The organism is Ruegeria discodermiae, assembly GCF_030758345.1.
GTDB lineage: Bacteria > Pseudomonadota > Alphaproteobacteria > Rhodobacterales > Rhodobacteraceae > Ruegeria_C.
In genome coordinates this window covers 1-52515 of the sequence record NZ_JAVAMO010000005.1, presented here as the reverse complement: position 1 = coordinate 52515, position 52515 = coordinate 1, and the positions used below count along the sequence as shown (strand labels likewise).

Here is a 52515-nt window from a genome sequence, read left to right as displayed (position 1 = left end):
ACGGCGCGCTTGCCTTGCAACAGGCCAACAGGGCCGTTTTCTGTGTATTTGAACGTCAGGCCGGCGCGCGCGATCAGGTCGAGCCAGGCCTTGAAGGCCGCAGGGACCGAGAAATTGTAGATTGGCAGCCCGATCACGATGGTATCGGCGCGTTGCAGTTCATCGACCAGTGCGTCCGATAGCGACAGCACATCGCGCTGCACGGCATCGCGGTTCTCGGCGGGCGTGAAATTCGCCTCGACCCAGGTTTCGGTGATCAGCGGCAAAGGTGTCGCCAGATCGCGTCGGATGATCCGGTTTGCGCCAAGCGCGCGGACGATCCGGTCTGACAGGTCACGTGTTGTCGAGTTTTGCAGGCGGGCGGAGGCATCGATATGCAGGATGGTCTGGGTCATGTCTGTGGCCTTTGGAAAGGGAACTGGGTGTGGGGACTAGATTGGGCATTGCAAATTCGAACGCAACCGTGGAAAATCAACAGGTATTGTTAGAATTTGCACATGAGCCGGAAGATGGAAAACTGGGATGAGGTCAGGACGGCCTATCAGGTCGCTCGAATGGGAACGGTAAGCGGTGCGGCTGAGGTTCTGGGTGTCCATCACGCGACGGTCATCCGCCATATCGACGCAATCGAGGCGCGGCTGGGCGTCAAGTTGTTTCAACGCCATGCGCGCGGCTACACGCCCACTGAATCCGGTGAGGACCTGCTGCGGGTTGCGCAAGCCACGGACGATCAGTTCAGCCAGTTGGTCGGGCGCTTGAAGGGGCAGGGCGACGATGTCTCGGGCGAGTTGGTGGTGACTTCGCTGTCGTCGCTGGCGCCGATGCTGGTGCCAACGCTGACCCGGTTCCAGCAGATGCATCTGGGCCTGATAGTGCGCTATCTGACCGGGGACCGGTTGTTCCGGCTGGAATATGGCGAGGCGCATGTGGCGATCCGCGCCGGTGCCGCGCCGGATCAGCCGGACAACGTGGTGCAGCCCTTTCTCAGCCAGGATATCGGGCTTTACGCCAGCAAGGAGTATATCTCGCGCCACGGAAAACCCGGCAGCATCGCGGAGTTTTCGGAGCATTTCTTTGTCGCCACCGACGATGAAAACAGCCGCGCGCCGTTTTCGCGCTGGCTGCGCGAACAAATCACCGCGGACCGGATTTCGTTTCGCTGCACCAATGGATTCACCATGCAGGAGGCGGTGATCGCCGGGGCGGGTATCGGCTTCATGGCGCGTTGGGAAGCGGTGCGCCACGCAGAACTGGTCGAGGTGATGGACCCGCTGCCGGACTGGGCGGGCAAGCTGTGGCTGGTCACTCATGTGGATTTGCACCGCACGACCAAGGTTCAGGCCTTTCTGACCTTCCTCAAGTCAGAGGCCGCCGATTGGTGTCCCTGACACAGGCGCAGCGCGGCCATATGGCGATGCTGACATTTTCGGCGCTGGTTGCGGGAAGCTTCTCGCTGGGTGCGCAGATCGCCAATGAGATCGAGCCAGCAGCCCTGAATGCCGTCCGCTTCGCCATTGCAACCGTGCTGATCGGGCTGCTTGTCTGGCGCATGGGTGGGCTGACGCGCGCGGCGGCGCAGGCACCCTGGCGCTATGTGATGCTCGGCGCGTTGATGGCGGTCTATTTCGTGCTGATGTTCGAAGGGCTCAAAACCGCCAGACCGGTGAGCGCGGCGGCGGTCTTTACCCTGACCCCGGTGATCTCCGGCTTTGTCGGGTGGATTTTGCTCCGTCAGGTCGCGACACCAAGGATGGCGCTGGCGCTTGCCATCGGGTGCGCGGGCGCGCTTTGGGTGATCTTCCGCGCGGATCTGCGCGCGATGATGAGCTTCGATATCGGTCGTGGCGAGATGATCTACTTCTGGGGCTGTATCGCCCATGCTATCTACACTCCGATGATCCGGAAACTGAACCGAGGGGAACCGGCCATGGTTTTCACCTTCGGCATGCTGGTGGCCGCGACGATCCTGTTGCTTCTCGTGGCATGGTCGGATTTGCGGGCGATGGACTGGAAGGCCCTGCGCCCCTTCGCGTGGTGGACGATCCTTTATCTGGCAGTGTTTTCGACCGGTACCAGCTTTGTGCTGACCCAATATGCCGCGTTGCGCCTGCCAGCGGCCAAGGTGATGGCTTATACCTATCTGACGCCCAGTTGGGTTCTGCTGTGGGAGCTTGCCCAGGGTCGCGGCGCGCCGCCGCTTCTGGTGCTGGGTGGCGTTGTGCTGACCATTGTCGCGCTGATCCTGCTGCTGAAGGATGAAGAGCCTGTGCAGGTGAGGGCCCAACAATCGCCCGAATAGGGGTTCGCCGCAGGGGCGTGCCGTGCAAATGTGGCCGCAGGCAAACAATGAGGGCAGTGTGATGCGGATTGAGGCAATAGGGCTGATGCTGGGGCTTGCGACGCTGGCGGCCTGTGTCGATGGGGCATCCGGCGGCGATGATCATACGATCCTGCAGGATAGCTGCGAGGCGCTGGTTGCGGCGGAGGCCAATTTGCAGCCGGGCGCGGTCCATGCGATCTCGACCACGGATGTGCCGGGTGGCACGCTGACCACGGTCGAGGTGGCCGGGGCGGTGGCCCCCTGGACCTGCGCCGCTGATCCGACCGGTGTGATCTTGGGTGTTGAGTTCTCGCAGGAAGGTTAGGTGCCAGATGGCCCGTCGCTGTCCGGCTGGGTCAGTTCCCGCTCCAGAAACCGCTCGAACGCGTCCAGATGCACCGGTTCGAACTGGCCGAAGCCCTGCATCCAGACCGACGCTTCGCGCATCGCGTCGGGTTGCAGCTTGCACCATTTGACCCGCCCGCGCTTTTCCTGAGCGACCAGTCCGGCGCGGGTCAGGATGCCCAGATGTTTGGAAATCGCCGCCAGCGACATCTCAAACGGCTCGGCCACGTCCGTCACCGCCATGTCATCCTCAAGCAGCATGGCGAGGATGGCGCGGCGGGTCGGGTCGGCAAGCGCCGAGAAGACGGTGTCGAGCTGGTCTGACATGCGCCCTTCCTAATGTGGCGAAAGCGGTTTGACAAATCGCGCGCACCCTCCAAGGTGAGCGGGTGGAAGAGGGGCGAAGATGGCACTGAAATACTGGATCGTGATCTTCGTCCTGGGCATCGGCTGGGGCATGTCCTTCATGTTCAATGCCATTCTGCTGCGCGAGTTGGGGCCTCTGTCGGTGTCGATGGGCCGCGTCGGGCTGGGTGCGCTGGGGTGTTGGGTCTATGTGCTCGGCGCGCGCAAACCGGTGCGCCTTGGTTGGCGGCGGGCCCTTGCACTGCTGGGCTTTGGCGCGCTCAGCTATGCCGCGCCATTTGCGTTCTACGCGCTGGGCCAGCAGCATATCGCATCAGGCGTGGCGGGGATCGTCAACGCCACGACCCCGGCTTTCACGGTGATCGTGTCGCATTTCTGGCCGGGTAGCGAACGGGCGACGCTGATGAAGACGCTCGGGGTCATCTGCGGGTTTGCGGGCATCGTCGTACTGTCGCTGCCGGTGCTGGGCCGCGGCGCCTCATCCGAGTTCTGGGCGATCCTGCTGACCGCCTGCGCGCCGCTCTGCTATGCCTTCTCGGTCAATATCGCGCGGGCGTTTCGCGACATGCAGCCGGTTGTGCTGACGGCGCTGGCGCTGACCGGGGCGACAATTGCCATCGCGCCCCTCGCGCTGTGGACCGAGGGTATTCCGGTCATCACCAGGGCCGAGACATGGGCCTCGTTGGCCTTTATCGGCATTGTTCTGACGGCTGCCGCCTTCATCGCCTTCTACTGGGTTCTGCCCAAGGTCGGGCCGACCAATATCTCTACGGTTACGTTCATCGCCCCTATCTCGGCACTGATCCTGGGCACTTGGGTATTGGACGAACGGTTGTTGCCGGAGCATCTGCTGGGCATGGTGGCAATTTTCGCGGGTCTCGTGTTGATCGACGGGCGCCTCATCCGATGGCTGATGAAAGCGCCCGGGGAGTAAAATCAACCAAAAGGTTGAATATAGCCAAAGGTGGCAAATCCCCGTTCGCTGGCCGACCCTGCTTGTGGTTTGTAGATTTTCTGACATTCATATGTGTTTTAAAACAGTGGGTTATAGCGCATCTGAGTGCGTCACATCGGTCGTTGACTCTCTGCCCATCCCCCCTTAGCACCATGGCCAAGACGACAAGGGGCAAAACCGTTGACCGAGGACGACCAAAAGCAGCGACTGTCGCAGCTTGAGGCGCGGATATCAGCGGCGAAAAAGGTGCAGGAGCCTGCGCCCCGGTCGGACAAGGACTTTTCCCAGGGCGAGTTGGCCTGGCGGATGGTCATCGAATTGACGGCCGGCATCGTGATCGGCTTTGGCATCGGATACGGGTTGGATTACCTGCTGGGGACGATCCCGATCTTTCTGGTGCTGTTTACATTGTTGGGCCTCGCCGCCGGCATCAGGACGATGATGCGCAGCGCGCATGAGGTTCAGGAGAAGAAGCTGGCTGAACAGGCCGAGAGAGACGAGAGGGACTAGACGTGGCAAGCGACGCACACGGCGCAGACGAGGGTGGCCTGGTTTTCCACCCGATGGATCAGTTCATCGTAAAGCCGCTTTTTGGCGGTGACACGGTTGCCTGGTACACGCCCACCAACATGACGCTGTGGTTGGGTTTCGCCATTCTCGCCGTGATCGCAATTCTGGTGCTGAGCACCTCGAAGCGCGCCATCGTTCCCGGTCGCGGTCAGTCAATCGCCGAGCTTGCTTATGGCTTCATCTATAAGATGGTCGAGGATATCTGCGGCAAGGAGGGGGTCAAGTTCTTCCCCTATATCATGACGCTGTTCATGTTCATCGTCTGCGCCAACTTCCTCGGCATGATCCCGACGGCCTTTACGCCCACCTCGCATTTCGCCGTGACGGCAGTGCTGGCGCTGATGGTTTTCATCACCGTGACCGTGCTGGGCTTCGTCAAGAACGGCACCGCGTTTCTGGGCCTGTTCTGGGTCTCCAGCGCGCCGCTGGCGCTGCGCCCGGTCCTGGCGATCATCGAGCTGATTTCCTACTTTGTCCGCCCGGTCAGCCACTCCATTCGTCTGGCCGGCAACGTGATGGCGGGCCACGCCGTGATCAAGGTGTTTGCGGGCTTTGCCGCAATTGCCGTGATCTCGCCGGTCTCGGTACTGGCGATCACCGCCATGTATGGTCTGGAGGTCCTCGTGTCCTTCATCCAGGCCTATGTCTTTACCATTCTGACCTGCGTGTATCTGAAAGATGCGCTGCATCCGTCGCACTAAGGTCCGATACCTCAAATTCGAAACTTCCAAATCGTAAGGAGAACTCTCATGGAAGGCGAACTCTCGCACATCGGCGCAGGCCTGGCAGCAATCGGTTCCGGCGCAGCCGCTATCGGTGTGGGCAACGTGGCAGGCAGCTTCCTGTCCGGCGCTCTGCGCAACCCTTCGGCAGCCGCCAGCCAGACCGCGACCCTGTTCATCGGTATCGCGTTTGCAGAAGCTCTGGGCATCTTTGCATTCCTGGTCGCCCTGCTGCTGATGTTCGCCGTCTAAGACCCCGCGAAACACATATCCTTACGGCCGGGCAGGGCGCGGATCCCCGCAGCACTGCCCGGTGTAAGTTCACGTTTCCTCGGAGTACGACATGGCAACTCAGACCCAAGACGCAAGCCACGGCGCAGCGGATGCGGCACATGCCGCCGCTGACAGCGCTCCGGGCATGCCGCAGCTGGCATTTGAAACATTTCCCAACCAGATTTTCTGGCTGCTGGTCACGCTTGTCGTGATCTATCTGGTCCTGTCGCGCGTGGCGCTGCCCCGGATCGGGGCAATTCTGGCCGAGCGTCAGGGGACCATCACCAACGATCTGGCCGCCGCCGAAGACCTCAAGGCCAAGGCCGTCGAGGCGGAAGAGGCCTATAACAAGGCGCTGGCTGATGCCCGTGCCGAGGCACAGCGTATCGCCGCTGAAACCCGGGCCGAGATTCAGGTCGGGCTGGATGAGGCCATCGCCAAGGCCGATGCCGAGATCGCAGCCAAAGCCGCCGAGTCGGAAAAGGCAATCGCCGAGATTCGTGCCGGTGCGCTGGAAAGCATTCAGGCCGTCGCCACCGATACGGCGGGCGAGCTGGTCACCGCATTGGGTGGCAAGGCGGATGCCAAGGCTGTCGCCGGTGCCGTTCAGACCCGGATGAAAGGATAAGCGACATGCGTAAACTCATCGCTCTTGTCCTGACCACAGGTTTCGCAAGCCCCGCTTTCGCCGCAAGCGGCCCGTTCTTTTCGCTGAAGAACACCGACTTCGTGGTGCTGCTGGCTTTCCTGGTCTTTCTGGGCATCCTGTTCTATTTCAAGGTGCCATCGATGATCGGGGGTGCGCTGGACAATCGCGCCGAAGGTATCCAGTCAGAACTGGATGAGGCCCGCGCCTTGCGCGAAGAGGCCCAGACGCTGCTGGCATCTTATGAGCGCAAGCAGAAAGAGGTGCAGGGCCAGGCGGATGCCATCGTGGCCGCCGCCAAGGAAGATGCCTCGCTGGCCGCCGAGCAGGCCAAGGCTGATCTGGAGCAATCCATCGCCCGCCGTCTGGCGGCTGCGCAGGACCAGATTGCATCAGCCGAAGCCTCTGCCGTCAAGGAAGTACGGGATCAGGCCATCACTGTTGCGGTTGCGGCTGCAAGCGACGTGATCGCCAAGCAGATGACCGCTGCCGAGGCCAACAAGCTGATCGACAGCGCGATCTCGGATGTGGGCGCAAAGCTGCACTGACGCGGTTTTTGGAATCGCACAGAACATCGCCCGCCCGTAGACATACGGGCGGGCTTTTATGATAAGGGTGGCGACCGACCGCGTGTACACGACCACGCGTTGATCTGAGGATCAACGCAGCAGGTGATATGGAGTGGTTTTTTGGAAAAGAGCATGCCCATATTTGCCGATCCAGCACCTGTTTGTTTGTTTGCATTCAACCGCCCGCAACATACGAAACGCACGCTTGATGCTCTCGCGGCCTCCCCTTTGGCACCGGTCACTGAGCTGATCGCGTATATTGATGGCCCTCGGACACCGGACGAGGCACCTTTGGTCGATGAAGTTGCCGAGATCATCGCAAGGCAAACGGGCTTCGCAGGCGTCACTCTACACAGGCGCGCAGTGAATGCAGGCTTAGCGACCTCGATTCAGGACGGTGTGACCGAGACCATGCGGGCCAGGGGAAAGGCAATCGTTGTCGAAGATGACATCGTGACCTCGCCCGCTTTTCTGACCTACATGAACACGGCGTTGGAGCGCTACAAAAACGATAGAAGGGTATGGCACATCGCGGGCTATAACGAGGAATTACCTGCGCTCCGGGACCGGCCCGGCGCGGTGTTCTGGCGGTTCATGAGCTGCTGGGGCTGGGCAAGCTGGGCGGACAGGTGGCAGCATTTCGAATGCGACCCCGAAAAACTGGTCACCGATTTCTCGTCCAGCGACATTCACCGCTTCAACCTGGACGGTGCCGAGAATTTCTGGAGCCAGGTAGAGGGGAATGTGCGCGGCGAGATTCGAACCTGGGCCGTGTTCTGGTATGCGACGATTTTTCGAAATAACGGCCTATGCCTTTCGCCCTATGCGTCCTACGCCGAAAATATTGGCTTGGATGGCTCGGGTACGCATTGTGGGGTTTCGGAAGGGGCAAAAGCAAGGGTGCTAAACCTGGATTTCCAGACGTGTTTCCCAGACGATGTCCGAGAAGACTACGAAGCGCTTCAGGGATTGCGGGCGCATTACGGCACCAAGCCCGGAAAGCTGCGCGAGCTAAGGCGCAGATTTCGGCAATGGAAAAATAGCGTGTTGAGATGATTGGATTTATTCGTAAGCGTTTGAGAAAACAAAAAGATCGAAAACGACATAGGCTTCAGGACCTAGTGCCAGAGCCGGGTCTGAACCTCGTTTCGCTGGGCACCGCCTATGGCGGCTGGGCGTTCCAGGACGATTCCTCGCTACAAAACTCGGTGGTGATCAGCGCGGGCTTGGGCGAGGATGCATCATTCGATGTAGCGCTTGCCAAGAAATATGGTGCCAGGATTTTGCTTGTGGATCCGACGCCGCGTGCAGTGTCACATTATGAGGCGATGAAATCTCGCTTCGGGCGTTCCGCCGAAATTGAGTTTGTCGAAGGTGGAACGCAACCGGTTGAAGCCTATGATCTGGACGGCATTTCTGCGTCTGATCTGGTGTTGGAGCCAACCGCGCTTTGGACCGAGAATACAACGTTGAAGTTCTTTCAGCCTGAGAATCCGGAGCATGTTTCGCATTCGATTGTGAATTTTCAGAACAACTACCGCAAGGATACCGCTGCAATTGAAGTCGAGGCAATCACGTTGCAGACTTTGCTCCATCGGCACGGGCTGGAGGGGCAGCCCATCGCCTTGTTGAAACTCGACATTGAAGGTGCCGAGGTGGAGGTTTTGGAACAGCTCGCCGAACAAGGCGTTTTCCCCCGCCAGATTTGTGTGGAATTTGATGAATTGAACCGCCCGGGGGACAAGGCGTTCGAGCGGGTTGACCGTGCAGATGCCGCGTTGCGATCCGCCGGGTATCAATGCGTGTATGGAAATGGCGGCACGGATTATCTGTACCTGAAACGATGAACGCGTCTTGGCCTCAGTGGCTTCTCGGTGACGGAAAAACAATATGCCGGACAAGTTTAGGGTGAACCACATCAACTATAGCAGCGATCACGGGGGCGCAGCGATTGCAGCTCACCGATTGCATTCGGCTTTAGTGGATGCAGGTGTAACCTCCACAATGACTGTTGCTGCAGGTCAGACGGATAAGTTGATCAAGGCCGCCTTGGTTCAAAAAACGTGGCGGCGGTTCTTTCAACGAAAACTGTCCAAGCACCTCTATAGGCCATATGCTCAAAGGCAGACCGAGGGCTTCACATCATTGGGTTATGTCTCATCTGGCTTGGGACAGGAGTTGAACCGCCAATCGCGGCAGATCGTTAATCTACACTGGATCAACTTCGACATGATTTCGATTGCCGAGATAGGCGCGTTGAAGCACCCGGTGGTCTGGACGCTGCATGATATGTGGCCGTTCTCGGGTGCAGAACACTACAGCGAAAAGGACGCATGGAGCGATGGTTATGCATCGCATCAGAAACGCGGTTTTGATTTGAATCGTTGGGTGTGGAAGAGAAAAGCAGAGCATTGGCGCAAACCGATGCAGATTGTCTGCCCAAGCCGGTGGTTGGCGGATTGCGCGAGAAGAAGCCAGTTGATGAAAGACTGGCCCATAGAAGTAATTCCGAACGCAATTGATACTGAGATATGGCAACCAGGCGACCAGTTGGCCGCGCGCGCTAGTTTGGGGCTTTCACCTAACGTTCCCGTCGTCTTGTTCGGTGCAGTCAGAGGGCCGGACGACCCGCGCAAGGGGTTTGCACATCTTGTCACAGCGATGCAAAAGGTACACAGCGAAATTCCGGACGTTCAGGCGGTGGTTTTCGGAAGCGTTGCAGGTGACAGTGATTTTCCATTTCCGGTCCATTTCATGGGAGAGGTTACCGATAAGCAGCTTTTGCGTCTTATATATTCTGCCGCGGATGTACTCGCATTGCCATCTCGGCAGGACAATCTGCCAAATACGGGTGTTGAAGCAATGGCATGCGGTGTGCCAATTGCCGGGTTTGATATCGGTGGTCTACCTGATCTGGTGCCGAGTAATTCCATGGGCCATTTGGCGCGTCCCTTCGACGAAGAGGATTTGGCGCAAGGAATAGTTAGAATTCTGCGGAGCCGCGACACGGACGAGGCGCTGGAAAGGGCATCGGCGTTGTATAAGCACGTGCAGGAAACATACGATTCCAAAGTCGTCGCCGCCCAGTATAAACTAGTTTATGAGCGGATCTGGCGTTGCTGATAAGTGTAATTGGGAGTTGGCGGCGCACATTGGCCGCTGCGCAAATGAGCTGCGACGAAATGATTGCTTTTGCCGAAATGGATTGAGCGTGCCAAGCCTGCACCGTGAGATTGGAATGGAAATGACGCTGCCCAAGATAAGCCTGGTCATACCGAACCTGAATTGCGCCGGGTTTATTGAGGACACGATCAAATCAATCCTCGATCAATCTTACCCAAATCTTGAGCTTGTTCTTTCGGATGGTGGAAGTACGGATGGCTCGCTTGATATTGTCGAACGCTATTCCGACGCTTTCGCGCATGTGATTTCCGGCCCCGATACCGGGCAAGCCAACGCGGTGAACAAGGGCTTCGCCCTGTGCACTGGCGACGTGATGGGCTGGATCAATTCCGATGATGTGCTTATGCCCGGTGGGCTTGCGTTGGTTGGATCGCTGTTTGCGGGCAAGCCTGCGCTGGATTGGATAACGGGAAAGCTCAGCACGATAGACGAGCGTGGTCAGCTGTTGCGCAGCTACAACCCACGACCTGTGACGCATGCCCGCTTTCTTGCAGGCGACTATCAGTGGGTTCAGCAGGAATCGACCTATTGGCGGCGCAGCCTGTGGGAGCGTGCCGGTGCGGGATTGGACGAGTCGCTGAAACTGGCCGTGGATGGGGAATTGTGGCTGCGTTTCTCACGCCATGCCGATCTGGTTCCCGTGCATGAGAAGATCGGAGCATTCCGCTTCCGCGAGGGGCAGAGGTCCGAGGCAATGGATGCCTATCATGCCGAGATGCTTGAGGTTATCGCCAAGGAACGGCGGCAAGAGGCGACTTCCGATGCGCTGACCCGGCAGATTCTGGACGCGCCGCTGTTATTGCGCAGCCGCCGTGAGGCTGAAGGGGCCTTTCCCGCCTTGCGGCGTCATGATCCCAAACCGTTAAGGGGGCCTCAGCTATGGGGGCATAGTCTAAGGCGACGTCTGCGCAGCGTCTGACGCAGGACCCGGTTGCTCGTGCCGTGCCTTTCAGCAAGCTCGGTCGCCGAAATCGAGCTTACCCATAGAGATTGGTAGTGTCGCCGCATTTGCTGGAAGCGCAAGGGTGCAGGCCTTGCTTAGGGCCGACCACAGCATCACGGGGCGGAACCAGCAAAAGCAAGGGCACGCCATATTCATGAATCTGCCTGTAAACCCGGCCTACTCAGTCCCGCGCTGCCTCATGTTCCAGCTTTTGGCGGGCAACCGCCTCGTTGCGCTCGGCTTTCTTGTGATCGGTGAGGCATTGTTCGACGTAACTCAGATGTTTTTCGACGGCAGCGTGGGCTGCGTCCGGGTCGCGGGCTTGCAGAGCGGTGTTGATTGCCCGGTGCTGGTCCAGCAACGCGCTGCGGGTGGTGCGTTGGCGGAACATGATCTGGCGGTTATAAAAGACGCCCTGGCTAAGCAGGTCGAACATGGACCGCATCATGTGAAGCATGACAACGTTGTGGCTGGCCTCGATGATCGCCATGTGAAACTGCGCGTCGAGCTTTGCCTCGGCCTCGGCGTCGCGCGCCTCTTGTGCGATTTCCATTTTGTCGAACACGGCCTGGATGACCTTCAGGTCGCTGTCCGATCCCAGCCGGGCGGCGCGTTCGGCAGCCAGCGCCTCCAGATCGCGCCGGAAAGCGAGATAGTCAAAGACTGCCTCGTCATGGGTCGCAAAAAGCTGCGTCAGCGCCGGGGAAAAGGCCGAACCCAGAACCTCGGCCACATAGATACCCGACCCGGCCTTGCTGTTCAGCAGCCCCATCTCTTGCAACTCGGCCACCGCTTCGCGCAGGGACGGGCGCGAGACGCCCAGACGCTCGGATAACTCGCGTTCCGCTGGCAGGCGTTCCCCGGGTCGCAGGATGCCGCGCAAGATCAACAACTCGATCTGCCGCACCACCGAGGTTGAGAGCTTTTCGGATTGGACTTTTTGAAAGGGCATTAAGGCCTCGTGCAGAATTGGTCAATCAATGTGACCACACTCTGCGAACTCACGCAAGCTGGGTGGGGCAGGATTTTCTGTAACAATAGGTCAGCATTATTGACTGTTTTATCTGCTCCCGCCAAGATCCGTTCCAAGCTCAGAAAAGGAGAGGTGAGTTATGGTCGAACATTTGCTGGCCAGTCGCATGTCGCGGATGAAGGCGTCGGAAATCCGGGAGTTACTGAAACTGCTGGATCAGCCCGGCATCATTTCCTTTGCGGGCGGCATCCCCGACCCTGACCTGTTTCCCGCCGATGCGTTTGCCGAGGCCACGGCGCAGGCGCTGAATGCCGAGAACCGCGCCCATGCGCTGCAATATTCGATCAGTGAGGGCCATCCGCCCCTGCGTCGCTGGATCACGCAGCATATGGCAGAGCTTGGCGTGCGCTGTCGTCCTGAACAGGTGCTCATCACGTCGGGCTCGCAGCAGGCGCTAGACTATCTTGGCAAGCTGTTCCTATCACAGAACGATACGGCCTTGGTGGAATGGCCCACCTATATGGGCGCTCTGGCCGCGTTCAACGCCTATGAGCCGAATTTCGAGCAGTTGAACCTGCAGGGCAACCGTGCCGCAGGAGACTACGCAAAGGCCGCCGCAGAGGCGGGCGGGCGGGTGAAATTTGCCTATCTGTCCTCGGATTTCGCCAACCCGACGGGCGAAACGCTGGATCTGGCGGGACGGGAACGCTTGCTGGATCTGGCAGAGGAGTTGGATTGCCCGATCATCGACGATGCCGCCTATCAGGCGTTGCGCTATGATGGCGAACCGGTTCCGCCGCTTCTGGCGTTGGAGCAGGCGCGTAAAGGCGATCTGGATGCTTGCAGGGTGATCCATTGCGGCAGTTTCTCAAAAACCCTGTCCCCGGGGGTGCGCATGGGCTGGGTCGTGGCGGCACAGCCGATCATTTCCAAGATGGTCTTGCTGAAACAGGCCTCGGACCTGCATACGCCGACACTGAACCAGGTGGTGATCTGCGACGTGGCCGAACGGCATTTCGACAGCCATGTGACGATGCTGCGCAAGGTCTATGCCCGTAGACGTGATCGGATGCTGGCGGCGTTGGAGCGGCATATGCCTGCGGGAATCACTTGGACGCGGCCCGAGGGCGGTATGTTCATCTGGGTGACGCTGCCGGTTCATCTGAACGGGGATGCGCTGCTGGCCGAGGCGGTGGACAGCGCCAAGGTGGCCTTTGTGCCCGGTCAGGCCTTTTTTGCCGATGGCAGTGGGGACAACACGATCCGGCTCAGTTTCTCTTGCGCAAAGGAAGACCAGGCCGAGGAAGGGATCAGGCGATTGGGCGAATTGCTGCGTGCTCATGTCTGAGGGGTTTGTTAACGGATTACGGGGCAATCTGCGCGGATGTGGCGGTGTGTTTCGATTTTGCTCGTCGCGGCCTGCAGCGCTGCCAGTCCCGAGTTTCGGGGTGCCCCCGTTACGCGCGTCGCGGTAGACGGCAGTGTCTTTGATGTCCGGGTGCGCGGAGGTCTGGCAGAGGCGGTGCGCGTGAACCCGCAATATGCGCCGCGCCTCGACCCGATCGGGCCACGCGCTGGCGTCGCGATGGAACAGGTCTCGGGCTGTCAGGTTGTCGGCGTTCTGGGTGATCAGGCGGTGATGACTGGGGTTCTGGATTGTGAGAGCAGGCCAAAAGACTGGGCGCTGCCCGGTGCAACGGGACGGGCAGGATAGTCAGCGGGAGAAGGTCGGGTTTGGTCCAGATGTTGTGGATAACTGCACCGATCCGCCCATATAGGGCGTCGGATCCGTTGACTTGCGGTGTTTCCGGGCGCAGTCTCGATTGACACAGGAATCACGAAAGCCCGCCTTTGCGCTTCACCAAACTCAGATTGACTGGCTTCAAGAGCTTTGTGGACCCGACCGATCTGGTGATCGCCGACGGGTTGACCGGCGTTGTTGGTCCCAATGGGTGCGGCAAGTCCAACCTGCTTGAGGCGTTGCGCTGGGTGATGGGCGAAAACCGTCCCAAGGCGATGCGCGGCGGCGGCATGGAGGATGTGATCTTTGCCGGGGCTGCCACACGGCCTGCCCGCAACTTTGCTGAGGTGTCGCTGCTTTTGGACAATGGCGAACGGCTTGCGCCCGCCGGGTTCAATGACAGCGACAATCTGGAAATCGTGCGTCGGATCACCCGTGATGTGGGCAGTGCCTATAAGGCCAACACCAAGGATGTGCGCGCCCGTGATATCCAGATGCTGTTTGCCGATGCCTCGACCGGGGCCCATTCGCCTGCGCTGGTGCGACAGGGTCAGATCTCGGAGCTGATCAACGCCAAACCCAAGGCGCGGCGGCGCATTCTGGAAGAGGCGGCGGGCATTTCGGGCCTCTATCAGCGGCGGCATGAGGCTGAGCTGAAACTCAAGGGGACGGAGACCAACCTTACCCGCGTCGATGACGTGTTAGAGCAACTGGCTGCGCAACTGGCGCAACTGGCCCGGCAGGCCCGGCAGGCGGCGCGCTATCGCGAGATCGGCGAACAGTTGCGCCAGGCCGAGGGCATGCTGCTTTACCGGCGCTGGAAAGAGGCTGATGTTGCCCGCCTGACCGCCGAGGATGTGTTGCGTGATCGGACCACCGATGCCGCCCGCGCCGAGGCAACCGCCCGGCAGGCGGAAAAAACCCGTGCGACTGCCGAGGAAACCCTGCCGCCCCTGCGCGAGGAAGAGGCCATTGCTGCCGCGGTGCTGCAACGGCTGAGCGTAGAACGCGGCACGCTAGACGATCAGGAGGCCCGCGCGCGCCAGACGGTCGAGACCCTGACCGCCCGCGTCACCCAGCTTGGTCACGATATCGAGCGCGAGACCGGGTTGAACAAGGATGCGGGCGAAACCATCGAACGCCTCGAATGGGAGGCGCGCGAACTTGCCAAGGCGGGCGAGGGGCATGATGAACGGCTCGCCGAAGCGGCCGAAGCCGCCAGTGAGGCGGCGCAGGTTCTGCAGCAGCGCGAGGATCATCTCTCGCAAGTGACCGAGGATGTGGCGCGTCTGGCGGCGCGGCACCAGTCGGCCCAGCGGCTGGTCGAGGATGGCCGCAAGACGCTGGCCCGCTCCGAGGGGGAAGAAGCCAAGGCGCGCGCCGCCATGGAAGAGGCTGATCGCGCCGTCGCGCAGGCCGAAGAGGATTTTGAAACGGCTCACGAGGCACAGGAAGAAGCAAGCGAAGCTGCCGAAGCTGCCGAAGAGGCGCTGGCCGCCGCTGACGAGTTACGCAACGAGACGCAATCGCGTGAGGCCGAAGCCCGAGCGCAACGCTCCGAGGCCGAGGGGGAGGCCGGGGCGATCCGGGCGGAAACCGCCGCGCTGGCCAAGCTGGTTGAACGTGACACGGCCGAGGGCGGGCAGGTTCTGGACCTGATGCGGGTGGCGGCGGGCTATGAAAAGGCGCTTGGGGCGGCCTTGGCCGATGACCTGCGCGCGCCGCTGGCCGATGATGATGGCCCCTCGGGCTGGGTTCAGATCGCGGGCTATGACGCGGATCAACCCTTGCCGGATGGGGCAGAGCCACTGGCGCTGCATGTATCAGGGCCCGACCGGCTGACCCGGCGCATCGCGCAGATCGGTTTGGTCGACAGCGAGGATGCCGCGCGCCTGCAGCCCCTGTTGAAACCGGGGCAGCGGCTGGTCAGCCAAGGGGGTGACCTTTGGCGTTGGGACGGGTTCCGCGCCTGGGCTGAGGACGCGCCAAGCGCGGCGGCTCTGCGTCTGGAACAGCTCAACCGTCTTGAGGCGCTGAAACAGGAGCTCACCCGGGTTGAGGCGCAGGCCGATGGCGCGCGCGCCGCGCATGAGGCGCTGTCGCGACAATTGGCTGAGGTGACCGAGGCCGACCGCCGCGCCCGTGATGCCCGCCGGGCCGCCGACCAGCGCGTCGCCGAAGCCGCGCGCGCGCTGAGCCGCGCCGAGGCGGAGCGCAATCTTTCGCAAGGCCGTCTGGAAACGCTGAGCCTGGCGGTGAACCGCCACAAGGAAGACGCCATGGCCGCCCGCGCTAGCCTGAAAGAGGCGGAGGCCGGGCTGACCGATCTGGGTGATCTGGATACTGCGCGCGGCCATGTGGAGGACATCAAGCAAACGGTTGAGGCGGCGCGCATCACCATGCTCACCCATCGCTCAAGCCATGATGAGGCGCGGCGCGAGGGCGAGGCGCGGACCCGGCGCACGCAGGAGGTGACCAAGGATATCAGTGGCTGGCGGCACCGGTTGGCCACCGCTGAAAAGCGGATTGCCGAACTGGCCGAGCGCAAGGCGGGCTCGGAAGAGGAACTGACTGAGGCCATGTCTGTCCCCGCCGAAATCGCCGAGGCACGGGAGGAGTTGAGCGAACAGATCAGCGCCGCCGGAGCGCGTAAATCCGCTGCCGGGGATGCGCTGGCCGCCGCCGAAACCGCGCAGCGCGAGGCGATGATTGCCGAACGTGACGCCGAGCGTCTGGCCTCCGAGGCGCGCGAGGCGCGCGCCGCTGCCGAGGCGCGGACCGAAGCCGCACGCGAAACCGTGAGTGCGGCCGCCGAACGCATCGCCGAGGATCAGCAACTGACCCCGAACCAGTTGCTGAACCAGTTGGCGAGCGATCCGGATGCCATGCCCGATGCCGACACGCTGGAGGCCGAGGTGAACCGGCACAAGCGCCAGCGTGACGCGATGGGCGCAGTCAATCTGCGGGCCGAGGAGGACGCCCGCGACGTGCAGGAAGAGCATGACGCGCTGCAATCGGAAAAGGCGGATCTGGAAGAGGCGGTCAAGACCCTGCGCAGCGGTATCGCCAGCCTCAACCGCGAGGGGCGGGAACGGCTGCTGACCGCGTTCGAGCAGGTCAATTCCAACTTCTCGATGCTGTTCAAGCACCTCTTTGGCGGAGGCGAGGCCAATCTGGTGATGGTCGAAAGCGATGACCCGTTGGATGCCGGGCTTGAGATCATGTGTCAGCCGCCGGGCAAGAAACTCTCGACGCTCAGCCTGCTTTCGGGGGGCGAGCAGACCCTGACCGCGATGGCGCTGATCTTTGCGGTCTTCCTCGCCAACCCGGCCCCGATCTGCGTGCTGGACGAGGTTGACGCGCCGCTTGATGACGCCAACGTGACGCGGTTCTGCGACCTGTTGGATGAGATGTGCCGCCAGACCGAAACCCGCTTCCTGATCATCACCCACCATGCGGTGACAATGGCGCGGATGGACCGGTTGTTTGGAGTCACCATGCAGGAGCAAGGCGTCAGCCAGCTGGTTTCGGTCGACCTCAAGAAGGCCGAGGCGATGGTGGCCTGATCGCCCTGGATTCGCCTTATCGGCGGATTTCTGCTAATATGGCCGCATGTTTCAATTGTGCCTTGTGTTTATTCTTGTGGTTTCCGCCAGCGCGATTCGCGCCGAGGAAGTGAATCTAGGTAAAGTGGGCTGGTCCGGCTATGGCACTCATTTCAGGATGTTTTCCGACCGCAAGCCGAAGCTGCTGCGGCCCGCGACCCGCCGACGCAGCGCGGTCAGGGCGCCGAACTCGCTCTATGACAGGCTAAAAGGGGGTGTCTCGATGGGCGTGCTCAAGCTGCGGCGCGAGGGCGATCTGTGCCTGAGCTTTCGCAGGACCTTCAACCGCTGCGATCTGGCCCTGACCCAAGACCGGCTGATCCTGTTCAACCGGCGCAGCAACGGACGATTGCCGATGCGGATTCACCTAGGGCTCAGCCGATAACGGCTTCACCGCAACGTGACTCCCCTTGGTGCGTGGATCGGGTCATGATGGCGCCATGTTACGCCTTGCGATACCCTTGCTGTTTTTGGGCCTGCCCGTCTGGGCCGCAGACTGGAACCTGAGACCGGGCGAAGAGCCGTTGTCCTTGGCCGAGCTTGACGCGTTTGAGGGGCGCACGCTGACCTTTTATGACGATGGCCAATCCAGATATTCGGCGGATGGGGCCTATTCCTATACTTATGGCAGCGGAGGGACTGCTTTCGGCACCTACCGGATTGCCGAAGATGGCAGCATCTGCACTGCTTTCGACCACGGTTTCAACCGCTGCGACCTGTTCGTGCGCCGGGATGGGCGGTTGATCCTGATCGACGAAAAGGGCCAGCGGTTTCCGGTCCGCCCGGAAGAGGGGTCATAGCTGGCGTAGCAGCTCCGGCGTTGGCCAGGCATCGGCGGGCAGGCCCAGCCGTTGCTGTTCGGTCTGAACCGCCGCGCGCGTGCGCGCGCCCAGAATACCGTCCACGTCGCCCACATCATAGCCGCGCTCCTGCAGCTTGGTCTGTAGCTGCTTCATCTGCGCGCCGTTCAACCCGGTTTCGGGCGTGCCGCGCTGATAGACCGGCGCGCCTTCCAGCTGAGTGGCGAAATAGGCCGCGGTCAGAACGTAGACAAAGCTCTGGTTCCACTCGAAATAGACGTTGAAATTCGGATAGGCGATAAACGCCGGCCCCTTGTGCCCCTGTGGTAGGATGATCGTCGCCTGCATGTCACCTGCGGCCAGATCGCCCTCGCGCGCTGTCACACCCATGGCCTGCCACTCCGCGACGCTGCGCGGTTTCGAGGCGCCGGTCAGCGACCAGTCCAGAGTATCGGGCACGGTGACTTCCTGCAGCCAGGGCTCATTCGCCTGCCAGCCCATATGTTCCAGCATCTTAGCGCCGGACACCAGCGCGTCGGGGGCAGAGGTTGCGAGCTCGACCTTGCCGCTGCCATCGGCGTCCACGCCATTGACCAGAATGTCGCGCGGCAACATCTGTACCATGCCGATCTCGCCTGCCCATGCTCCCTTGGTGCGTTCAGGGTCGAAATCACCGCGCGCATGCAGCTCCAATGCGGCAAAGATCTGCGGGCGGAACAATTCGGGCCGACGGCAGTCATGTGCCAGCGTCACCAGCGCGTTGCGGGTGTTGAAATCACCCTGAAAGCCGCCGTAATCGGTTTCGAACGCCCAGAAGGCCAGCAGAACTCCACGATTCACGCCATACTCCGCCTCAATCCGGTCGAAGACATCGCTATATTGCTCGGCCATGGCCGCGCCCCGATCGATGCGGTTTTGTGAGATCAGGCGGTCGGAGAAACTGATGAAGGGTTTCTGAAACACACCCTGCGCGCGATCGGCGCGTAGAACCTTGGGGTCCTGGCGCACTGTTCTGAAGAACGCATCAACCGTCTCGGGGTCAAGACCGGCACCGGTGGCCTCGCTTTTCAGCGTGTCCACGAAAGAGCCAAAATCACCGCCGCATTGCGCCAGCACCGGAGAGGCCCCCAGCAGGGCAAGGCCCAGGACAGTCGCTTTGATCATTCTTGTCTCCTCTTACCTCAGCAGCGAGATTATGATTCCAAACATGACAAGGCCAAGGGCCAATGCCCAGACCTGCCAGAGAATTTCCACTGCGCGCGCGATCTCTTGCGCGCCGATCTCCTTACGGGCGCTCTCATTCACCCAGGCGAGGTGCCGAATCTGGCCGTGATAGCTGCGCGGACCGGCCAATGCGACACCCAGAGCGCGCGCCATCGCCGCCTCGGGCCAACCCGCATTGGGCGAGACGTGCCGCCGGGCGTCCTGCACGATGTCGCGCCATTGCGATTGCCTGTTGGCCAGCAGGGCGATCATCAGGCCGGTCAGCCGCGCGGGCACCAGGTTGAGCAGATCGTCCAACCGTGCGGCAGCCCAACCAAACTGAGCATATTTTTCGTTGCGATAGCCGATCATACTGTCGGCGGTGTTGATCGCCTTATAGAGCAGCAGGCCGGGCAACCCGCCGAGCAGAAACCAGAAGGCAGGCGCGATCACCCCGTCCGACAGGTTTTCCGAGGCGCTCTCGATCGCTGCGCGTGCAACTTGCGGGCCGTCCATCGCGCTGGTGTCACGCGAGACGATGCGCGCGACTTTGGCGCGGGCATCGGGCAGGGACAGGCGCAGGGCTTCCGCCACGTCACCCACATGTTGCACCAGTGATTTCTGGGCCAGCAGCATTGCACAGCAAAGAACCTCTATGATCGGTCCAAACGCTGCCAGCGCCCAGCCGATCAGCATCGCACCAAGCGCCAGTAGCACGGTCGCGATGACGCCTTTGAGCCGCTTGTGCCCTCCCGTGTTCATGCGCCTGTCCAGAAAGCGCACGGCATCGCCCATCAGCACTGCGGGATGCCGTAGCCGCGACCAGAGCCAATCCGGCTCGCCAAGCGCCGCGTCCAGCAGCATCGCGCAGGCCAGCAGGGTGGCGGTGGTCATAGCGCGGCCTCCAGCCGCTCCCAACCTGACGCGGGAGGCAGGCCAAGGCGCAGATATTGCTGTGAATATGGAAAGATGCGGCTCCAGATATGCGATTTGGCCAAACGGTCCTGCCAAGCGGCGGCATCATCCACGCGGTAGAGGCGAAACAGCGATGTTCCTCCCTCCAGCTCGGCCCCGGCGCGGGTCAATATCCCGTCCAGCCGTGCCGCGTCGCGCTCTAGCCGTGCGCGCGTCTCTACCGCCCAGCCACTGTCGCGCAGGGCCAGAGCGCCGATCCGCAGCGCCGGGCCCGATACGGCCCAGGGTCCGGTCAGATCACCCAGTCGGTCGATAAGGTCTGGCTGCCCGATGGCGAAGCCCAGGCGCAAACCGGCGAGCCCCCAGAATTTGCCGAAGCTCTTCAGGATGAGGGTGCGGGGCCGCGCCGCGAGATGCGCAAGACTGCGCGACGGCATCACGTCGCAGAAGCTTTCGTCGATGATCGTCAGCGGCGCATCGGCATCCTGTTCGCTCCAGAACCGCCCATCGGGGTTGTTGGGATGCACGATCACCCGCGCCTCTGCCGGGCCGGACTCTGCGACCTGCCAGCCCTGCGCGGCGAAGGCTGCGGCATGTTCGTTATATGTGGGTGTCGTGATCTGAACCCGACCCGCCGGGGCCAGCGCGGGCAGGCGCGCGATCGGGGCGGAGGCACCGGGCGCGGGCAGGATACGTGCCCCATCCGGCACCTTCCAGAATTGCCGTGCAGCGGTCTCAAGCTCGACAAAGGCGTTGTTGTCGGGAAGCGCGGCCCAATCCTCTGGCGTAAAGACGGGCAGAGGGTAGGGTTCGGGGTTGATGCCGGTCGACAGATCCAGCCAACCCGCGCGCGCTCCGCCATGGGCAACAATGGCGGAATCGATCCCGCCGCCATGGTCTCGGGGTGCTCTGGAATGGGTTGGTGACATTTGGTCCATTTGTGCAATCAAGTCGGGGATGAGACAGCATTTACCCCGCTTCAAGCGGAAATCCGCCTGTGATACAAGCGTGAACGGCCCTTCAGGCCTCACTCGGAGGCCCGTTAAGAGATTGTTAAGCAATTGACCACAAGACCTAGACAGGGGAGTGGTGCCACATGATCAGCCCAAGCGGCGGCACCCGTAGTCTGTGATGAAGGTACTTATTGTTGAAAGCAACCCTGGATTGGGTTTGCTCTGGAAGCGCCACCTGAAACGACAGGGCGCCGAGGTGACGCTGGTGCCGTCGCAAGAGGCGGCGATCCTGGCGCTCTATCGTGATCCCTATGAGATCATTGTGCTGGACCTCGTGCTAGAAGAGGGCAGCGCGCTGGCAGTGGCCGATTTCGCCAGCTACCGTCGCCCCGAGGCGCGGGTGATCTTTGTAACCAACACGACGTTCTTTTCAGACGGGTCGGTCTTTGCCCATAGTCCCAACGCCTGCGCCTTTCTGCAGAGCGAAATGCCGCCAGAAGATTTGGCGGCGATGGTCGAACACTACGCTGCGGGCCGCTGATCGCGCCCATGCGGCGCGTCATAGTCCAGCACCGGATTGGTCGGGATGATTCGGTGCGGATTGATGCTGTCATGACTGTAGTGATAGTGGCGCACGATGTGATCCATATTCACCGTCTGCGCCACGCCCGGCCATTGGTACAGCTCGCGCGTATAGGCCCAGAGGTTGGGGTAATCCACCAGCCGGGTGCGGTTGCATTTGAAATGTAGGTGATAGACTGGATCGAAGCGGATCAACGTGGTGAACAGCCGCCAGTCGGCCTCGGTCAGCTGCTCGCCCATCAGGTAGCGGTTGCGTGACAGGCGCTCCTCCAGCCAGTCGAGACTGTCAAAGAGCGGGTCGATCGCAGCGTCATAGGCGGCCTGTGTCGTGGCAAATCCGCATTTATAGACGCCATTGTTGACGCTGTCATAGATGCGGGCATTCACGTCTTCGATCGCATCGCGCATGGGTTCCGGCCAGAAATCCAGCGTGTTGCCAGTCAGCCCGTCAAAGGCAGAGTTGAACATGCGGATGATTTCGGCGCTTTCGTTCGAGACGATGGTTTCGCGTTCCTCGTCCCACAGGATCGGCACGGTCACGCGTCCGCTAAAGCCGGGGTCAGCCTTGGTATAGACCTGATGTGCGTGGGTCAGACCATAAAGCGTGTCGCCCGTTGCACCGTAGTCGTCCGTGTCAAAGGTCCAGCCCTGATCCAGCATGTCGGGATGCACCACCGAGACCGAGATGTGATCGGCCAAGCCTTTGAGTTGTCTGAAAATCAGGGTCCGGTGCGCCCAGGGGCAGGCCATGCTGACATAGAGGTGATAGCGACCGGATTGGGCCGCAAAACCGCCCTCGCCCGAGGGGCCGGGGCTACCATCTGCGGTGATCCAGTTGCGGAACTTTGCCTCGCTGCGCTTGAACGCGCCGCCGGTTGTCTTGGTGTCATACCATTGGTCGTGCCACACGCCGTCGATCAAAAGACCCATCTCGCTCTCCATTCTCGTGTTGGCTCAAACCTAGTCCCAAAGGGTAGCCTTGCCCAATGCCATGGGCGCGCAGACCCCCTGCACCCTTGCACAGGTGATGGGGATTTGCCGCAACGTGAGCCCGATTTAACGCGGCCGTCATAAAGACTCAGCTTGATATCTCTATATCGGGCGGCAGGATGAGTCGGGCTGGAGTGAGGGGGGTCACATGAGCACCTATATTTCAAAAGAAATAAGGGCCGGGCTTGAAGCCGCGCGCCTTGAAGGAATCAAGAAGGCCAGTCGCCTGCGGGTCGAGGCCGGTAAGGATTATTTTCCGGTTCTGGGATTGTGGCGGACCGGCTTTTCGGTTGAGGCCGCCACAACGCCCAGGCTGCGCGGGCTGGTCGATCTCTATGACGGGGCCAACCATCTCTATCAATGCCTGATCGTGGCATCGGAAGAAGACGGCGGCGAGATGCACTATGAATTCAAGCGCAGCACGGCGGCCACAGACCGCGCGCCGCTGGATTTCTATCGCGCTCCCGATGCGCCGATTGCGCTGCTTGGCAAAGACTAGGGCGCAGCGACATGAATATGAACGAGATTTAATCGCTAGCTGCGAATCTGAATAGCTTCAGACCCCAGAATTGAATCGATCAGAACAAGGCATGCGCCCCAAGTTGGTTCACCAAAGGCGCATGCAGGGACCGATTTGGGAGAATGCTATGACAACTCGTACCGATTTGCGGTTTAAAACGGACCAATCTCATGCGCCGCACGCTTTCTATGAGCGTGCCTTGAAGGACCCGGTCTATTCCAAGCGCCTTGAGACCGATACGCGTGCCGCGTTGGAGGAAATGGTCGGCCCGCTGCCCGAAGGGGTAGAATTCAGGGTCGTGGCGGATACCGACAAGATCGCGTATCTGCATATTCCTCAGCAACCTTCCGAGCGGGAAGTTAGCGATGCCGATCTTCACGCCGCTCAGGGAGGATCGACGTTATTCTGCCTTAGTGTCGGTGCTACCATTGCCGGTATCACAGGCGCGTTCGACTGACGGCTGTCGCGATACGAACGGTGAATTACTGCGACGCACTCTCGGGTGAAGGCATCTATGGTCTGATTTCGACCGGGGTCCCAATGGGAACCAGCCGCCAGAGCGTCTCCATCTCGGCATTGGAGACCGCGATGCAGCCTGCGGTCCAGTCGCCGGGCAGGGTGAGGATGGATAGACCATTGGGCTGGCCATGGATGAAGATATCGCCACCGGGATCAACGCCTTGCGCCTTGGCGCGGGCGATATCCTCGGGGCGGGGATAATCCAGCCCCAGCGAGAGGTGAAAGGCGCTCTGGGGATTACGGCGATCGATCGTGAAATGGCCTTCGGGCGTCTTGCCGTCACCTTCCATCTGTTTGTCGCCACCCGGTTCGAACCCCAATGCAATCTCGGCTTCAAAGACCACATTGCCATCCGACGTCGCGCTCAGACGGCGGGCTGATTTCTCGATGAGGATATGGTCGACCTGCTCCACCGCAGCGGCCATATCTGGCGCGGGTGCTGGCGGGCCGTAGCGGTCCCAGAGAACAAACAGCGCCCCGATCGCAAGGATCAGGAGCCCGCCGCGCAACAAGGCCCGCCGCAGCATCTATTGCAGGTCGCGGAAAGCGTGTTGCATCCGGCGGCCGGCCTCTTCGACGCGGCCAAGCTGCGTGGCGAGGTTGAACCGTTGGAACGTCTCGCCGCCGGTGCCGAAACCGGGGCCGGGCGAGACGGCGATTTTTGCCTCGTCGCGAATGCGCGCGGCAACGTCCTCGGGCGGCATCCCGGTACCCGAGAAATCGACCCAAGCCAGATAGGTGGATTGCAGTGGTAGCGACTGCACACCGGGGATTGCGTTGATTGCCGCATCAAAAGCGCGGCGGTTTTCGTCCAGATGCGTCACCTGCGCATCGACCCATTCCGCGCCCTCCGGCGAATAGGCCGCCATGATCATCCGGACGCCAAGCGCGCTGGGCGTATAGTCCAGCGTGGCCAGACGGTGTTTCATCGCAGCGCGTAGCTCGGGGTCGGGAATGATCATGTTGCCGGTGCGCTGACCGGCGATGTTGAAGGTTTTCGAGGCGGCGGTCAGATAGACCATCCTGTCCCTGTACTCTGGTGCCGCGATGTCCATCGGCACGAAACTCTGGCCGGGATAAACCAGATCGTGATGAATCTCGTCCGAGACCAGGATCAGATCGTTGCGCTTGGCAAATTCCGCCAGATCGCGCAATTCCTGTGTCGTCCAGACCCGGCCCGACGGGTTCTGCGGCGAGCAGAAGACCAGCATCGATTCATCGCCCGCCAGACGGCTTTGCGCATCGTCGAGGTCCAGATTGTACGTATCCCCGTCGCGCACCAACGGGCATTCCACGACGCGGCGGCCTGCCTTGTTAATCTTGTGCGCGAACTCATGATAGACGGGCGAGAAGATCACCACGCCGTCTCCCGGCTTGGTCCAGACGTCGAGTGCCAGCGCGATGCCGTTGCCCAGACCTTGCGTGGTCAGCACCCAGTCAGTATCGATCTCCCAATTATGGCGGGTCTTCATCCACCATTGCACCGATTGCAGATATTCCGGGTAGATCCAGGAATAGCCGAACACGCCATGGTCTGCCGCCTCGCGCACCACATTGATCACACAAGGTGCGGTCGGGAAATCGGAATCGGCGGTCCACATCGCCAGCCCGTCCTCGGGCGAGACGCCGAAGCCACGCTCCATCTTGTCCCATTTGGTGCTGAACGTGCCACGGCGGTCGTTGAGTGTGTTGAAATCCATGAAGTCGCCCCTTGAGTGTCTCAGGCAAGCTAGCGACAATCGGGCCATGTTCAAGGGGCGTTGCGGCGGCGCGGGCAATCGCCTAAATCAGGCTGATGAAACGCACGATCCTGATCCATCCCGATCCCCGCCTGAAAAAGGTCTGCACGCCGGTCACCGACCTGTCCGACGATCTGCGCCAACTGGCCGATGACATGCTGGAGACGATGTATGACGCGCCGGGCATCGGTCTGGCCGCGCCTCAGATCGGGGTTCTGGAGCGGTTGATCGTGCTGGACTGCATCAAGGAAGAGGGCGAGACGCCGCGCCCTATGGTGATGTTTAATCCGCAGGTGGTGGCCTCTTCCGAGGAAACCAATGTCTACGAGGAAGGCTGCCTGTCGATCCCGGAACAATTCGCCGAGGTGACGCGCCCCAAACTGGTCGATGTGGAATGGATCGACCGCGACGGCAATCCGCAGAGCGAGACGTTCGACGGGCTTTGGGCCACGTGTGTGCAGCATGAAATCGACCATCTGAACGGCAAGCTTTTCATCGACTATCTAAAGCCGCTCAAGCGTCAGATGATCACCCGCAAGATGCAGAAACTAAAACGCGAGCGGGCGCGGGCATGAGCGTTCGCCCCTGTTTGCCCTGGCCCGACAAGCGTCTGCGCAGCCGGGCCGATGAGGTGAGCGAGATCACCGACGACATCCGCGCCATCTGGGACGACATGATCGACACGATGGAGGCGATGCCGGGCGTCGGCCTTGCCGCGCCGCAGATCGGCGTGATGCTGCGGCTGGCGGTGGTTGATGGCTCGACCGAGCGGGGTCGGGCGGTGCGTCTGGCCAACCCAGAGGTTTTGCACAGCTCGATTGAGCTGCGTGAACATGAAGAGGCCAGCCCGAACCTGCCCGGCGTCTCGGCCAAGGTCAAACGCCCGCGCGCAGTGACGGTGCGGTTCCTGAACGATCAGGGCGTGATCGACCGGCGCGATTTTGTCGGGATCGAGGCGACCTCGGTGCAGCACCAGATCGATCATCTGAACGGGCGGATGTATTTCGACAATCTCAGCAAGGTCAAACGCGACATGTTGCTGCGCAAGGCGCGGAAGCTGGGGTAGGGCGGATGCGCATTATCTTCATGGGCACGCCCGATTTCTCGGTCCCGTTGCTGGAGGCGCTGGTTGCCGCAGGACACGAGATCGCCGCCGTCTATTGCCAACCACCCCGGCCCGCGGGCCGGGGCAAGAAGGACCGTCCGACGCCGGTGCATGCCCGTGCCGAAACGCTGAGGCTGGAGGTGCGCCATCCGGTTTCGCTCAAATCAGCCGAGGAACAGGTAGGCTTTGCGGAATTGAACGCGGATGTCGCGGTGGTGGTCGCCTACGGTCTGATCCTGCCGCAAGCTATTCTGGATGCGCCCGCGCGCGGGTGCCTCAACATCCATGCCAGCCTCTTGCCGCGCTGGCGCGGCGCAGCGCCCATTCACCGCGCCATCATGGCAGGTGACGCTCAGACTGGTGTCTGCATCATGCAGATGGAGGCGGGGCTGGATACCGGCCCGGTTCTGTTGCGCCAGACCACCGATATCGGCGCGTCTGAGACCACCGGCGCGCTACATGACCGCCTGTCTGACATGGGGGCCAGGTTGATCGTAGAGGCGCTGAAGCGGCTGGACCAGCTAACACCGGAACCACAGCCCGAGGCGGGCGTCACCTATGCCAGCAAGATCGACAAGGCTGAGGCCAGGGTCGATTGGTCGCGGCCTGCGCGTGAGATTGACCGCCAGATCCGCGGGCTCGCCCCGTTTCCCGGTGCCTGGACCGAGATCGGTGGCGACCGCGTGAAACTGCTTGGATCATGTCTTGCCGAGGGGCAGGGCGCGCCGGGCGAGGTTCTGGACGACGTGTTGAGAGTGGCCTGCGGCACCGGGGCAATTGCGCTCACCCGCTTGCAACGGGCGGGCAAGGGCGCGCAGGATAGCGAAACGTTTCTGCGCGGCTGGCCGGTCGCAAAGGGCACAAGACTCTGAGGAGGGGCGCCCATGTTCATGGTTCTATTCGGAACGGTCGTGATTGCCGGAATCGTCGGGTATCTGGCGGAAAAAACCGGCTTTACCCATAACGGCTATCTGCAATCCATCATCATCTGCGTCGGCGGTGCATTTCTGTTTTACTTCGTGCGGATCATGTTTGGCTTCGGCTTCGGTTCGCCGGGGATGAACGCGATCCTGTCCTCGGTCGGTGCGCTGATCATCGTGCCTACCCATTGGAGGAAGTGAGATGTCGGTGGTGGTGCTGATCGTAGTGGGCGCGGCGGCAGGGTTCCTGGCCACGCGCCTGATGCGGATCGAGGCGGATATCCCCACCACAATGTTCATTGGCATCGTCGGTGCGCTGATCGGCGGGTTTGTCTTGCGCTTTCTGACCTCGGTGATGGGCGCCATGGCCGGGTTCGTCGGGGCGGTGTTGGGCGCGCTGCTGGTGATCTGGCTCTGGCAGGCCTGGCGCAATCGGCGCTAGCGCTACTGGCGCGGCGGGCGCGATTTGTAGACCGGCAATTGCCACCCGAACAGCAGCGATCCAGCCCGCAGGCCCCAGCAAGTGGCGGCGGAGGCGGCCAGGACAACGATTTCTGGCAGGCCCTGCCAATCCGCCAGAACTGCAACACATGCCCCGGCAAAGGCGCAGGAGACGTAAAGCTGCCCCTGTTTCAGCACCAGCGGCAACTCATCATTCACCACGTCCCGCATCAGCCCGCCAAGGCATCCGGTGATCATGCCCATCAGCACGACAATCATCGGCGGCTGACCCAGTGCCAGCGCCACGCCGGACCCTGCGGCCACGGCAATGGACAGCGCGAAACTGTCCAGCCAGACCAGCCAGTTATATCGGCTCTCGACCAGATGCGCGGTGAAGAACACCAGTACCGCCGCGCCCGTGGCGATCAGGATGTAGGTTGGGTTGGCGACCCAGAAGACCGGGTGGCGGTCCAGCAACACGTCGCGCACGGTGCCGCCGCCCACGGCCGTCAGGCTGGCCATGAAGGCAAAGCCCACCAGATCAAGCTGCCCCCGGCTCGCCACCAGCGCGCCTGTCAGCGCAAAGATCAGCACCGAGCCGTAATCCAGCAGCGACAGCAGCGTCATGCGCTGGCTTTTCCGGGCTTGAACGGTTTCATCCCGGCGCGCGCCAATTCGTCCGCCCGTTCGTTCTCGGGGTGTCCGGCATGGCCCTTGACCCATTCCCAGGTCACGTCATGGCGGCGCTGTGCCTCGTCCAGCCGCTGCCAGAGTTCGACATTCTTGACCGGCTTCTTGCTGGCGGTTTTCCAGCCATTTCGCTTCCAACCGTGAATCCAGCCGGTAACGCCGTTTTTCACATAGGCGCTGTCGGTCACCACGGTGATCTTCGAGGCGCGTTCCAGCGTCTCAAGCGCCGAGATGGCGGCCAGCAGCTCCATGCGGTTATTGGTGGTCAAGGCTTCGCCGCCTTTCAACTCGCGCTCCTTGATGACCGTATCACCCTGCATGGCCCGCATCAGGACACCCCAGCCACCGGGGCCGGGATTGCCGGAGCAGGCGCCATCGGTATAGGCAAACAGTTCAGCCATGGGCACGCATCACGATCCAGTCGGCCATCTGCCCGTCCAGTCCTTCGGAGGAACCGAAATGCTGGTCAATCAGGGTGAAACCGGCCTCCATCATGCGGTCCTCCAGCCCTTCCTGCGTGTAATAAGTGTAAAAGCGCCCGATCCTGTCAGGGCCTGCGTCGTTGCCCAGCTTCATCCCGATATGGAACAGCCCGCCGGGTTTCAGCGCCTCCATGATTGCGGCCAGATGGGCGGGGAAAGCGTCTCGGGCCGCGTGCAGCAGGCTGAAATTGGCCCAGACACCGTCATAAAGGTCACTGCCCTGCAATTGCTCGAAGGTGGCGAGTTTTGCAGTGACACCGGGATGGGTGTCGGCCAGCGCTACCATCTCGGCGGAACCATCCAGCGCATCGACCTTGTGGCCTGCTCGGGCCATGGCCGCCGCCGCATTACCGGGACCGCACCCCAGATCGAGGATGGTCGACCCCGGCGGCAGGCGTGCGATGAAATCGTCCAGCAAAGGATCGCTGTAGTCGCTGGTCAGATCAGCATATTCACTGGCTTTTTCATCATAGATTCGCAGCGTCTCGTCACTCACAGGAACACTCCTACGGACAGGCAGGCGATCACGATCACCGTCAACAGAATGCGCAGCCGCATCCACCATCGCGGTGTCAGACCCCAAAAGGAAAAGGCGGCATCAAGGATCAGCAGTCCGGCAAAGCCGAAGATCAGGTTCATTCCGGCGCTGACCGGCCCGCCGCCGGTCATGAAAAACGCCCAGAGCGCGGGCAGGACCGACAGCGCATAGCCGGTTGCGGCGCGGTTACCGGATGTCTTGGTGGCAAACCCCCAGAGCACGCCGGACATAAAGCTTAGGATCACAGAGCCGTAAAAAAGCTGCACATATGGTCCTACGAAGCGCGGCCCCAGATGCGCTGCGCCCCAGGCCTGCAACCCGCCGCTCAGATAGGTGGCGGCACCCCAGACAAAGGGGATCAGACCGGAAAGGCCCAACAGCAGAGGCGCGGTGGGAATGCGGCTCATGCCGGGACGCGCAGCACGCGGGGCACTTTGAACTCCACGTTCTCGACAGCGGTTTCGACCATTTCGACCGTGACCTCATAGCGGGCGCGGAAGGCGTCGATGACCTCGTTGACCAGCAGTTCGGGCGCCGAGGCCCCTGCGGTAACTCCGACGGAACGGATGCCCTCCAGCGCGCGCCAGTCGATCTGATCGGCGCGTTGCACTAGCTGGGCATAGGCGCAGCCGGCCTTGGCGCCGACTTCGACCAGACGCCGCGAATTGGACGAGTTCGGCGCGCCCACCACCAACAGCGCGTCTACTTTTGGGGCCACCTCTTTAACGGCCTCCTGACGGTTGGTCGTGGCGTAGCAGATATCTTCTTTGTGGGGTCCCACAATCAGCGGAAAGCGGGCCTGCAGGGCGGCCACGATATCGCGTGTATCATCCACGGACAGCGTCGTCTGGGTTACATAGGCCAGCTTGTCGGGGTCGCGCACGGCGATCTGCGCCACGTCTTCCACCGTTTCGACCAGCAGCACCTCGCCTTCGGGCAATTGCCCCATCGTGCCGATGGTCTCGGGGTGGCCCTTGTGGCCGATCATGATCATCTGCAAGCCGCTCTCGGCGTGGCGCTGCGCCTCGATATGCACTTTCGAGACCAGCGGGCAGGTGGCATCCACATAGACCATCTGGCGCTGTTCCGCCTCGGCGGGCACCGCCTTGGGCACCCCATGGGCCGAGAAGATCACCGGACGGTCATTGGGGCAGTCCTCCAGTTCCTCGACAAACACGGCACCTTTGGCGCGCAGACCGTCCACCACGAATTTGTTGTGCACGATTTCATGGCGCACATAGACCGGCGCGCCCCATTTCTCGATCGCCATCTCGACGATCTTGATGGCCCGGTCGACACCGGCGCAAAACCCGCGCGGCGCGGCCAAGTAGAGGGTCAGAGGTGGGTGTGTCATTGCGGCATCTCCTTGCCGTGGACAGGTAAGGCTTTCGGTGGGGTTGGTCCAGCGCTTCGCGCGCCTTGCGTCCGCTTTGTCACGAATCTGACATGGCTGATGGCTATCAGGGTGGTATTTTCAGCACCTAACAATAGTGAAAGCGCGGTCCGGGGTGGCCCGGCCGCGCCTTTACTATCTTGTCCGATTGACCCGTCAGGTCAGTTTGTGGCCGCGACCACGTTCCGGCTCTCGGCGGGCATTTCGCGTGGAGGGCGGCCAATGACATCCTTCAGCTCTTCGAGCTCGATGAAATTGTCGGCCTGGCGGCGCAGCTCGTCCGAGATCATCGGCGGCTGGCTGCGAATGGTCGACACAACAGAGACGCGTACGCCCTGACGCTGCAGGCTGGCCACCAGCGGGCGAAAATCGCCATCGCCCGAGAACAGCACGATATGATCGACACGCGGTGCCAGTTCCATGGCATCGACGGTCAGTTCGATATCCATGTTGCCCTTGACCTTCCGACGCCCCATGCTGTCGGTGTATTCCTTGGCTGGCTTGGTCACCATGGTGAATCCATTGTAGTGCAACCAGTCGACCAGTGGCCGTATGGGCGAGTATTCGTCATTCTCAAGCAGCGCGGTGTAATAAAACGCGCGCAACAGCTTTCCTCGACGCATGAATTCCTGACGCAGCAGCTTGTAGTCGATGTCAAAGCCCAATGCTTTGGCTGCGGCATACAAATTGGAGCCGTCGATGAACAGCGCCAGCCGTTCGTCCTTATAAAACATAATTGTTCCTTCCGGTGTGTATCATCGCGCCAAATATTCCCGTGAGTGATCAAATGCGGCGGAATGATAGTCTTAAATGTAAGACAACTGTCATATATAGCAAGTGGAGCAAACATTAAATCCGAGGTCAAAAGTGACCGAAATCCGGTCAATTTCATGTGTCGCGCTGGGCGCAAACCTGAAATTCGAAAGTCACCCGCCAGAGTTGACCTTAGGTCATGCGATCCAGGCGCTTGCAGCCAGGGGTGTGGCGATTCGCGCGGTGAGCCGCTTTTATGCAACCCCGTGCTTTCCCGCGGGCGCGGGGCCGGATTATGTGAATGCCGCGATCCTGATCGAAACGGATGCCGCGCCACAGGAGATCCTGCACCAATTGCATGAGGTAGAGGCCCGTTTCGGGCGCGAGCGGGTGCAGCGCTGGGGCATGCGCACGCTGGATATGGATCTGGTCTTTGCCGGGGACCGGGTGGCGCCAGATCTCGACACGTTTCGGGCCTGGCACGCGCTTGAGCCGCAAACACAGGCACGCAGCGCGCCTGACCGGCTGATCTTGCCCCATCCGCGCTTGCAGGATCGGGCCTTTGCGCTTGTACCCCTAGCCGATATTGCGCCGGAATGGCGCCATCCGGTGCTGGGCAAAACGGTGCGTGAGATGCTGGCGGCGCTGCCCGAGCAGGAGCGCGCCGAGGTCGTACCGATCTGAGCATGGGCTGACCCCATTTCCCGCTTGTCAACAGGTCATTTTGGGCTTAGATACAGCGCTTCTGACCTGGGTTGCACTGTGGAGGCCACTGATGGCGCGCGTAACGGTTGAAGATTGCGTAGACAAAGTACCGAACCGGTTCGAACTGGTTATGCTGGCGGCACATCGTGCTCGCGAAATCTCGGCCGGAGCAGGGATCACTGTGGACCGCGACAACGACAAGAATCCGGTCGTGTCGCTGCGTGAGATCGCGGATGAGACGCAAAGCGCCGATGAGCTGCGCGAGCGTCTGATCGAAAGCAACCAGACCCAGATCGAGGTGGACGAGCCGGAAGACGATCAGATGGCGCTGCTGATGGGGGCCGAATCCGACAAGCCCGCCGAGGACGACATGTCCGAGGAGAAGCTGCTGCGCGCGCTGATGGAGGCCCAGGGCCAGGGCTGAGCTCGCCGCCTGGAAGGATGCGGACCGGATGATTTCAGCTGACGACCTGATCGCGCTGGTCCGCAACTACAATCCCAAAACCAATGCAGACCGGATTGCCGCCGCTTATGATTTCGGCGGCCAGATGCATGAAGGGCAGTTCCGCCATTCGGGTGAGCCCTACTTCTCGCACCCAGTTGCTGTTGCCGCGATCCTGACCGAGCAGCGGCTGGATGACGCGACCATCATCACTGCCCTACTGCACGATACGATCGAAGACACCAAGGCCAATTACGGCCAGGTGGCAGAGCTGTTTGGCGATGAGGTCGCCAAGCTGGTCGATGGTGTCACCAAGCTGACCAACCTGCAGTTGACTAGTCTTGAGACCAAGCAAGCGGAAAACTTCCGCAAGCTGTTCATGGCGATGTCCAAGGACCTGCGCGTCATTCTAGTCAAGCTGGCCGACCGCTTGCACAATATGCGCACGATCAAGGCGATGCGCCCGGAAAAGCAGGTGGTCAAGGCGCGCGAGACGATGGATATCTTCGCGCCGCTCGCAGGTCGTATGGGCATGCAGTGGATGCGCGAAGAGCTGGAGGATCTGGCCTTTCGTGTCCTGAACCCCGAAGGCCGCCAATCAATCATTCGCCGTTTCATCATGTTGCAACGGGAAACCGGCGATGTGATTCACCGCATCACCGGCGATATGAGGCACGAGCTCGAGAAAGCCGGGATCGAGGCCGAGGTGTTCGGTCGCGCCAAGAAGCCCTATTCAATCTGGCGCAAGATGCAGGAAAAGGATCAGGGCTTCTCGCGACTGTCGGATATCTACGGCTTTCGTATCATCACCGGGTCCGAGGAGGATTGCTATCGCACACTGGGCGCGATCCATCAGCGTTGGCGTGCGGTGCCGGGGCGGTTCAAGGATTACATCAGCCAGCCGAAATCCAACGGCTATCGCTCGATTCACACCACTGTGTCGGGCCGCGACGGCAAACGGGTCGAGGTGCAGATCCGTACCCGTCAGATGCATGATGTGGCCGAAACCGGTGTTGCGGCGCATTGGTCCTATCGTGACGGGGTACGCTCGGAAAACCCATTTGCCGTGGACCCGGCCAAGTGGATCGCCAACCTGACCGAACAGTTCGACAGCGAAGAGGATCACGAGGATTTCCTCGAAGCGGTCAAGCTTGAGATGTATTCCGACCAGGTCTTCTGTTTCACCCCCAAGGGTGATGTGGTGAAACTGCCGCGCGGGGCGACGCCGATCGATTTCGCCTATGCGATTCACACTCGCATCGGCCATGCCTGCGTGGGGGCCAAGGTGGACGGCATTCGCGTGCCGCTCTGGACCCGACTCAAGAACGGACAATCGGTCGATATCATCACCGCCGAAGGCCAGACGCCGCAGGTCAGCTGGCTTGAGATCGCGGTGACCGGCAAGGCTCGCACCGCGATCCGTCGCGCGCTGCGCGAGGTGGATCGCGAGCGGTTCATCAAACTGGGCCACGAACTGGCGCGGTCTGCGTTTGAACATGTGGGCCGCAAGGTGACCGACAAGGTTCTGGACACGGTGGCGCGGCATTTGCGGCTCAAGGATCGCGGCGAGCTGTTGGCGCGTCTGGGCAGTGCGGAACTGACCGGGCACGAGCTGGTGCAATCGGTCTATCCTGACCTGGCCCCCGATGAGGGCGACGCGATCTCGCCCCGGCGCGCGGTGATCGGTCTGGAGCCAGGACAGAGCTTTGAGCGGGCCACGTGCTGCCAGCCGCTGCCGGGAGAACGCATCCTCGGCATCACCTATCGCGGCAAGGGCGTCGTTGTGCATGCCATGGATTGCGAGCGCCTCAGCGAGTTCGAGGATCAGCCCGAGCGCTGGGTCGACCTGCATTGGCATTCAGGCACCCATCCGGCGGTCTACGGGGCCGGGCTGGATCTGACGATCGGCAATGATGCGGGAGTGCTGGGACGCATTTGCACATTGATTGGCGAGAAAAAGGCCAATATTTCGAACCTTGAATTTCTGGACCGCAAACCGGACTTTTACCGATTGATGATCAGTGTCGAAATCAGGGATCTGGAACAGCTGCATTCTCTGATGCTGATGCTGGAGGCCGAAAGCGATGTCGCTTCGGTTGAACGCTATCGGGAAAAGGCCCGAAAACGGGTCGAGGCGGGATAAGGCCCGAACGGGCAAGGGAAAGGACGACACAGCGTGGTGTTCAAGCGCCGAGATCGCCGATCGCCCGTTCAGGTCGTCTCGGAATTTCTGTATCCGCGCGGCGGCTGGACCCGCGCGTTTCACTACGTCAAACACCGCGTCCGTCGGCTGCCGGATTCCCCCGAACGCATCGCACGCGGGATCGGGGCCGGGGTGTTCGCCTCGTTCACGCCGTTTTACGGGCTGCATTTCGTGATCGCGGTGCTGTGCGCGCGCCTGATCAACGGCAATTTTCTGGCCTCGCTCAGCGGAACATTCTTTGGCAATCCGCTGACCTATGTGCCGATCGGCGTGATCTCTTTGCAGACGGGCCATTTCATTCTAGGCACAAAATACCGGGAAAGAGTCAGCAATTCGCTGCTCGACAAGTTCGCGGATGCGGGCAGCGACCTGTGGCACAACTGTCTTGCTATGTTCACCGACCGCAAAGCGCATTGGCACGGGTTGGAGGTGTTTTATGACGAGATTTTCTATCCCTACATGATCGGTGGCATCGCACCGGGCCTGATTGCCGGGGCGATCTGCTATTACCTGTCCGTGCCCCTGATCCGCGCCTATCAGCAGCGCCGCCGCGCCAAGATCAAGGCCAAGTTCGAAGCGATCCGCAAAAAGGCCGAAGCCGAGGGTGACGCGGCGGATCAAACATCGCTAGTGTCCTCTGGAAAACGAAACAGGGACAACTGACATGTCTGACACTCATCTGCGGCTGGGCGTGAATATCGACCATGTGGCCACTGTGCGCAACGCGCGTGGCGGGGCCTATCCCGATCCGCTGCGCGCCGCGAAACTGGCCGAAGAGGCAGGCGCGGATGGCATCACCGCGCATCTGCGCGAAGATCGCCGTCACATCTCAGATGCCGATATCGACGGTCTGATGGAGGTTCTGTCCGTGCCGCTGAACTTCGAGATGGCGGCGACGGACGAGATGCAGAAGATCGCCCTGCGCCACAAGCCGCACGCGGTCTGCATCGTTCCCGAAAAGCGCGAGGAACGCACCACCGAAGGCGGGCTGGAAGTGGCGCGTGAGGAAAACAGGCTGGCCCATTTCATCGCGCCCTTGCGCGATGTGGGCTGCCGCGTGTCGATCTTCATCGCCGCCGACCAACGCCAGATCGAAGCCGCTCACCGCATTGGCGCCGAAGTGATCGAACTGCATACCGGTGCCTATTGTGATGCCCATGCCGAGGGGCGTTCCGATGAGGCCATGCGGGAGTTGGAGGCGCTGCGCGAGATGTCCGCGTTCGCGCATTCCTTGGGGCTTGAGGTGCATGCGGGGCATGGGTTGACCTATGACACCGTGCAACCGGTCGCCGCCTTTCCGGAAGTGCGTGAGCTGAATATCGGTCATTTCCTGATCGGTGAGGCGATCTTTCTGGGCCTCACCCCCGCGATCGCCGAAATGCGTCGCCTCATGGATGAGGCGCGGGCATGATCGATCTGGCATCGCTTGCCATCACCGCGCTTGCCTTCTTTGTTGTTGCTGTCTCGCCTGGACCGGCGAATATCTCAAACGCGGCTGTCGCGATGAGTTTTGGGCGCAGGACCAGCCTTGTCTATGGCGCGGGATTGTCCTGCGGCCTGATCTTCTGGGGATTGATCGCCGCCAGCGGAATGGGCGCGGTTCTGCAAAGTTCGCTTTATGTGTTGATGGTGCTCAAGTTGTTGGGCGGCCTCTATCTATTGTGGTTGGCATGGCAATCGGGGCGGTCTGCACTGCGGTCGGATGCCGGAAAGGTGTCGCTGCCGGGCAAAGGCCGTTGGTTCTGGCGCGGGCTGATCCTTAACCTGTCCAATCCGAAATCGGTCATCGCGTGGATGGCGGCGCTGTCCGTCGGCCTTGGCCCGGAGGATGGGTTGGTCTCTGTCGTGGTTGCAACACTGGTCTGCATCGCTGCGGGGTTCCTCAACAACGCCCTCTATTCACTGCTGTTTTCGGTCAGCGGCATGATGACCGGATATCGCAGGTTCCGTCGCTGGATCGATGGTGTCGTTGCCGGATTGTTCGCGATTGCCGGTCTGGGCCTGATCAAGTCGGCCTTTGCAAGATGATACGCCACAGCAAAAGAAACCTCCCAATGGATGAGGCACGCGCATGATTACACCGGCGTTTATTTCCATTTGGTTCGCCTAGCTGATGGCCGGGGGCTCTCCGGGTCCGGCGACGATGGGCATCGCGGGAACGGCGATGAACGAAGGCCGCACCGCCGGTCTGGCCTTTGCGCTGGGCATCTGCGCGGGGTCGGCTGCCTGGGGGATGAGGCACGAGAGGCGGGATAACTATCCTGCGAGCCTATTGAGTGGCTGGCAGGTTAAGAAACCATTCTGCCACACTGTCGGCCCAGCCGGTTTGTCTGCCATGCCCATGCGGCCCCAGAGCCAGCACCAATGACCCCGCGTCGCAATTGGTCCAGCGTTTCTCCCAAATTGCGGCATCTGTAACAGCTTTGTCTGCCATCTGACCGCACCCATTGGTGCGGGTCAAAATCTCAATGGATTTCATCACACTGCCCTGCTCGAATTCCCACCCGCCAAAAATGACAAACCGTCCCTCCAGCGGCACAGTGCGGTCGGCATAGCCGTGCGAATGATGCAAGTGCACCGGACCGCTGCACCGTCGCCACATTGGCTCCCAAAAAGCGCCGGATGCCGAGGCGTAAGCGGTCGCGAAAGTGTGGTCTGAACAGGCTTTGTCCCAAACCAAAGAGCCACCGCGCGAATATCCGGCAAGCAAAATCCGATCTGGGTTCAGGCCAAAACGCTCTACCGCGTCCTTTTTGATTTGACCCAGCGCCCTCAGATCATCTCGGGGCCAACGGTGACCGTCGTGAACACCCCAGTCCAAGGCCTTTGGGTTCCCAACATCGACCTGCCCATTCGGTGCGATGACAGCGATCCCCCTGCTGGTAAAGGCGTCAGCGAGATTGGGAAGCTTTAATGCAGAATCTGCCGTCGCAGCGTAACCATGCAGATATATGACGCTGGGTGCATTCTGCGGGTGCTGAGGAAGGACGACGCGGTACGTTAACTCTCCGACCTCGCACGGCCCATCCTCGGTACCGCAGTCTTGCGGATTGGCCCGGACATGTGTGTTAAGCGCGAGGAAGAACAACGCGCCAGCGATAACCAAAAACCTTGACATTTTAACCCCCCATTCAGCCAATGCCCGTTCCGATCCTAGCACAGATACTTCCCATCATCCGCTTGCCATCGGAAGCAAACTATCTTTGATTGGCGCAACCGCAGAATTGAGACACATATGATCCTCGGCATCGGCACAGACCTCGCGAATATAGACCGCATTCAGGGCACGCTCGACCGGTTCGGTGATCGGTTCCGCAATCGTGTCTTCACCGATATCGAACAGCGCAAGGCCGAACACCGCGCCGATACCGCTGGTACATATGCCAAGCGCTGGGCTGCGAAGGAGGCGTGCTCCAAGGCGCTGGGGACGGGCCTGCGCATGGGCATCGCGTGGAAGGACATGGCGGTCAGCAATCTCAGGACCGGTCAGCCTGTGATGCAGGTGACCGGCTGGGCCGCCGAGCGGTTGCGCGAAATGACGCCGCCCGGCCACGAGGCGATCATCCATGTCACATTGACCGATGACCACCCCTGGGCGCAGGCCTTTGTGGTGATCGAGGCGAGGCCCCTGGATGACGAGGGCGTGCCCTTGACTTACCCCGGTCCGCCCCGCATGTAGCGCGCGATCAGAAAGAAAATCGGAGAGCAGTATGGCCACCGAAGCCAAATCCGGAAATGCCGTCTGGGAGACGATCAAGACCATCGTCTTTGCCCTGCTCTTTGCGGGTATTTTCCGCACACTGTTCTTTCAGCCGTTCTGGATTCCCTCAGGCTCGATGAAAGAGACGCTGCTGATCGGCGATTTCCTGTTCGTCAACAAGATGTCCTACGGCTATTCCTACGCCTCCTGCCCGAACCTGATGATGCCCGGCATCGGCATCAATATCGACGCCCAGAAAATCTGCGGTTTCATCGACGGCGACAATACCCGTGTCTTCGGCGGTGAACCCGAGCGCGGTGATGTTGCGGTCTTTCGCCACCCGACCACGGGTCATGACTTCATCAAGCGTGTGATCGGCATGCCGGGCGACCGCATCCAGATCCGCCAGGGCGTTTTGCATATCAACGGCACCGCGGTTGGGCTGGAACCCGATGGCGTGTTCGAGGAGACCTATGAACCGCAAGGTCCGCAAGGCCTGCGCCCGCGTTGTGAAAACGGCCCCGTGGGCTTGGGCGGCACCTGTATCAAGTCACGCTACATCGAAACCCTGCCCAACGGCGTGTCCTATACCATTCTGAACATCGGCAATCAGGCCTCGGACAATACCGGCGTCTATACCGTGCCCGAGGGGCATTACTTCTTCATGGGCGACAACCGCGACAATTCCAGCGATTCGCGCCTGCCGCAATCTGCGGGCGGTGTCGGCTTCGTGCCGTATGAAAACCTGATCGGTCGCGCGGATCGTGTCATGTTCTCATCCGCTGGCCGCTCAATGCTGTTCTTCTGGACCTGGCGCGGCGACCGCTTCTTCAAGAGGATCGATTGAAACTCTCGGCAGATCTGATCGCGTTTCAGGCGCGGATTGGCCATGAGTTTTCCCGGCCCGAACTGCTGGTGCGCGCGCTGACCCATGGTTCGATTTCATCGGCCACGCGCAGTGACAATCAGCGTCTGGAATTTCTGGGCGACCGGGTGCTGGGTCTTGTGATGGCCACGGCCCTACTGGACGAGGACAAGACCGCGAGCGAGGGGCAACTGGCGCCGCGGTTCAACGCGCTGGTGCGCAAGGAAACCTGCGCCGATGTGGCGCGACAGGTTGATCTGGGTGCGGTGCTGAAACTGGGTCGGTCCGAGATGAAGTCGGGTGGCCGTCGCAAGCTGGCTCTGCTGGGTGACGCGATGGAGGCGGTCATCGCCGCTGTTTACAAGGATGCCGGGTTCGAGGCCGCCCGTGCCGTGATCCTGCGGCTTTGGGGCGAGCGTATCCATCAGGTCGAGGATGATGCCCGCGACGCCAAGACCGCGCTGCAGGAATGGGCGCAGGCCCGCCGCCAGACGCCGCCGTCGTATGTTGAGATTGCGCGCTCGGGCCCCGATCACGCCCCGATCTTCACCATCGCTGCACGGTTGCAGGACGGGAGTGAAGAACAGGCCACTGCCGGGTCGAAACGGCAGGCCGAACAGATGGCGGCCAAGACCCTGCTGGACAGGTTGGAGCAAAAGAAATGACCACACGCGCCGGATTCATCGCCCTGATCGGAGAGCCCAACGCGGGCAAATCCACCCTGCTGAACCGTATGGTGGGGGCCAAGGTCTCGATCGTGACCCATAAGGTGCAGACCACCCGCGCCCGTATCCGCGGCGTGGCGATGGAGGGTGACGCGCAGCTGGTCTTTGTCGATACACCGGGTCTGTTCAAGCCGCGCCGCCGTCTGGATCGCGCCATGGTGGCCGCAGCCTGGGGCGGTGCGGCGGATGCCGATATCGTCGTGCTGATGGTCGAGGCGCATCGCGGCGTCACCGAAGGGGTTGAGTGTATCCTCGAAGGGCTCGAAGAAATCGGTCAGGGCCGCAAGGTGGCGCTGGCGATCAACAAGATCGACAAGGTGAAGCCGGGTCACCTGCTGGAACTCGCCAAGGATATGAACGGGCGCTATGGCTTTGCCGAAACCTTCATGATCTCGGCCGAACGTGGCCATGGTGTTGAAGACCTGCGCACATGGTTGGCTGGCGAGTTGCCCGAGGGTCCCTGGCTCTATCCCGAAGACCAGATCGCCGACCTGCCCATGCGCATGATCGCCGCCGAGATGACACGCGAGAAGCTGACGCTGAGGCTGCATCAGGAACTGCCCTATCAGATGACCGTCGAAACCGAGAGCTGGCAGGAGCGCAAGGACGGCTCGGCCCGTGTCGATCAGGTGATCTATGTGGTGCGCGACGGGCACAAGGGCATCGTGCTGGGCAAGGGCGGCGAGACCATCAAGGCCGTCAGCCAGGCCGCGCGTGCGGAACTGGAAGAGTTTCTGAACCGCAAGGTGCATCTATTCCTGCAGGTCAAGGTACGGCCCAACTGGCTGGAGGAATCCGAGCGCTATTCCGAGATGGGCCTGGATTTCAAAGACGGCAATACATGACCCGCCTGACGGCTGATTTCTGGGTCCACGCCTATCTGGCGCGGCTGCGATTTCAGGACATTCCAGCCTTTGTCGTGGCCCATGGTGATGACACCGCGGGCGCGGTTCTGGTCAAGCTCAACACGCTGGATGGTCAGGCCGTCGCCTTCCAACGCAGCTTCGATCTGATGAGCGGGGATCGCAAATGGTTGGAACTATCCAGCGGTGCCGAGGCCGAGGTGGACGAGGCCATCCAACGCCAGCGCAGCTTTGATCCCGACCTCTGGGTGATCGAGGTTGAGGATCGTCAGGGACGGCACCTGCTGGGCGAAGAGGGGCTGGAGTAGCGCCGTTGCCGAGGTCGCCAATCCAGCTGTCAGAGCCGCTTGCGTTTTTCCCGCGATCGGGACTTGGTTCAGCGTTTCAAAATACCTAAATAGGCCGCGGATGAAATCTGCGGGTGCGGCGCAAGCGGTCGGCCCAACACCACCAAACGGAGATCGTATCTTGGCTGACATAGCAATTGGTCAGAAGTTCATAAGATCAAACCTCGGTCGTGTGATGAAGCACTTCGAGGGGTTCATGGTGTTTGTTGGTGTTGTTGGTCCCTTCGCCACGCTTCCGCAGCTTGTTAAGCTCTACCTCACTCATTCCCAGCATGCGTCTGGCCAGTCTCTGGTGACGTGGTCGCTCTATGCCGCGTTGTCGTTGCTTTGGTTCGTCTACGGTCTGATGGTCAAGAAGCTGCCGATTTACGTGGGCAACGGGATCTCAATGGTACTCAACCTGCTGATGGTCATCGGTATCCTGATCCATGCAGGCGTTACGTTCTAAGCTGTCCTGCGCTCGTCTGACTTGCGGCGGTCCCGACTTTGCGTTCTTGTGCGCGAACGAGACCACACCAACAAGATTGGACCGGCCTTGGACTGGCGCGATCATGGCATCCTTCTGACATCTCGCCGCCATGGTGAAACGGCGGCGATCATCGAGGTCTTTACCGAGAGCCACGGGCGTCATGCAGGCGTGGTGCGCGGCGGGACCAGTCGCAAGGTTGCCCCGGTCCTGCAGCCCGGCGCGCAGCTGGACGTGCTTTGGCGGGCGCGGCTTGAGGAGCATATCGGCAGCTTTCAGGTCGAACCGCTGCGGTCGCGCGCGGCGGCGGCGTTTTCGGGGCGGCTGGCGCTGGCCGGGTTGAATGCGGTGGTGGCCCTGCTGTCCTTTTGCCTGCCCGAGCGCGAGGCGCATCCGGCGCTCTACACCCGCACCGAACAGCTGCTGGATCTGCTGGGACAGGATGAGATCTGGCCGCTCGCCTATCTGCGCTGGGAGATGGCGCTGCTTGACGAGCTGGGTTTCGGTCTTGATCTGACCACCTGCGCGGTGACCGGCGCGCGCGAGGGGCTGATCTACGTCTCTCCCAAATCGGGTCGTGCTGTGACCGCAGAAGGCGCCGGAGACTGGGCCGACCGCATGTTGCCGTTGCCGCCCTGCCTGCGTGGCGAAGGCCCGGCCCCGGATGCAGAGATCGCGCAAGCCTTTGCGACCACAGGGTATTTCCTTGAAAACCATCTGGCACGCGGGCTGGGGCACAAACCTTTGCCCGAAGCGCGGGCGCGCTTTATCGAGGCGTTCACTCGCCGGATTTGAACACCATCTCATAGCCCTGATCGTTGCGCAGGATCAGGACATCGCCGGACACTTCGGACTGGGTCATCGCCATCAGGGCCGCAAAGTAAGTGCCCTCGGCCTCCAGCTCTGGACAGGCCATCCGTGTGGCGCTCAGATCGTTCACCTCGAACCAGGGATAGGGCGCCTCAAGCGCGCCGCTATAGCTGTTGCAGGGGGCCTTGCCTGCGATACGCCCCGTTTCGGGAAAGGTCAGGGTGGAGGGTGCGGTCACCGGCGCGCCAGCGATGCTTTCCAGAACCCAGGTCGCCTCCGATGCGCCATAGGCGGCAACGCTTTCATCGGACTGGCATTGGCCAAGTGCGATCAGAGGCGTGAACAGAAACAGGCGCAGCATGCGAAACCTCCTTGATACGCCCCCGGGGTAAGCGCCCGATAAGCGCGGCGCAAGAGCGCAAAGAAAAGGCCCACCGGATCGGCGGGCCTTTGGTTGTTTCTAAGCGATATGGGGGTTCCCCATCGCTGGCTTAGCCCAGCTTTTCGGTCAGCTCAGGCACAGCGGTGAACAGGTCGGCAACCAGTCCGAAATCGGCAACCTGGAAGATCGGTGCCTCTTCGTCCTTGTTGATCGCGACGATGACCTTGCTGTCTTTCATACCGGCCAGGTGCTGGATCGCGCCCGAGATGCCGACGGCGACATAGAGGTCAGGTGCAACAACCTTACCGGTCTGACCCACTTGCCAGTCGTTCGGCGCATAGCCCGAGTCGACCGCGGCGCGCGAGGCGCCAACAGCCGCACCTAGCTTGTCGGCCAGGGTTTCGATCAGTTTGAAGTCGTCTTCCGAGCCAACGCCACGGCCACCCGAGACCACGACGCCTGCCGAGGTCAGTTCCGGACGATCGCTTTCAGCTACTTTATCTTCAACCCACGAGCTGAGGCCGGGATCGGCGGCTACCGACACGGTCTCGACCGGGGCCGCGCCGCCTTCGCCAGCGGCATCAAAGGTCGCGGTACGGATGGTGACGACCTTCTTGGCGTCGTTGGATTTGACCGTCTGAATCGCATTGCCTGCGTAGATCGGACGCTCGAAGGTCGAGCCGTCAACCACGCCGGATGCGTCCGAAATGATCATCGAGTCCAGCAGCGCGGCCACGCGCGGCATCACGTTCTTGGCGTCGGTGGTGGCGGGTGCGATGATATGCTCATAGCCGTCAGCCAGGCCGACGATCAGCGCGGCGGTCGACTCCGCCAAGCGATGACCCAGCGAGGCATCCTCGGCGACCAGCACCTTGCTGACTCCGTCGATCTTGGCAGCGGCTTCGCCAGCAGCGGCGGCAGAGGCGCCTGCGGCCAGAACGGTCACGTCGCCCAACTGCTTTGCAGCGGTCACAGCCTTGGCGGTGGCATCCAGGCCCAGTTCGCCATTGGTGACTTCGGCAAGAAGAAGTACAGCCATTACACAGCCCCCGCTTCTTTGAGTTTCTCTACCAGTTCGTCAACCGAACCGACGATGATACCTGCAGCGCGTGCGGCGGGCTCTTCTGTCTTGACGATTTCAAGACGCGGGGTGACATCGACGCCATAATCAGCGGCGGTCTTCTCATCCAGCGGCTTTTTCTTCGCCTTCATGATGTTGGGCAGCGAGGCATAGCGCGGCTCGTTCAGGCGCAGGTCGACGGTGACGATGGTCGGCATTTTCACCGAGATTGTCTGTAGACCGCCATCCACTTCGCGGGTGATCTTGGCGGTGTCGCCTTCGATGTCCAGTTCGGACGCGAAGGTGCCCTGCGACCAGCCCAGCAGCGCAGACAGCATCTGGCCGGTGGCGTTCATGTCGTTGTCGATGGCCTGCTTGCCGGCCAGAACGATGCCGGGCTGCTCTTCTTCGACCACTTTGGCCAGGATCTTGGCAACGGCCAGCGGTTCGATGTCCTGATGGACGTCGTCGGCGGCCACAACCAGAATGGCGCGGTCGGCACCCATGGCCAGCGCGGTGCGCAGCGTTTCCTGCGCCTGCTTGACGCCGATCGAAACAGCCACGACCTCATCGGCTTTACCGGCCTCTTTCAGGCGGATCGCCTCTTCGACGGCGATCTCGTCGAAGGGGTTCATCGACATCTTCACATTGGCGAGATCAACACCGCTACCGTCCGCTTTGACGCGGACCTTCACATTGTAGTCAATCACGCGTTTGACAGGCACGAGTACCTTCATTTGCGTCATTCTCCTCACAGATTTGACGAGCCGGGCGTCGACTCGACCTTTGTTCTCTTGGGCTAGATAACGGGTAGAGGCATCGGAAAACAGGTTAAAATCGTCACATTGGCGATAATGGACGTCGGGTTTTTTGTTTTCGGTGCGCGGGGCAATCTGATTTTCAATTTTGCGGGTGTGCCCGCCTGACCCGAGCAGGTTCGTGCGTGCCGAGAGCCGCTCGTTGGTCTTGCGCGTGCGATTGCTGCACGCTGATACCGCGTCGCTTGTGGGGCAGGGTCGGCCTTGACATCCCAGACGCATCCATGTGGCAGTGCGCCTTACCCGTCAGCCTATTTTGTGGACATCCTTCTTGCCCAGAGCCCGCCCTTTAGACCATCTGATCCTTTTGGCGGGTGTTGTCGTGATGACCGGGCCTGTTGGCCTGCTGATCTGGCAACTGATGAGCGGGCTGGACGCTGCGGCGCTGTGGGCGCTGATCGCGGATATCTGGCGCGGCGGGCGCAGCGGAACCGGCATAGGCGCCGGGGCGATGATGCGGAATTCCCTGATCCTGGCCCTTGGGGTTGCGGCTATAAAATGCGCCATCTCGATGCTGGCTGCTTACGCTCTGGTCTGGTTCCGCCTGCCGTTCAGGGAGCTGATTTATGGTCTGATCCTGGTGCCGATGTTCTTTCCGATCGAGACCCGGATTCTGCCTACGTTCGCCATCACCAGCGATCTCGGCCTGTTGAATAGCTATACCGGGATGATCCTGCCGATCACGGCCAGCGGGCTGGGTGTGCTGGTCTTTCGCCAATATCTGCGGCAAATGCCGCAGGAGTTAATCGAGGCCGCGCGGATCGACGGGGCCGGGCCGGTACGTATCCTGCTCGATATCATCCTGCCGCTTTCGCTACCGATGATCGCGGCTCTGTTTGCGATCCTGTTCGTACTTGGGTGGAACCAGTATGTCTGGCCGATCATGATCACCACCACCAGCCAGGACCATGACACGCTGGTGCGTGGTATGGCTTATGCAGGTTTTGGTGGGCAGGCTGGCATGGTGCTTGCGCTGTTGTCCTTGCTGCCACCTGCGATTGTGGTGATCCTGTTGCAGCGCTGGCTGATGCGCGGCCTGACGGCGGGCATCCACTGAGGGGCGGGCGGTTATAAACGGGCTCGGTTTCCGATAGGATGAAAGCAGCGATGCAACAGCTCGGAGGCTTTCATGGAAAAGGTACTGGGATTTGGCGGGTTCTTTTTTCGCTCGGAAGACCCCAAGGCGCTGGCGCAGTGGTATCTGGACCATCTGGGCATCAACCTGGTGCCAAATGACTATGAAACACCCTGTTGGCAGCAAGAGGCCGGACCAACCGTTTTTGCCCCTTTCGAGAAGGTTACCGAGTATTTCGGGAATACCGAAAAGCAGTTCATGCTAAATTTCCGGGTGCGGGATCTGGAGGCGATGACCGCACAGCTTGAGGCGGCGGGGGTCGATATTCGACGTGATCCGGAGTCGCCCTATCCCAATGGCAGTTTCGCCTGGCTCAACGATCCCGAGGGCAATCCGATCGAGCTATGGGAGCCAGCGGGGTAGGGGGCTTGGGGCCATAAGTGTCAGGCGAGGGCGCGCCTTCGGCGCTTTGCGCGGCTTTGGTTAAGATAGCGTAAGGTGTTTATCCCTGGGCTCCGCCCTTCCGGGCGGCGGACCCTCCACCGGAGGCCCCGCCGCCGCTGAGTGCATCAGCGATTCGCTCCCGGAACCCACAACACGTCGTCCTTGCCGCCATTGTTGGCCTGTCGCGCCGCCACGAAGAACCAATCGCTGAGGCGGTTGAGGTATTTCACGGCAACTTCGTTGATCGGCTCATAACTGCCAAGCTCAACCACCATCCTCTCGGCACGGCGCGAAACGGTGCGGCAGACATGCAGGTTGGCGGCCAACCGCGACCCGCCGGGCAGAATGAAGCTGCGCAGCGGTTCCAGATCGGCGTTCATCTTGTCAATCTCGCCCTCCAGCCGCTCTGTCTGGGTGGCACTCATGCGCAGGGGCGGATATTCAGCCTCCGCGTCCTTGTCCATGTCGGGGCGGCACAGGTCAGCACCCAGATCAAACAGGTCGTTCTGAATATGCGACAGGGCCTCGTACAGCGCACCTTCAGCCTCAAGCCGGGCCACACCGACAAAGGAATTCAGCTCATCCACCGTGCCATAGGCCGCTACGCGCCCCGAGAATTTGTCGACCCGGTCGCCATTGCCCAAAGCGGTCTGACCGCCATCGCCGGTGCGGGTATATATCTTGTTGAGAACGACCATCGCCTCAGCCTCCCTGATTGCGCAGATACACGTAGAGCACTACGAGGCAGACTGCGATGAACTGGAACAGCAGCCGCAGCCGCATCATCTTGTTGCCGTACTTGGCGTTGAACTGACCACCTTTGGCAAAGCCACCGATCCCGATCATCAGCACGACGACGACCGCCGCCATTGCCAGCCCCAATATGCCCAGTAACAGACCGTCCATGCCGCCCTCACATATTCCATGTTCTGCCCCTTCACCTAGCGGGTCTGGGCAAAAAAGCGAACCCGTTTTTCCGCTACAGCCGCGACAGGATACTGTCGCGGGTACGGGTCGACAGGATGCGCCGCAGGAAGGCCGCGACATAGGTTGGCGTCGTCACGTAGTAGCGTGGGCGCGGGCGCCTCGCCTCGGCGGCATGGGCCAGCTTTGCGGTCACCGCCGAGGCTGGCAATTCGAACCGGTCATTCCCGCTGCCTTCGTAGAGGCGCCTGAGCAGCGTTTCCTCATATTGCTGTTTCAGCGCCGAGGCTTCCCAATCGATGAACCGCTCGAAGACCGGAATCGCCTTTTCCCGGATTTTGGACGTGATCGGGCCGGGCTCGATCAGGATAACGTCGATGCCGGTTCCGCGCAGTTCAAGGCGCAGCGTATCGCTGAGCCCCTCTAGCGCGTATTTTGTGGCCACATAGGCACCGCGCCATTTGAAGGCAACAAGACCAAGCACCGAAGAGTTCTGGATGATCCGGCCATGCCCCTGGGCCCGCATGACGGGAACCACAAGACGCGTCAGTTCATGCCATCCGAAGAAGTTGCTTTCAAAGATATAGCGCAGCCCGTCGGTCGGCACGTCTTCAACCGCACCGGGCAGACCATGCGCGCCGTTGTTGAACAGGGCGTCCAGCGTTCCGCCTGTCGCTTTTAGAACTTCGTCCAGTCCGGAAGCAACGCTTTCAGCATCGGTATAGTCGATTCTAGGGCTGTCAAAGCCCTGCGCGCGCAGCCTGTCGCAGTCGCGCTGGTTGCGGCAGGAGGCAAAGACATGCCAACCGCGCGCACGCATGCCGTGTGCTGCATCCAGCCCGATGCCCGACGAACACCCTGTGATCAGAATGGTTTTACGCATGTCGCCTCTTGACCGTACCCGAGGTCTCTATGACCGCAGAGCAGGAGCGGCGCAATGCGCTGTCAAGTTCAGTTGGCGTTTTTGCTGACCAGTGATGCCGCAATCCAACCAATCTGTTGCTCGGGCAGGACACGCAGCCGCAGCCAGCCAGTACCCGAGTGATCCAGAACCTCGACCTGATGACCGATATTCAGGCGGGTGATCACCGGATAGATGGTGCCCGGGCCGTCCCGCATATTGACGCGGGTACCAATGATTTCACGAATGTCACGTTCGGGTTCAGGCAGCGAGGTTGCCAGCGGCTGCTCGGGCTCCTGTGCATCCGTCACCGTTTCTGCGGACAAAAGCCCCTCTTCCAGCGAAGCGAGCGTGATCGTCTCTTCTGTCGGAACCTGGAACAGGCTGTCAGATGTAGCGATCACGTTGATCTGAGCCAGCCGTGCCAGCGCCTCCTGGGGCGTCTGTTCGGGCGTAGCTTCTTCTTCAGGCTGGATGTTGTTGGCTTTTTGCAGCTTGATCACCGGTTCCGTGACAAGTTCGGGCGCGCTGGATGCGATTTCCACACTTGGTGTCTCGACCGGCTGGGATTTCGCGACTGTTTCCGGTTTCGGCCCGCGCACGCCGCGCGGCTCGAAATCAGCGCCGCCGCTGAGTTCATAAAAGGCAAAGCCCATGAAAACAAAAGATACAATAACCAAGCGCATGGCGCGCCTCCCCGTACTAAATAAACAACTGGAATCAGCAGCAGACTTAAGACCCCCAGGATAACATAACCGGGTTCACGAGTCGAAAAATCGGGGAGGATTCGCACGTTGCTCCCCATAAGCTGTGGAAAACCTGCCGGGCATTGCGGGAAAACACGCAGGCTCGCTTTACGCCCGCCTTCTGGCGTCGTATCACATCATATATGAGCGATACGATCGACGACCCCAACATGAAGTTGCCCGAACCCGGTTCCGAAGTGGCCGAACCGCTGCGCCGCGCCATTGGCGAGCGCTATCTGACCTATGCGCTGTCCACCATCATGCATCGGGCACTGCCCGATGCGCGTGACGGTCTAAAGCCGGTTCACAGACGCATATTGTTCGCGATGCGGGAACTGCGGCTGAACGCGACGGGTGGATTCCGCAAGTCGGCCAAGATCTCAGGCGACGTGATGGGCAACTATCACCCGCACGGAGATGCGGCGATCTACGACGCGATGGCGCGTCTCGCGCAGGATTTCAACGTCCGCTATCCGCTGGTCGACGGGCAGGGGAATTTCGGCAATATCGATGGCGATAACCCGGCAGCCTCGCGCTATACCGAGGCGCGGATGACCATCGTGGCCGAGGCGCTGCTGGACGGTCTGAACGAGGACGCGGTCGATTTTCGCGAAAACTACGACGGCACGCTCACCGAACCGGTGGTGCTGCCGGCGCAATTTCCGAATCTGTTGGCCAACGGGTCCAGCGGCATCGCGGTGGGTATGGCCACCAACATCCCGCCCCACAACATTGCCGAGCTGTGTGACGCCTGCCTGCATCTGATCAAGACCCCCGATGCGCGCGACGACACGTTGCTGAACTACGTGCCGGGACCGGACTTTCCGACCGGTGGCATCATCGTGGAGCCGCTGGAGAACATCGCGCAGGCTTACCGCACCGGGCGTGGCAGCTTCCGGCTTCGTTGTAAGTACGAGGTCGAGGATCTGGGTCGCGGCCAGTGGCAGATCGTGGTCACCGAGATTCCCTATCAGGTTCAGAAATCCAAGCTGATCGAAAAGATCGCCGAGGTTATCCAGACCAAGAAAATCCCCATCCTCGCCGATGTGCGCGACGAGTCCGCTGACGACATTCGCCTGATCCTTGAGCCCCGGTCCAAGAATGTGGACCCCGAAGTGCTGATGAACATGCTTTATCGCAATTCGGACCTCGAAGTGCGGTTCTCGCTCAACATGAACGTGCTGATTGATGGGGTCACGCCCAAGGTCTGTTCGATGAAAGAGGTGCTGCGCGCCTTCCTTGATCACCGGCAGGAGGTGCTGCTGCGCCGCTCGCGCTATCGGCTGGGTAAGATCGACCACCGGCTGGAAGTGCTGGAAGGCTTCATAGTCGCCTTCCTCAATCTGGACCGGGTGATCGACATCATCCGTTATGACGACGATCCCAAGGCTGCCTTGATGCGCGAGGATTGGAGCAAGGACCATGTCCGCGCCACCAACGAGGGCGATTATGTCTCGCCAGCTCCGGGTGAGGGCGAACTGACCGAGGTTCAGGTCGACGCCATCCTCAACATGCGCCTGCGCAGCTTGCGGCGCCTGGAAGAGATGGAATTGATCCGCGAGCGCGACGCCCTGATGGAAGAACGCGCCGGGATCGAGGATTTGCTGGAGAGTACTGATCTGCAATGGGCGCGGATCGCCGAGCAATTACGCGAGACCCGCAAGACCTTCGGCAAGGACTATGAGGGCGGCGCGCGGCGCACCCGCTTCGCCGAGGCGGGCGAGGTTGAAGAGGTGCCGCTTGAAGCGATGATCGACCGCGAACCGATCACCGTGGTTTGCTCGCAGATGGGCTGGGTCCGGGCGATGACCGGCCATATCGACCTGAAACGCGAGTTGAAATTCAAGGATGGTGACGGCCCGCTCTTCATCTTCCATGCCGAAACCACCGACCGGCTGCTGATCTTTGCCAGCAACGGGCGGTTTTATACGGTCAGCGCCTCGAATCTGCCCGGCGGGCGCGGTATGGGTGAGCCCCTGCGGCTGATGGTTGATTTGCCCAACGAGGCTGAGATTGTCGACATCCTGATACACACGCCTGACCGCAAGCTTCTTGTGGCCTCCAGCGCAGGTAACGGCTTTGTCGTGCCTGAAGCCGACGTGGTGGCCCAGACGCGCGGCGGCAAGCAGGTGCTGAACGTCAAGGGCGAGGATCGCGCGCTGATCTGCACGCCGGTGGCGGGCGATCACGTAGCCGTGGTGTCGCAAAACGGCAAGTTCCTTGTCTTCCCAACCGCCGAACTGCCCGAGATGGGGCGCGGCAAGGGTGTGCGGCTTCAGAAATACAACATGGCGCGGGGCAAGCAGGGTTCGCTGGAACTGGATGGCGGTCTGTCGGATGTGACCACCTTCAACTGGGACGAGGGGCTGCGCTGGACCATGGGCGGGGACAAGACGCGCCACGAAGCGGATCTGACCCAATGGCTGGCCAAGCGGGCAGGGGTGGGCAAACGCCCTCCACATGGCTTCCCGCGCAACTACAAATTTTCTTGAGCCGCGCCTGTGGTCGGAGAAATCTCGCCCATGCCGCTTGGAGAAACGCCCCGGAGGTGGTCTAACATTGCCTCTGAGGAACCAATCGAGACGGGACAGTCATGATCCGCACCTTTGCTCTTGCCGGTGGGCTTGCCCTGATGGCGGCCTGTACGCAGACACAGATCGACGAGGCCCCCGAAGAACTGGGGGATTTCAAGCTGCGCATCAATCACGTGGTCAGCGACAAGGCCGTCAAGGGGCCGGTCTCGCGCGATGCGACTGCCGAGGAATGGAAGGCAGGGCTGACCAATGCAATCGATGCCCGGCTCGGTCGCTACGAGGGAACTCAGGAATACGATATCGGTGTCTATCTGGGGGCTTACATGTTGGCCCCGCCGGGTGTGCCGGTGATCTACAATCCCAAAAGCATCGCGATTGCGGATGTTTATGTTTATGACGTCGGCCAGAAAAAGTTGCTGGCCCGCGAGCACCGCATTCAGGTTCTCGAAGATACCACCGGTGAAAGTGCGCTGGTCGGATCTGGCCACAGCCGTACCAAAGAGGAGCAGATTGCGGGCCTGTCTTTGAAGGTAGCCGATGCAATCGAGGAATGGTTGGCCGAAGAGCACCAGAAAGATGGCTGGTTCGATGCCCGTGCTGACACGGAGGCAGAGCCAGGCGCGGAAAACCCGCCCGACAGCTAGCGCCGTTGCATGGTTGCTCTTGATTTTCCCTTTTGAACCAAATATCCCGCGCGCGCAGACGCTAACCGGGACCTGGGGTCCCCCAAAACGCAAAAGGGCGCCAAGGA

Annotated in this window: 66 protein-coding genes (1 of these 66 only partly in view); 43 read left to right on the top strand and 23 right to left on the bottom strand. The window is 61.0% G+C overall.

The window, feature by feature from the left end; all coding sequences use genetic code 11:
- Positions 1 to 395: the 5' portion of an FMN-dependent NADH-azoreductase gene (locus Q5Y75_RS13280; RefSeq protein ID WP_306198109.1), read on the bottom strand. 187 nt of this gene lie to the left of the window's left edge; the window shows 395 of its 582 coding nt (coding positions 1-395); it begins with the start codon at positions 393 to 395; the stop codon falls past the left edge of the window.
- 114 nt (positions 396 to 509) lie between these two features.
- Here Q5Y75_RS13280 and Q5Y75_RS13275 point away from each other — a divergent pair, with 114 nt between their 5' ends.
- The 3 genes from Q5Y75_RS13275 (at position 510) to Q5Y75_RS13265 (ending at position 2645) form a co-directional block, all read left to right on the top strand.
- Positions 510 to 1388 (top strand): LysR family transcriptional regulator, encoded by an 879-nt coding sequence (locus Q5Y75_RS13275; RefSeq protein ID WP_306198752.1) that lies wholly within the window; start codon positions 510 to 512, stop codon positions 1386 to 1388.
- Positions 1385 to 2299, top strand: coding sequence for a DMT family transporter (locus tag Q5Y75_RS13270; RefSeq protein WP_306198750.1), 915 nt, complete (start codon positions 1385 to 1387; stop codon positions 2297 to 2299). The genes Q5Y75_RS13275 and Q5Y75_RS13270 overlap by 4 nt, the downstream gene beginning before the upstream one ends.
- Positions 2300 to 2360: 61 nt before the next feature.
- Entirely contained in the window at positions 2361 to 2645 is a 285-nt protein-coding gene (locus tag Q5Y75_RS13265; protein WP_306198108.1) for a hypothetical protein, read from the top strand.
- Here the strand turns inward: Q5Y75_RS13265 and Q5Y75_RS13260 are convergent.
- Positions 2642 to 2992 carry an ArsR/SmtB family transcription factor gene (locus tag Q5Y75_RS13260; protein WP_306198106.1) on the bottom strand — a complete coding sequence of 117 codons (351 nt, stop codon included), beginning with the start codon at positions 2990 to 2992 and terminating at the stop codon, positions 2642 to 2644. The two genes, Q5Y75_RS13265 and Q5Y75_RS13260, sit on opposite strands and share 4 nt — an antisense overlap.
- Before the next feature lie 79 nt (positions 2993 to 3071).
- Between Q5Y75_RS13260 and Q5Y75_RS13255 the strand changes: the two genes are divergently transcribed.
- The 10 genes from Q5Y75_RS13255 (at position 3072) to Q5Y75_RS13210 (ending at position 10868) form a co-directional block, all read left to right on the top strand.
- A complete protein-coding gene (locus Q5Y75_RS13255; RefSeq protein ID WP_306198104.1) occupies positions 3072 to 3965 on the top strand; it encodes a DMT family transporter in 894 nt (297 codons plus the stop codon).
- Positions 3966 to 4166: 201 nt separating this feature from the next.
- Entirely contained in the window at positions 4167 to 4496 is a 330-nt protein-coding gene (locus Q5Y75_RS13250) for an AtpZ/AtpI family protein (RefSeq protein WP_306198102.1), read from the top strand.
- A 53-nt stretch (positions 4497 to 4549) separates the two neighbouring features.
- Positions 4550 to 5257, top strand: coding sequence for a F0F1 ATP synthase subunit A (locus tag Q5Y75_RS13245; protein ID WP_371933268.1), 708 nt, complete (start codon positions 4550 to 4552; stop codon positions 5255 to 5257).
- A gap of 48 nt (positions 5258 to 5305) precedes the next feature.
- On the top strand, positions 5306 to 5530 hold the full coding sequence (locus Q5Y75_RS13240) for a F0F1 ATP synthase subunit C (protein WP_249710612.1): 225 nt from the start codon (positions 5306 to 5308) through the stop codon (positions 5528 to 5530).
- 91 nt (positions 5531 to 5621) lie between these two features.
- Positions 5622 to 6179 (top strand): F0F1 ATP synthase subunit B', encoded by a 558-nt coding sequence (locus Q5Y75_RS13235; protein WP_306198097.1) that lies wholly within the window; start codon positions 5622 to 5624, stop codon positions 6177 to 6179.
- Between the two features lie 5 nt (positions 6180 to 6184).
- Positions 6185 to 6745 carry a F0F1 ATP synthase subunit B gene (locus Q5Y75_RS13230; protein ID WP_306198094.1) on the top strand — a complete coding sequence of 187 codons (561 nt, stop codon included), beginning with the start codon at positions 6185 to 6187 and terminating at the stop codon, positions 6743 to 6745.
- A 153-nt stretch (positions 6746 to 6898) separates the two neighbouring features.
- Positions 6899 to 7822: a glycosyltransferase family 2 protein gene (locus Q5Y75_RS13225; protein ID WP_306198091.1), complete on the top strand. Its 924-nt coding sequence runs from the start codon at positions 6899 to 6901 to the stop codon at positions 7820 to 7822.
- A 170-nt stretch (positions 7823 to 7992) separates the two neighbouring features.
- Entirely contained in the window at positions 7993 to 8613 is a 621-nt protein-coding gene (locus tag Q5Y75_RS13220) for an FkbM family methyltransferase (protein WP_306198089.1), read from the top strand.
- A 43-nt stretch (positions 8614 to 8656) separates the two neighbouring features.
- Positions 8657 to 9889 carry a glycosyltransferase gene (locus Q5Y75_RS13215; RefSeq protein WP_306198087.1) on the top strand — a complete coding sequence of 411 codons (1233 nt, stop codon included), beginning with the start codon at positions 8657 to 8659 and terminating at the stop codon, positions 9887 to 9889.
- Between the two features lie 115 nt (positions 9890 to 10004).
- The gene (locus Q5Y75_RS13210; protein ID WP_306198085.1) at positions 10005 to 10868 is read left to right on the top strand and encodes a glycosyltransferase family 2 protein; all 864 of its coding nucleotides are present in this window, start codon (positions 10005 to 10007) and stop codon (positions 10866 to 10868) included.
- Positions 10869 to 11073: 205 nt separating this feature from the next.
- Here the strand turns inward: Q5Y75_RS13210 and Q5Y75_RS13205 are convergent, their stop codons facing one another.
- The gene (locus Q5Y75_RS13205; protein ID WP_306198083.1) at positions 11074 to 11844 is read right to left on the bottom strand and encodes an FCD domain-containing protein; all 771 of its coding nucleotides are present in this window, start codon (positions 11842 to 11844) and stop codon (positions 11074 to 11076) included.
- Between the two features lie 160 nt (positions 11845 to 12004).
- Here Q5Y75_RS13205 and Q5Y75_RS13200 point away from each other — a divergent pair, with 160 nt between their 5' ends.
- The 5 genes from Q5Y75_RS13200 (at position 12005) to Q5Y75_RS13180 (ending at position 18011) form a co-directional block, all read left to right on the top strand.
- Positions 12005 to 13213, top strand: a complete 1209-nt coding sequence (locus Q5Y75_RS13200; protein ID WP_306198081.1) for an aminotransferase-like domain-containing protein — start codon at positions 12005 to 12007, stop codon at positions 13211 to 13213.
- Positions 13214 to 13249: 36 nt separating this feature from the next.
- The gene (locus tag Q5Y75_RS13195; protein WP_306198080.1) at positions 13250 to 13579 is read left to right on the top strand and encodes a hypothetical protein; all 330 of its coding nucleotides are present in this window, start codon (positions 13250 to 13252) and stop codon (positions 13577 to 13579) included.
- Positions 13580 to 13716: 137 nt separating this feature from the next.
- Positions 13717 to 17172: a chromosome segregation SMC family protein gene (locus tag Q5Y75_RS13190; RefSeq protein ID WP_306198078.1), complete on the top strand. Its 3456-nt coding sequence runs from the start codon at positions 13717 to 13719 to the stop codon at positions 17170 to 17172.
- A gap of 46 nt (positions 17173 to 17218) precedes the next feature.
- A complete protein-coding gene (locus tag Q5Y75_RS13185; RefSeq protein ID WP_306198076.1) occupies positions 17219 to 17596 on the top strand; it encodes a hypothetical protein in 378 nt (125 codons plus the stop codon).
- A 55-nt stretch (positions 17597 to 17651) separates the two neighbouring features.
- Positions 17652 to 18011, top strand: a complete 360-nt coding sequence (locus tag Q5Y75_RS13180; protein ID WP_306198074.1) for a hypothetical protein — start codon at positions 17652 to 17654, stop codon at positions 18009 to 18011.
- Here Q5Y75_RS13180 and Q5Y75_RS13175 read toward each other — a convergent pair.
- Genes Q5Y75_RS13175 through Q5Y75_RS13165 form a run of 3 tightly spaced genes read right to left on the bottom strand, consistent with a single transcriptional unit; the run spans position 18006 to position 21058 of the window.
- A complete protein-coding gene (locus Q5Y75_RS13175; protein WP_306198071.1) occupies positions 18006 to 19175 on the bottom strand; it encodes a lytic murein transglycosylase in 1170 nt (389 codons plus the stop codon). The two genes, Q5Y75_RS13180 and Q5Y75_RS13175, sit on opposite strands and share 6 nt — an antisense overlap.
- Before the next feature lie 12 nt (positions 19176 to 19187).
- Positions 19188 to 20108, bottom strand: a complete 921-nt coding sequence (gene cbiB / locus Q5Y75_RS13170; protein WP_306198068.1) for an adenosylcobinamide-phosphate synthase CbiB — start codon at positions 20106 to 20108, stop codon at positions 19188 to 19190.
- Positions 20105 to 21058 carry a threonine-phosphate decarboxylase gene (locus Q5Y75_RS13165; protein WP_306198066.1) on the bottom strand — a complete coding sequence of 318 codons (954 nt, stop codon included), beginning with the start codon at positions 21056 to 21058 and terminating at the stop codon, positions 20105 to 20107. Before Q5Y75_RS13165 ends, cbiB begins: the two co-directional genes overlap by 4 nt.
- Positions 21059 to 21260: 202 nt before the next feature.
- On the opposite strand from Q5Y75_RS13165, the gene Q5Y75_RS13160 reads away from it, so the two are divergent.
- Positions 21261 to 21623: a response regulator transcription factor gene (locus Q5Y75_RS13160; protein ID WP_306198064.1), complete on the top strand. Its 363-nt coding sequence runs from the start codon at positions 21261 to 21263 to the stop codon at positions 21621 to 21623.
- Here the strand turns inward: Q5Y75_RS13160 and Q5Y75_RS13155 are convergent.
- Entirely contained in the window at positions 21605 to 22594 is a 990-nt protein-coding gene (locus tag Q5Y75_RS13155) for a glutathione S-transferase family protein (RefSeq protein ID WP_306198062.1), read from the bottom strand. The genes Q5Y75_RS13160 and Q5Y75_RS13155 overlap by 19 nt on opposite strands.
- A gap of 208 nt (positions 22595 to 22802) precedes the next feature.
- Between Q5Y75_RS13155 and Q5Y75_RS13150 the strand changes: the two genes are divergently transcribed.
- Complete coding sequence (locus Q5Y75_RS13150; RefSeq protein WP_306198060.1) at positions 22803 to 23153, top strand: hypothetical protein; 351 nt, start codon at positions 22803 to 22805, stop codon at positions 23151 to 23153.
- Between the two features lie 148 nt (positions 23154 to 23301).
- Positions 23302 to 23631, top strand: a complete 330-nt coding sequence (locus tag Q5Y75_RS13145; RefSeq protein WP_306198058.1) for a hypothetical protein — start codon at positions 23302 to 23304, stop codon at positions 23629 to 23631.
- Between the two features lie 55 nt (positions 23632 to 23686).
- Here the strand turns inward: Q5Y75_RS13145 and Q5Y75_RS13140 are convergent, their stop codons facing one another.
- Together Q5Y75_RS13140 and Q5Y75_RS13135 are read right to left on the bottom strand one after the other, a co-directional pair.
- On the bottom strand, positions 23687 to 24220 hold the full coding sequence (locus Q5Y75_RS13140) for a L,D-transpeptidase family protein (protein WP_306198056.1): 534 nt from the start codon (positions 24218 to 24220) through the stop codon (positions 23687 to 23689).
- Complete coding sequence (locus Q5Y75_RS13135; RefSeq protein WP_306198054.1) at positions 24221 to 25393, bottom strand: MalY/PatB family protein; 1173 nt, start codon at positions 25391 to 25393, stop codon at positions 24221 to 24223. It abuts the gene before it with no gap.
- Between the two features lie 95 nt (positions 25394 to 25488).
- Here Q5Y75_RS13135 and def (Q5Y75_RS13130) point away from each other — a divergent pair, with 95 nt between their 5' ends.
- Genes def (Q5Y75_RS13130) through Q5Y75_RS13110 form a run of 5 tightly spaced genes read left to right on the top strand, consistent with a single transcriptional unit; the run spans position 25489 to position 27899 of the window.
- Positions 25489 to 26007 (top strand): peptide deformylase, encoded by a 519-nt coding sequence (gene def / locus Q5Y75_RS13130; protein WP_306198052.1) that lies wholly within the window; start codon positions 25489 to 25491, stop codon positions 26005 to 26007.
- Positions 26004 to 26498, top strand: a complete 495-nt coding sequence (gene def / locus Q5Y75_RS13125; protein WP_306198051.1) for a peptide deformylase — start codon at positions 26004 to 26006, stop codon at positions 26496 to 26498. Before def (Q5Y75_RS13130) ends, def (Q5Y75_RS13125) begins: the two co-directional genes overlap by 4 nt.
- Before the next feature lie 5 nt (positions 26499 to 26503).
- Positions 26504 to 27409, top strand: coding sequence for a methionyl-tRNA formyltransferase (fmt, locus tag Q5Y75_RS13120; protein ID WP_306198049.1), 906 nt, complete (start codon positions 26504 to 26506; stop codon positions 27407 to 27409).
- A 12-nt stretch (positions 27410 to 27421) separates the two neighbouring features.
- Positions 27422 to 27658, top strand: a complete 237-nt coding sequence (locus Q5Y75_RS13115; RefSeq protein ID WP_306198047.1) for a hypothetical protein — start codon at positions 27422 to 27424, stop codon at positions 27656 to 27658.
- A 1-nt stretch (position 27659) separates the two neighbouring features.
- Positions 27660 to 27899 carry a GlsB/YeaQ/YmgE family stress response membrane protein gene (locus Q5Y75_RS13110; protein ID WP_306198045.1) on the top strand — a complete coding sequence of 80 codons (240 nt, stop codon included), beginning with the start codon at positions 27660 to 27662 and terminating at the stop codon, positions 27897 to 27899.
- Between the two features lie 2 nt (positions 27900 to 27901).
- Here the strand turns inward: Q5Y75_RS13110 and Q5Y75_RS13105 are convergent, their stop codons facing one another.
- The 6 genes from Q5Y75_RS13105 to Q5Y75_RS13080 all read right to left on the bottom strand — a co-directional run bounded on the left by Q5Y75_RS13105 (position 27902) and on the right by Q5Y75_RS13080 (position 31735).
- Positions 27902 to 28525 carry a trimeric intracellular cation channel family protein gene (locus Q5Y75_RS13105; protein ID WP_306198043.1) on the bottom strand — a complete coding sequence of 208 codons (624 nt, stop codon included), beginning with the start codon at positions 28523 to 28525 and terminating at the stop codon, positions 27902 to 27904.
- Positions 28522 to 28989 (bottom strand): ribonuclease HI, encoded by a 468-nt coding sequence (gene rnhA / locus Q5Y75_RS13100; RefSeq protein ID WP_306198041.1) that lies wholly within the window; start codon positions 28987 to 28989, stop codon positions 28522 to 28524. Before rnhA ends, Q5Y75_RS13105 begins: the two co-directional genes overlap by 4 nt.
- Positions 28982 to 29566, bottom strand: a complete 585-nt coding sequence (locus Q5Y75_RS13095) for a class I SAM-dependent DNA methyltransferase (RefSeq protein WP_306198039.1) — start codon at positions 29564 to 29566, stop codon at positions 28982 to 28984. The genes rnhA and Q5Y75_RS13095 overlap by 8 nt, the downstream gene beginning before the upstream one ends.
- On the bottom strand, positions 29563 to 30015 hold the full coding sequence (locus Q5Y75_RS13090; protein WP_306198036.1) for a DUF3429 domain-containing protein: 453 nt from the start codon (positions 30013 to 30015) through the stop codon (positions 29563 to 29565). The genes Q5Y75_RS13095 and Q5Y75_RS13090 overlap by 4 nt, the downstream gene beginning before the upstream one ends.
- On the bottom strand, positions 30012 to 30962 hold the full coding sequence (gene ispH / locus Q5Y75_RS13085; RefSeq protein WP_306198034.1) for a 4-hydroxy-3-methylbut-2-enyl diphosphate reductase: 951 nt from the start codon (positions 30960 to 30962) through the stop codon (positions 30012 to 30014). Before ispH ends, Q5Y75_RS13090 begins: the two co-directional genes overlap by 4 nt.
- 200 nt (positions 30963 to 31162) lie before the next feature.
- Positions 31163 to 31735, bottom strand: a complete 573-nt coding sequence (locus Q5Y75_RS13080; protein ID WP_306198033.1) for a LabA-like NYN domain-containing protein — start codon at positions 31733 to 31735, stop codon at positions 31163 to 31165.
- 133 nt (positions 31736 to 31868) lie between these two features.
- Between Q5Y75_RS13080 and folK the strand changes: the two genes are divergently transcribed.
- The 6 genes from folK to Q5Y75_RS13050 all read left to right on the top strand — a co-directional run bounded on the left by folK (position 31869) and on the right by Q5Y75_RS13050 (position 37132).
- Positions 31869 to 32438, top strand: coding sequence for a 2-amino-4-hydroxy-6-hydroxymethyldihydropteridine diphosphokinase (folK, locus tag Q5Y75_RS13075; protein WP_306198031.1), 570 nt, complete (start codon positions 31869 to 31871; stop codon positions 32436 to 32438).
- 91 nt (positions 32439 to 32529) lie between these two features.
- Entirely contained in the window at positions 32530 to 32883 is a 354-nt protein-coding gene (rpoZ, locus tag Q5Y75_RS13070; protein ID WP_306198029.1) for a DNA-directed RNA polymerase subunit omega, read from the top strand.
- Positions 32884 to 32911: 28 nt separating this feature from the next.
- The gene (locus Q5Y75_RS13065; RefSeq protein WP_306198027.1) at positions 32912 to 35044 is read left to right on the top strand and encodes a RelA/SpoT family protein; all 2133 of its coding nucleotides are present in this window, start codon (positions 32912 to 32914) and stop codon (positions 35042 to 35044) included.
- Positions 35045 to 35077: 33 nt separating this feature from the next.
- The gene (locus Q5Y75_RS13060) at positions 35078 to 35767 is read left to right on the top strand and encodes a DUF2062 domain-containing protein (protein WP_306198025.1); all 690 of its coding nucleotides are present in this window, start codon (positions 35078 to 35080) and stop codon (positions 35765 to 35767) included.
- Between the two features lies 1 nt (position 35768).
- Entirely contained in the window at positions 35769 to 36515 is a 747-nt protein-coding gene (locus Q5Y75_RS13055; RefSeq protein ID WP_306198023.1) for a pyridoxine 5'-phosphate synthase, read from the top strand.
- Positions 36512 to 37132: a LysE family translocator gene (locus tag Q5Y75_RS13050; protein WP_306198021.1), complete on the top strand. Its 621-nt coding sequence runs from the start codon at positions 36512 to 36514 to the stop codon at positions 37130 to 37132. The genes Q5Y75_RS13055 and Q5Y75_RS13050 overlap by 4 nt, the downstream gene beginning before the upstream one ends.
- A 241-nt stretch (positions 37133 to 37373) precedes the next feature.
- Here the strand turns inward: Q5Y75_RS13050 and Q5Y75_RS13045 are convergent, their stop codons facing one another.
- A complete protein-coding gene (locus Q5Y75_RS13045) occupies positions 37374 to 38243 on the bottom strand; it encodes a CE1 family esterase (protein ID WP_306198018.1) in 870 nt (289 codons plus the stop codon).
- A gap of 96 nt (positions 38244 to 38339) precedes the next feature.
- Between Q5Y75_RS13045 and acpS the strand changes: the two genes are divergently transcribed.
- The 7 genes from acpS to recO all read left to right on the top strand — a co-directional run bounded on the left by acpS (position 38340) and on the right by recO (position 42865).
- Positions 38340 to 38783, top strand: a complete 444-nt coding sequence (gene acpS / locus Q5Y75_RS13040) for a holo-ACP synthase (protein ID WP_306198016.1) — start codon at positions 38340 to 38342, stop codon at positions 38781 to 38783.
- A gap of 31 nt (positions 38784 to 38814) precedes the next feature.
- Positions 38815 to 39651 (top strand): signal peptidase I, encoded by an 837-nt coding sequence (lepB, locus tag Q5Y75_RS13035; protein ID WP_306198014.1) that lies wholly within the window; start codon positions 38815 to 38817, stop codon positions 39649 to 39651.
- The gene (gene rnc, locus Q5Y75_RS13030; RefSeq protein ID WP_306198012.1) at positions 39648 to 40334 is read left to right on the top strand and encodes a ribonuclease III; all 687 of its coding nucleotides are present in this window, start codon (positions 39648 to 39650) and stop codon (positions 40332 to 40334) included. The genes lepB and rnc overlap by 4 nt, the downstream gene beginning before the upstream one ends.
- Positions 40331 to 41239, top strand: a complete 909-nt coding sequence (gene era / locus Q5Y75_RS13025) for a GTPase Era (protein ID WP_306198009.1) — start codon at positions 40331 to 40333, stop codon at positions 41237 to 41239. Before rnc ends, era begins: the two co-directional genes overlap by 4 nt.
- Positions 41236 to 41565 carry a DUF1491 family protein gene (locus Q5Y75_RS13020; protein WP_306198007.1) on the top strand — a complete coding sequence of 110 codons (330 nt, stop codon included), beginning with the start codon at positions 41236 to 41238 and terminating at the stop codon, positions 41563 to 41565. Before era ends, Q5Y75_RS13020 begins: the two co-directional genes overlap by 4 nt.
- A 160-nt stretch (positions 41566 to 41725) precedes the next feature.
- Complete coding sequence (locus Q5Y75_RS13015) at positions 41726 to 42052, top strand: SemiSWEET transporter (protein ID WP_306198005.1); 327 nt, start codon at positions 41726 to 41728, stop codon at positions 42050 to 42052.
- A gap of 87 nt (positions 42053 to 42139) precedes the next feature.
- Positions 42140 to 42865 (top strand): DNA repair protein RecO, encoded by a 726-nt coding sequence (gene recO, locus Q5Y75_RS13010; protein WP_306198004.1) that lies wholly within the window; start codon positions 42140 to 42142, stop codon positions 42863 to 42865.
- Here the strand turns inward: recO and Q5Y75_RS13005 are convergent.
- From Q5Y75_RS13005 to Q5Y75_RS12995, 3 genes are all read right to left on the bottom strand, one after another.
- Positions 42849 to 43241, bottom strand: coding sequence for an META domain-containing protein (locus Q5Y75_RS13005; protein ID WP_306198002.1), 393 nt, complete (start codon positions 43239 to 43241; stop codon positions 42849 to 42851). The two genes, recO and Q5Y75_RS13005, sit on opposite strands and share 17 nt — an antisense overlap.
- A 130-nt stretch (positions 43242 to 43371) precedes the next feature.
- Positions 43372 to 44301, bottom strand: coding sequence for an electron transfer flavoprotein subunit alpha/FixB family protein (locus tag Q5Y75_RS13000; RefSeq protein ID WP_306198000.1), 930 nt, complete (start codon positions 44299 to 44301; stop codon positions 43372 to 43374).
- Positions 44301 to 45059 (bottom strand): electron transfer flavoprotein subunit beta/FixA family protein, encoded by a 759-nt coding sequence (locus Q5Y75_RS12995; RefSeq protein WP_306198747.1) that lies wholly within the window; start codon positions 45057 to 45059, stop codon positions 44301 to 44303. Before Q5Y75_RS12995 ends, Q5Y75_RS13000 begins: the two co-directional genes overlap by 1 nt.
- Positions 45060 to 45411: 352 nt before the next feature.
- Between Q5Y75_RS12995 and Q5Y75_RS12990 the strand changes: the two genes are divergently transcribed.
- Both Q5Y75_RS12990 and Q5Y75_RS12985 read left to right on the top strand, forming a co-directional pair.
- Positions 45412 to 46197 carry an ABC transporter permease subunit gene (locus tag Q5Y75_RS12990; protein ID WP_306197999.1) on the top strand — a complete coding sequence of 262 codons (786 nt, stop codon included), beginning with the start codon at positions 45412 to 45414 and terminating at the stop codon, positions 46195 to 46197.
- A gap of 72 nt (positions 46198 to 46269) precedes the next feature.
- A complete protein-coding gene (locus tag Q5Y75_RS12985; RefSeq protein ID WP_306197997.1) occupies positions 46270 to 46638 on the top strand; it encodes a VOC family protein in 369 nt (122 codons plus the stop codon).
- Between the two features lie 146 nt (positions 46639 to 46784).
- Here Q5Y75_RS12985 and Q5Y75_RS12980 read toward each other — a convergent pair whose 3' ends face one another.
- From Q5Y75_RS12980 to Q5Y75_RS12965, 4 genes are all read right to left on the bottom strand, one after another.
- Positions 46785 to 47357: a cob(I)yrinic acid a,c-diamide adenosyltransferase gene (locus tag Q5Y75_RS12980; protein ID WP_306197995.1), complete on the bottom strand. Its 573-nt coding sequence runs from the start codon at positions 47355 to 47357 to the stop codon at positions 46785 to 46787.
- A 4-nt stretch (positions 47358 to 47361) separates the two neighbouring features.
- Positions 47362 to 47565 (bottom strand): twin transmembrane helix small protein, encoded by a 204-nt coding sequence (locus Q5Y75_RS12975; protein WP_306197993.1) that lies wholly within the window; start codon positions 47563 to 47565, stop codon positions 47362 to 47364.
- 73 nt (positions 47566 to 47638) lie between these two features.
- On the bottom strand, positions 47639 to 48466 hold the full coding sequence (locus Q5Y75_RS12970; protein ID WP_306197991.1) for an SDR family NAD(P)-dependent oxidoreductase: 828 nt from the start codon (positions 48464 to 48466) through the stop codon (positions 47639 to 47641).
- A gap of 68 nt (positions 48467 to 48534) precedes the next feature.
- Positions 48535 to 49170: an SH3 domain-containing protein gene (locus Q5Y75_RS12965; protein ID WP_306197989.1), complete on the bottom strand. Its 636-nt coding sequence runs from the start codon at positions 49168 to 49170 to the stop codon at positions 48535 to 48537.
- Between the two features lie 203 nt (positions 49171 to 49373).
- Between Q5Y75_RS12965 and Q5Y75_RS12960 the strand changes: the two genes are divergently transcribed.
- Positions 49374 to 51722 carry a DNA topoisomerase IV subunit A gene (locus Q5Y75_RS12960; RefSeq protein ID WP_306197987.1) on the top strand — a complete coding sequence of 783 codons (2349 nt, stop codon included), beginning with the start codon at positions 49374 to 49376 and terminating at the stop codon, positions 51720 to 51722.
- Between the two features lie 101 nt (positions 51723 to 51823).
- On the top strand, positions 51824 to 52408 hold the full coding sequence (locus tag Q5Y75_RS12955; RefSeq protein ID WP_306197985.1) for a hypothetical protein: 585 nt from the start codon (positions 51824 to 51826) through the stop codon (positions 52406 to 52408).
- Positions 52409 to 52515: the final 107 nt, after the last annotated feature.

Coding starts and splice junctions, on each gene's coding strand:
- Q5Y75_RS13255 (WP_306198104.1), top strand. CDS start 3,072: ATGGCACTGAAATACTGGATCGTGATCTTCGTCCTGGGCATCGGCTGG.
- lepB (WP_306198014.1), top strand. CDS start 38,815: ATGGCCACCGAAGCCAAATCCGGAAATGCCGTCTGGGAGACGATCAAG.
- Q5Y75_RS13065 (WP_306198027.1), top strand. CDS start 32,912: ATGATTTCAGCTGACGACCTGATCGCGCTGGTCCGCAACTACAATCCC.
- Q5Y75_RS13230 (WP_306198094.1), top strand. CDS start 6,185: ATGCGTAAACTCATCGCTCTTGTCCTGACCACAGGTTTCGCAAGCCCC.
- def (WP_306198052.1), top strand. CDS start 25,489: ATGAAACGCACGATCCTGATCCATCCCGATCCCCGCCTGAAAAAGGTC.
- Q5Y75_RS13020 (WP_306198007.1), top strand. CDS start 41,236: ATGACCCGCCTGACGGCTGATTTCTGGGTCCACGCCTATCTGGCGCGG.
- Q5Y75_RS13105 (WP_306198043.1), bottom strand. CDS start 28,525: ATGACGCTGCTGTCGCTGCTGGATTACGGCTCGGTGCTGATCTTTGCG.
- Q5Y75_RS13175 (WP_306198071.1), bottom strand. CDS start 19,175: ATGATCAAAGCGACTGTCCTGGGCCTTGCCCTGCTGGGGGCCTCTCCG.
- fmt (WP_306198049.1), top strand. CDS start 26,504: ATGCGCATTATCTTCATGGGCACGCCCGATTTCTCGGTCCCGTTGCTG.
- Q5Y75_RS13140 (WP_306198056.1), bottom strand. CDS start 24,220: ATGCTGCGGCGGGCCTTGTTGCGCGGCGGGCTCCTGATCCTTGCGATC.
- Q5Y75_RS13000 (WP_306198000.1), bottom strand. CDS start 44,301: ATGGCTGTACTTCTTCTTGCCGAAGTCACCAATGGCGAACTGGGCCTG.
- Q5Y75_RS13115 (WP_306198047.1), top strand. CDS start 27,422: ATGTTCATGGTTCTATTCGGAACGGTCGTGATTGCCGGAATCGTCGGG.
- Q5Y75_RS13210 (WP_306198085.1), top strand. CDS start 10,005: ATGGAAATGACGCTGCCCAAGATAAGCCTGGTCATACCGAACCTGAAT.
- Q5Y75_RS13195 (WP_306198080.1), top strand. CDS start 13,250: ATGTGGCGGTGTGTTTCGATTTTGCTCGTCGCGGCCTGCAGCGCTGCC.
- acpS (WP_306198016.1), top strand. CDS start 38,340: ATGATCCTCGGCATCGGCACAGACCTCGCGAATATAGACCGCATTCAG.
- Q5Y75_RS12970 (WP_306197991.1), bottom strand. CDS start 48,466: ATGCGTAAAACCATTCTGATCACAGGGTGTTCGTCGGGCATCGGGCTG.
- Q5Y75_RS13160 (WP_306198064.1), top strand. CDS start 21,261: ATGAAGGTACTTATTGTTGAAAGCAACCCTGGATTGGGTTTGCTCTGG.
- Q5Y75_RS13165 (WP_306198066.1), bottom strand. CDS start 21,058: ATGTCACCAACCCATTCCAGAGCACCCCGAGACCATGGCGGCGGGATC.
- Q5Y75_RS13275 (WP_306198752.1), top strand. CDS start 510: ATGGAAAACTGGGATGAGGTCAGGACGGCCTATCAGGTCGCTCGAATG.
- Q5Y75_RS12965 (WP_306197989.1), bottom strand. CDS start 49,170: ATGCGCTTGGTTATTGTATCTTTTGTTTTCATGGGCTTTGCCTTTTAT.
- Q5Y75_RS13135 (WP_306198054.1), bottom strand. CDS start 25,393: ATGGATTTCAACACACTCAACGACCGCCGTGGCACGTTCAGCACCAAA.
- Q5Y75_RS13050 (WP_306198021.1), top strand. CDS start 36,512: ATGATCGATCTGGCATCGCTTGCCATCACCGCGCTTGCCTTCTTTGTT.
- def (WP_306198051.1), top strand. CDS start 26,004: ATGAGCGTTCGCCCCTGTTTGCCCTGGCCCGACAAGCGTCTGCGCAGC.
- Q5Y75_RS13080 (WP_306198033.1), bottom strand. CDS start 31,735: ATGTTTTATAAGGACGAACGGCTGGCGCTGTTCATCGACGGCTCCAAT.
- Q5Y75_RS13235 (WP_306198097.1), top strand. CDS start 5,622: ATGGCAACTCAGACCCAAGACGCAAGCCACGGCGCAGCGGATGCGGCA.
- Q5Y75_RS13245 (WP_371933268.1), top strand. CDS start 4,550: ATGGATCAGTTCATCGTAAAGCCGCTTTTTGGCGGTGACACGGTTGCC.
- Q5Y75_RS13260 (WP_306198106.1), bottom strand. CDS start 2,992: ATGTCAGACCAGCTCGACACCGTCTTCTCGGCGCTTGCCGACCCGACC.
- Q5Y75_RS12980 (WP_306197995.1), bottom strand. CDS start 47,357: ATGGTCGTTCTCAACAAGATATATACCCGCACCGGCGATGGCGGTCAG.
- Q5Y75_RS13090 (WP_306198036.1), bottom strand. CDS start 30,015: ATGAGCCGCATTCCCACCGCGCCTCTGCTGTTGGGCCTTTCCGGTCTG.
- Q5Y75_RS13240 (WP_249710612.1), top strand. CDS start 5,306: ATGGAAGGCGAACTCTCGCACATCGGCGCAGGCCTGGCAGCAATCGGT.
- Q5Y75_RS13110 (WP_306198045.1), top strand. CDS start 27,660: ATGTCGGTGGTGGTGCTGATCGTAGTGGGCGCGGCGGCAGGGTTCCTG.
- Q5Y75_RS13265 (WP_306198108.1), top strand. CDS start 2,361: ATGCGGATTGAGGCAATAGGGCTGATGCTGGGGCTTGCGACGCTGGCG.
- Q5Y75_RS13055 (WP_306198023.1), top strand. CDS start 35,769: ATGTCTGACACTCATCTGCGGCTGGGCGTGAATATCGACCATGTGGCC.
- Q5Y75_RS13205 (WP_306198083.1), bottom strand. CDS start 11,844: ATGCCCTTTCAAAAAGTCCAATCCGAAAAGCTCTCAACCTCGGTGGTG.
- Q5Y75_RS13180 (WP_306198074.1), top strand. CDS start 17,652: ATGTTACGCCTTGCGATACCCTTGCTGTTTTTGGGCCTGCCCGTCTGG.
- Q5Y75_RS13185 (WP_306198076.1), top strand. CDS start 17,219: ATGTTTCAATTGTGCCTTGTGTTTATTCTTGTGGTTTCCGCCAGCGCG.
- Q5Y75_RS13200 (WP_306198081.1), top strand. CDS start 12,005: ATGGTCGAACATTTGCTGGCCAGTCGCATGTCGCGGATGAAGGCGTCG.
- rpoZ (WP_306198029.1), top strand. CDS start 32,530: ATGGCGCGCGTAACGGTTGAAGATTGCGTAGACAAAGTACCGAACCGG.
- Q5Y75_RS13150 (WP_306198060.1), top strand. CDS start 22,803: ATGAGCACCTATATTTCAAAAGAAATAAGGGCCGGGCTTGAAGCCGCG.
- rnhA (WP_306198041.1), bottom strand. CDS start 28,989: ATGGCTGAACTGTTTGCCTATACCGATGGCGCCTGCTCCGGCAATCCC.
- Q5Y75_RS12985 (WP_306197997.1), top strand. CDS start 46,270: ATGGAAAAGGTACTGGGATTTGGCGGGTTCTTTTTTCGCTCGGAAGAC.
- Q5Y75_RS12955 (WP_306197985.1), top strand. CDS start 51,824: ATGATCCGCACCTTTGCTCTTGCCGGTGGGCTTGCCCTGATGGCGGCC.
- Q5Y75_RS13155 (WP_306198062.1), bottom strand. CDS start 22,594: ATGGGTCTTTTGATCGACGGCGTGTGGCACGACCAATGGTATGACACC.
- Q5Y75_RS13215 (WP_306198087.1), top strand. CDS start 8,657: ATGCCGGACAAGTTTAGGGTGAACCACATCAACTATAGCAGCGATCAC.
- ispH (WP_306198034.1), bottom strand. CDS start 30,962: ATGACACACCCACCTCTGACCCTCTACTTGGCCGCGCCGCGCGGGTTT.
- cbiB (WP_306198068.1), bottom strand. CDS start 20,108: ATGACCACCGCCACCCTGCTGGCCTGCGCGATGCTGCTGGACGCGGCG.
- Q5Y75_RS13225 (WP_306198091.1), top strand. CDS start 6,899: ATGCCCATATTTGCCGATCCAGCACCTGTTTGTTTGTTTGCATTCAAC.
- Q5Y75_RS12995 (WP_306198747.1), bottom strand. CDS start 45,059: ATGAAGGTACTCGTGCCTGTCAAACGCGTGATTGACTACAATGTGAAG.
- Q5Y75_RS12975 (WP_306197993.1), bottom strand. CDS start 47,565: ATGGACGGTCTGTTACTGGGCATATTGGGGCTGGCAATGGCGGCGGTC.
- Q5Y75_RS12960 (WP_306197987.1), top strand. CDS start 49,374: ATGAGCGATACGATCGACGACCCCAACATGAAGTTGCCCGAACCCGGT.
- Q5Y75_RS13005 (WP_306198002.1), bottom strand. CDS start 43,241: ATGCTGCGCCTGTTTCTGTTCACGCCTCTGATCGCACTTGGCCAATGC.
- era (WP_306198009.1), top strand. CDS start 40,331: ATGACCACACGCGCCGGATTCATCGCCCTGATCGGAGAGCCCAACGCG.
- Q5Y75_RS13145 (WP_306198058.1), top strand. CDS start 23,302: ATGACAACTCGTACCGATTTGCGGTTTAAAACGGACCAATCTCATGCG.